Below are 55,271 nucleotides of genomic sequence, written 5' to 3'. Positions count from 1 at the left end.
GGCCTTCAGCGCCCGCGCAACCCGGTGCGCACGATTGAGGTCATCACTCCAGACCGAAGCCGCCAGGCCATAGATGCTGTCGTTGGCCAGACGCACCGCCTGCTCCTCGCTGTCGAACGCACTGATCGCCAGCACCGGGCCGAAGATCTCCTCGCGGGCCAGGCTCATCCGGCTGTCGACGTTCGCGAAAATGGTCGGTTCGATGAAGTTGTCCGAGCCGTCGATGGTCAGGCGCCGGCCGCCACACACCAGCCGGGCACCCTCCTCGCGCGCCCGGTCGATGGCCTGGACGATTCGCGCGCTCTGCCCGGCGTCGACTATCGCACCGGCGCGGCTGGCCGGATCCAGGGGATTGCCGGGCAACCACTGGCGGGCCTGGGCCTGCAGACGCTCGACGAACTCGTCGTGAATCGAGCGCTGCACATACAGTCGCGAGTTGGCCGAGCAGACCTCGCCCTGGTTGAAGAAGATCCCGAACGCGGCCTTCTGCGCCGCCAGGTCCAGGTCCCGGCAATCGTCGAACACCAGGTTGGCGCTCTTGCCGCCACACTCGAGCCACACCTGCTTGAGGTTCGACTGGGCGGAATACTGCATGAAGTACTTGCCGACCCGGGTCGAACCGGTAAACACCAGGCAGTCCACGTCCGGGTGCAGGCCCAGCGCCCGCCCGGCGTTTTCACCCAGGCCCGGCACCACGTTGAGCACGCCTGGCGGCAGCCCCGCTTCCAGGGCCAGTTCGGCCAGGCGCAGCGCGGAGAATGGCGACTGCTCGGCGGGCTTGAGCACCACGCTGTTACCGGCGGCCAGTGCCGGCGCCAGCTTCCAGGCGGCCATGTCCAGCGGGAAGTTCCACGGCACCACGGCCGCCACCACTCCCAGGGCTTCGCGGGTGATGGTCGCCAGCACATTGGGCGCGGTCGGCGCGACCTGGTCATACAGCTTGTCGAGCGCCTCGCCATACCAGGCGAAGACGTGAGCCGAACCCGGCACGTCGATGTTGTAGGCATCCATGACCGGCTTGCCCATGTTCAGCGAGTCCAGCAGGGCCAACTCTTCACGGTTGGCCATGATCAGTTCGGCCAGGCGCAGCATCACTCTCTTGCGCTCACCCGGCGCCATGCGTGCCCAGGGCCCCTGCTCGAAGGCTCGACGGGCACTGCTGACCGCCAGGTCGACCTCGGCCTGGCCACAGGACGCCACGCGGGCCAGCAATTGGTGGGTGGCCGGGTTGATGGCATCGAACGTTGCACGATCGGCGGCGCTGACCGGCCGGCCATCGATCAGGGCCTTGTCGCAAAAACTCAGGCCGGCGGCCCGCTGCTGCCAATAGTCGAGGTCGTTCATACGCACTCCAGGCGTTGCGTGGTGTATCCGGGGCCGTCACTCGACGTACTCCCGGGGTCGGAGTGCATTCTGGTGGGAACCCGGCGCGCGGCGAAACCAGCTTTTTCCTGTTGCCTGAACAGGAAAAAGCTAAGGCCTTACAGACGTAGCCGGACCGGCCGGCCCCACGGGTTGTTGCGCAACCAGGCTCTGCGGAATCGCGAAAGGCGATCAGACGGCATCGCGAGGCGCGAAGGCGGTGGCGGCGGCGACGGTGTCCAGCGACTCGCGCAGCAACTGGATCCTGCCGTCACGGGCCACCAGCCGACCGGCGTAGGACTGGCGGTAGATGCGCCCGGTGGCCGGCACCGGCGCCTCGACGTCGTACTCGGCAAAGGCCTGGTCCGGGGTATCGATCAGGAAGCGGATACGACGGAACTTGAACGCCGGAACCCTGTTCAGCAGTGAGGCGATGAAGGCCTCGATCTGCTCCGGGCCCTCGACACGGTCGGTGATGCCCAGCGATTTCAGGTAGGGAATTTCCAGGGCGCCGTCCTCGGCGAACAGTTCGGCGGCGGCGCGGGGGTTCTGGATGGCGTCCAGGTAGTTCTGGAACAGTTGCACGGCAGTTTTCATCGGAGGAGTCCTCGAGTGGTCGATTCGTTTACCGCCAGTGACCGGCGGCGACGCCCTCCACTCTAGCGAAGGCCATTTCTAGCAAAAACATTAAAGATAGAAATCCATCTTTTCATTTATGAAACGAAAGTCGCGATCATGGCCCCTGCTCTACCTGGGCCAGCGCCAGGCAGGTTCACTGAGATGCTCGGCGAAAAAGTCCGATAGCGCCCTGATCTTCACCGGCCGCGTACGTGCCGACGGCGTGACGAAATACAAGCCGCCACGGGTCATGCTCCATTCCGGCAGCAGGCGCACCAGGCGACCATCGGCAAGGTATTCGCTGGCGATGAACTCCGGCAATTCGGCGATCGCCAGTCCTTCCAGCAGCACCGGAATCATCGCGTCGGAGTTGGTCACCCGCAGCGGCCCGCTGGGAACGACATCTTCTTCAGCCCCCTTGTCGTGGCTGAACCGCCAGACCTGGGTGCGGGCCCGATAGGCATAACTGAGGCACCGCCGGTTGGCCAGTTCCCTTGGATGCCGTGGCTGACCGTGTTGCTCCAGATAGGCAGGCGACGCCACCAGGAACTGGGTCACGGCACACAGCCGCCGGGCGACCAGGGACGAATCCGGCAACGCGGCGATCCGCAAGGCGGCGTCGAAGCCGTCGGCGATCAGGTCCACCGAGGCATCGGACAGATGCAGGTCGACCGACAGTTCGGGGAAGCGCCGGATCAGTTCCGGCATCAGCGGCGCGACCCAGCGCAGGCCGAACGACATCGGGATCGCCAGGCGTACCTGCCCGCGTGGCTGCACCGACAGCTCCTGCGCTTCGCTTTCCACCTCCTCGGCCTGGCGGTAGATGTCGCCAGCCTTCGCCGCCATGCTCAGGCCGAACTCGGTCAGCGACAACTGGCGCGAGGTACGGTTGAACAACCGGCCACCCAAGCGCTCCTCCAGCCTGGCGACCGCACGCGACACCGTCGGCACCGACACCCCCATGACCCGGGCGGCAGCAGCGAACGATCCTTCTTCAGCGACCTTGGCGAACATCGCCAGGCCCTCAAAATCGGGCAATTTGCTCATTTCATTTCTGCAACGATAGATTTCAGACAATTCTATTTTGAAAAAATCAGCCCGTCGATAAGCTTTTCCCATCTCGCAACACATCACCTACCCAACGGGAGAAACACCATGATCGGCAAACTTGAAGGCAAAATCGCAGTCGTCACCGGCGGCACCACCGGCATCGGCCTGGCCACCGCCAAACGCTTCGCCCAGGAAGGCGCCCACGTCTACATCACCGGCCGCCGCCAGGCCGAACTGGACGCCGCCGTGGCCCAGGTCGGCAACGCCACTGGCGTGCAGGTCGACTCGACCCGCCTCGACCAGCTCGACGCCCTCTACCAGCGCATCCAGGCCGAGCGCGGCCACATCGACGTGCTGTTCGCCAACGCCGGTGGCGGCTCGATGCTGCCACTGGGGCAGATCACCGAAGAGCACTACGACGACACCTTCGACCGCAACGTCAAGGGCGTGCTGTTCACCGTGCAGAAGGCCCTGCCGCTGCTGGCCAACAACGCCTCGGTGATCCTCACCGGTTCCACCGCCGCCAGTTCCGGCACCCCGGCCTTCAGCGTGTACGCCGCCTCCAAGGCTGCCGTGCGCTCGTTCGCCCGCAACTGGATCCTCGATCTGAAGGACCGCAACGTGCGCGTCAACACCATCAGCCCTGGCGCCACCCGTACGCCTGGCCTGGTCGACCTGGCCGGCCCGGATGCGGCGCAGCAGCAAGGCCTGCTCGACTACCTGGCCTCGCAGATTCCGCAGGGACGCGTGGGTGAGCCGGAAGAGATCGCCAGTGCCGCACTGTTCCTGGCCTCGAGCGACGCGAGCTTCGTCAACGGTACCGAGCTGTTTGTCGACGGTGGCCAGGCGCAGATCTGATCCGCACGGAGGCCGCAGCCACTGCGGCCTCGTCACCCTACACCCCAAGGAATATCCCGTGAAAACAGCAAAAATTGCCCTGTTGACACTGTCCCTGGCCCTGGTCTCGATGGCCCAGGCCGCCACAGCCGGCACTCCGGCAACCACCCCTGAGGCGCTGCAGGTTTCGGCCATCGACCACGTTGGCATGAACGTACCCGACATCGACTCGGCGGTGAAACTCTTCACCGACCTGGTGGGTGCCCAAGTGATCTCGGACATTCGTCCGGGTGCCCTTCCGGCTGAGTGGAAGAAGCAGTTCCACTGGAATCAGTCCAGCGAACTGGAACGCTTCGTCATGCTGCAACTGGAAGGCGGCGCCAAGGTGGAGCTGTTCCAGTACAAGGGGCCAAAGATCAACCACCTGCAACCCCATGAGGACGACATCGGCGCCACTCACTTCGCCCTGCGGATCCAAGACATGGCTCGCAGCCTGGCCGTGATCAAGGCCAGGGGCCTGAAGGTGCTGAACGAGCCGATTACCAACCCCGATGGCGTGCAGTGGTTCTACTTCCTGACGCCATGGGGTTCGCAGATCGAGCTGGTGTCGCTGCCGGCCAATTGACCAAAACAGCGCCGATGCGGATCGCAAGCGCCCTGGTTCAAGGGCGTTCGTTCTTCGGCGAATCCATCACGATATGGCTGGTGATCGACGAGACGTGCGACAGCACTCCCAGCACATCGGTGTGAAAGGTCTTGTAGGCCTTGATGTCCGCGACCTCGACCCGCAACAGGTACTCGATGGAGCCGGTGATGGTGTGAAACTCCACCACGTCCGGCGACTGGCTGATCGCTTGTTCAAATGCCTTGAGGCTTTCCTTGGTGTGACTGGACAGCCCGACCGTCACGTAGACGACAAAGCCGGCGCCCAGCCTGCTCCTGTCGATCACCGCCCGGTAGCCGGTGATCACCCCCGAGCGCTCCAGCTCCTGCACCCGCCGCAGGCACGCCGAAGCAGACAATCCCACCCGCTCGGCGAGCTTCACATTGGTCTGCCGCGCATCCCGGGAAAGCTCACGCAATATTTTTCGGTCAATTTTGTCGATATCTGTCATTTATTGCGCCAAAGCCAAATCCACACACCATTATGCAACCAATGTGCGCGATTCAAACAATAAAATAGCCACCTTATTTTACCGCTCGTTGAAGGTGTTCATGACGGATCTCACGGTGCTTGTCGCGTTTCTGCTTTTTGGTGTGGTCATGACCGGCACCCCCGGCCCGAACAATGCCATGGTGCTGGTATCGGGTGCGCGGGTTGGCGTCTGGCGCACCCTGCCACTGGTGGCCGGTATCGCCTTCGGGGTGGGCGTACAGTTCGCGATTCTCGGGCTGGGCCTGGGCGAGTTGTTCGAAGCGGTGCCGGTCATCCATACCCTGCTCGCGGTGCTGGGAGCCGGTTACATCGTCTGGCTCGCCTGGAAGATCGCCAGCAGCGGTCCGCTGGAACTGCATCAGGACAGCCGTCCGCCGATGGGCTTCGTGGGTGGCGCGGTGTTCCAGTGGATCAACCCCAAGGCCTGGGCACTGTCGATCAGTGCGGCAGCGACCTACATTCCCGTGGAAAACCACGTGGTGAATCTCTGCATCGCGGCGGCGCTGCTGACGGCGTTGTCGATTCCTTGCGTGGGCATCTGGGCGGTGGGTGGGGTGGCGTTTCGCCGGTTGCTGACCCGGCCACGGTTCGCGCTGGTCTTCAATGCGGGGATGGCGGTGACGCTGTTGGTGGCGACCCTGCCGGCGATTTTGCGGTTGACGAGTGTGTAGCTCGTAACACCTGGTAAAGAGACGAAATGGCCTTCCGAGATTAAGTCGGTTTCCTACGAACCATCGGCGTGGGAGAATACTGTGCGTGCCTACGGCGGTCACTAGAGTTCGAGGGTCGCTGCACATTCAGCGCAGGACCGTTCAACCAGCCAGCAGCCCATGCCGCACCAGATAGACCAGCATGCCGACCAGGCCACACCCCAATAACACCTGAATCACCCCACGCTTGAACCTGAACAAGGCCACGGCCGCCGCCACGCAGATGATCAGTGACGGCCAGTCGGTATGGCGCTCGATGCCGTCCGGCCAGAACACGTGGTAGGCGAAGAACAGCGCCAGGTTGACGATCACCCCGACCACCGCCGCGGTAATGGCGGTCAACGGCGCGGTGAATTTCAGCTCATTGTGGGTGGACTCCACCAACGGGCCACCGGCCAGGATGAACAGGAACGACGGCAGGAACGTGAACCAGGTGACCAGGCTGGCGGCGACCGCACCGGCGAGAAACGGCTGGTCGGCGCCAAACATCGGCTGCAGGTAGCCACCGAGGAAACCGACGAACGCCACGACCATGATCAACGGCCCCGGCGTGGTTTCGCCCAGGGCCAGGCCGTCTATCATCTGGGTCGGCGACAGCCAGCCATAGTGGCCGACCGCGCCCTGATAAACATAAGGCAGCACCGCGTAGGCCCCCCCGAAGGTCAGCAAGGCGGCCTTGGTAAAGAACCAGCCCATTTGCGTCAGCGTCCCCTGCCAGCCGAATGCGGCGGCCAAGAGCCCCATGGGCAACGCCCAGAGCGCCGCGCCGATCACCAACAGGCGCAGCAGGTGCGCCCAGCGAAAGCGCGCATGTTCGGGGGTGGGCGTGTCATCGTCGATCAACGCCGGACCATGGCTCGACTTCGCCGCGGCATGTCCACCGCCGATGACGAACGTGTCCGGGAGGAAACGGCCGCCCAGGTACCCCACCAGCGCCGCCACCAGGACAATGGCCGGGAATGGCACATCGAGGGCGAAGATCGCGACAAAGGCCGCCGCGGCGATGGCCCACAACCAGGCGTTCTTCAGCGCCCTCGAACCGATGCGGTGGGCGGCCTGCAGCACGATGGCGGTCACGGCGGGCTTGATGCCGTAGAAGAGGCCGGCAACGACCGGCAACTCACCGAACGCCACGTAGATCCAGGCCAGGGCGATCAGGATGAACAACGACGGCAGCACGAACAGTGCCCCGGCGATCACCCCGCCCCAGGTGCGATGCATCAGCCAGCCGATATAGGTGGCGAGCTGTTGCGCCTCCGGCCCCGGCAGCAACATGCAGTAGTTGAGGGCATGCAGGAAGCGCCGCTCGCTGATCCAGCGGCGGCGCTCGACCAGTTCCTGGTGCATGATCGAGATCTGTCCGGCGGGGCCGCCGAAGCTGATGAAGCCCAGCTTCAACCAGAACAGGAAGGCTTCGAACAGGCTCACGGGCGGCCTTGCCTCGGCCGCCTGCCCGGCGGCGCGTACAGGGGAGTCAGTCATGTTTTTTCTCGTCGTTTGCAAAAGCAACCAGAAGGCCGTCGAAGATGCCGCTCGCGGCCAGCAGCAATTGGTCATCGTCAACCAGGCTCTCGCGCAACCCCGCCAGCACCCGCTCGATACCGGGCGCTTCGGCCGGCTGCTGGCCGCCCACATCGAGATAGTGAACGAGCGCCGCGATGCGCTTCAGCGCAGGGTCATCCAGCTGGAAACTGGCCAGCAGGTTTTCGAAGGTGACACGCTCCGCGACGTGGCTGAAGGTCGCCCCATCGAAGTCGAAGCCCAGCGCGTCGGCCGGGCAATCGCTGGGGGTGTCCAGCCAGAGAATCTCACCGCTTCGGTCGATGAAACGGCGAATCAGCCAAGCGCTGGCCAGCCGGTCCACCCACGGTCGCTTGCGAGTTGCCCAACGGCGACCTTGGAAGTCCGCGATGGCCAACAGGCGAAGCGTTTCGTCGCCACGACTGGGCTCGTCCGCCGACAGCGTGCGGCTGATCGCCGTTTCCAGCCCTTGCAGGGTTTCATCAGTCTGTTGCCGGGCTTGCGTGGGGAAGAAGTCGATCGTGCCGATCTGCGCGAAGGCCTTGCGCAGCTTGCGCACCTGCCGGGCGGTCTGCAGGGCGTTGTCGCAAGTCAGCTGGTGCTGACAGGCCGCGATCTGCTCGCGCAGTTTGGCGTACTCGTCACTGCGGTCGAATAGCGGAAAAAACCGCTCGCCGTCGTCATCGACCCGCAACAGGTACGCGGTGCCGTTGATGGACAGGACCTCACGCTCTACCGACTCCAGCGCCTCCCGGCTAGCCGCCTGCTCGGGCAACAGGTACACCCCATCGCGCAGCACGCTGGCGCCACACGCCTTGAGCGCCCGCCAGGCCCGCATGCGCTCGGTCGAATTTGCGGTAGGCAGCCCCAGCACGAGAAGCAGCCAACTTTTCATGTAGAGCCTCAAACATAATTTGTTATTAACTCTACTCTACCATGCTACTCCGGTTCTACAAGCCACTCAGAGCGACATGACCATCTCATGCCAGGCCATCCCACCGTGATCCGATGGCGACGGTCGTACGTACTCATAGCCCATCTTGCGGTACAGCTCGACGTGCTGTTCCTTGCACATCAGGTGGATGGTCTGCTTGCCCTGCGATTTCATGCGCGCGATGAACTCGTTCATCAGCACCTTGGCGTAGCCCTTGCCCTGGTGGGCGGGGTCGACCACCACCGACATGATCACCACATTGGGTGCCACGGGATCATGACCGACCAGTTCCTTGAACGCCTCGTCGGACATCACCACTTCATGGGCGCAGCCGCTGTTGATGAAGCCGACGATGCCGCCATCGACCTCGAGAATCAGGAAACCCTGCGGGTACTGCACGATCCGGGTGCGGATCTTTTCCAGGGTGGCGGCTTCGTCGCCCTCGTAGGCGCCGATCTCGATCTCGTAGCAGCGCTCGGCGTCCTGGGCAACGGGTTGGCGGAAATACGGGGTGCTCATGAAGGTGTTCCAGACAGTGAACCAATGATCGCGCAATGGTATCAGCCTCGACGCCCACCTGGCTTCAAGCCTTGTTGCACCGCGCCTGGACAGGGGAGCCCGCCGTCCTGTCACCGGCTCTTGAACACCCCACTGAGCACGAACGCATAACGCTCCGGCCGGATGAAGAAGGTCGTGCGATCGCAGCAGCGGTCATCGTCGAACCAGGAGGTGCGCTCCATCACCAGCAGGGCCGTGCCGCGCTTGACGCCCAGGTGCGCGGCCAGGGTCTTGTCCGCTTCGCGGGCACGGATGGCCATGTCGGCGCGGATCACCGCCCGCCCGGTGGTGCGTTCGAGCACCGAGTACAACGGCACCTGCGCCATCTCCTGCCAATCGACCTCGCGCAGTTCATCCGTCAGATAGCTACAGGCATAGGCGATTGGCTCCTGATCGACCCAGTGCAGGCGCTCGACCTTCACGCAATGGCCCTCGAACAGGCTACGCAATTCATCGGGCACCGGGATGCGCTCATGCCCGAGCATGCTCATCGTCGGCTGCAGCCCTTGCAGCAGCAACGACTCATGGAAACTGCGCAGCGCATCCAGATTGTGCCGAACCTGCTGCGCGGCAACGAAGGTGCCCTTGCCCTGCTTGCGCTCCACCACGCCGTCCTCTTCCAGCTTGCCGAGGGCCAGGCGGATGGTCACCCGGCTGACGGCGAAACGTGCCATCAACTCCGCTTCGGACGGCAGCTTGCCGTCGGTACCGTAATGCCCTTGCTGAATCTCGTGCAGCAGTTGCTGGACGATCTGTTCGTAGAGAGAGGTGGCGCTTGCTCGCTGGAGAGTCACGTGATTACCGATCCGTTGGAATGAATGAAGCACGGTGATGGCGCTTCGCTTCTAAGGTTATGACCATTTAGTCTTGGGACAACTTGTATTAATACGTATTATTCCAAGCATTGCCTATTCTAGATGACTCGGTGCCGCTTGCCATGTCCCATGCCGAACTTTACCTGCCCCCCGATGCCCTCAGCGTTCGGGATGTCGAATTCGCCTACCCGAACGGCCATGCCGTGTTCAAGGGGCTGAACCTGCGCGCTCGCCCTGGTGAGTTCGTCGCCATTCTCGGGCCCTCGGGCTGCGGCAAGACCACCCTGCTGAACCTGCTGTCGGGTTTCCAGAAACCGAAGGCCGGCCAGGTGCTGGTCAACGGCCTGCCGACCCGGCCGGAGCTGCCCAGGCTGGGCTACGTGTTCCAGAGCCCGCAGCTGTTTCCCTGGCTCAGCGCCCTGGAGAACGTGCGCTTCGGGCTCAAGCTCGCCGGTCGTGGCGACGCGGCGCAGCAACGCCAGCAGGCCCTGAAATACCTGCGTCTGGTCGGCCTGGAGCACGCCGCACGGCAGTTGCCGCGTCAGCTCTCCGGCGGCATGCAGCAACGCGTCTCGCTGGCCCGGGCCCTGGTGCTGGAGCCCGAGGTGCTATTGATGGACGAGCCGTTCGCCGCCCTCGACGCGATCACCCGCGCGGCGATGAACGAGGAAACCCTGCGCCTGTGGGCCACCCTGGGCCAGACCGTGCTGTTCATTACCCACGACATCGACGAGGCGGTGTTTCTCGCCGATCGCGTGGTGGTCATGAACATTGCCCCCGGCGGCATTCACAGCGAGCTGGCCATCGACCTGCCGCGCCCGCGCAGCAACCTCGAGACCCGCCGGTTGCCCGAGTTTCTCGACTACCGCAATGACCTGATGACGCGCATCAGCGAGGTCATGGCCGCTTCCCCCCTGCGCATCGACTCCACCCACTGACAACGAGCCCGACATGATCAAGAAACTGCTTCTGCCGGTCGCCCTGGCGGCGACCTCCTGGCTGGCCCCGGCCCAGGCCGCCGAACCGCTGCGCATCGGCTACGTGTTCGCCATGGCCAACGCCCCCGTACTGATCGCCGACAAGCTCGGCTACTACCGTGACGAAGGACTGGACGTCGACATCAAGGCCCTCGGCGACGGCCCGGTGATCCAGCAGGCCCTGGCGGCCCACGAGCTGGACGTCGCCTACGTCGGCGCACCGCCGGTGTACCAGTGGTATACGCGGGGTTTGAAGAGCGTGATCCTGGCCAAGGTCAACTATGGCCAGGCCGCCGTGCTGGCCGGTGCCCACAGCCAGATCCACGACCTGGCCGGGCTCAAGGGCCACAAGCTGGCCGGCGTGAAGAAAGGCAGCGGCATGGACGTGCTGCTGCGCGGCTACGTGCTCGGCGAGCGCGCCGGGCTGAATCCGGACAGTGACCTGGACATCGTCGACATGCCGCCAGGCAACATGAACGCCGCCCTCGACCGCAGCCTCGTCGACGCCGCCTTCTCCTGGGAACCCTTCGTCAGCCAGGCCCTGCTGCGCGGCTCGGCCCGCCTGCTGCTGGATGTGAACCAGGCCCTGCCGCAATACCCGTGGTACGTGGTCATCGGCCTGCCGCAAACCCTGCGTGAGCGTCCCGAGGACGTGGTGAAACTGCTGCGCGCCCACCGCCGGGCCATTGCCTACCTCAACGAGCACCCGAGCGAATCCAACGCGATCATCGCCGACGCGTTCCGCCTCGAGCCGGTGCAGCGCCCCGACGGCACCCAGGCCGACGGCCGGGCCATCGTCGCCGAAGCGCGCAAGCGCCTGGGCTGGTCGGCCGAACTGAGCGACGCCGACCAGCGATTCATCGAGCGCCTGATGGCTTACTCCAACGCGCTCAAATTCATGAACACCACGGTGCCCCTGAAGGACCTGGTGGACACCTCCTACCTGCAGAAAGCCTCCCGTTGAGCCGCCGATGAAATTGCCAAGACCCCATTGGGGCTGGGCCTCGCTGCCCTTTCTGCTGCTGGTCTGGATCGTCCTGGCCAGCCGTTTCCCCAGCTACGTGCTGCCACAACCCTGGGTGGTCGCCGCCGAGGCGCTGCGCTGGATCGACGACGGCTCGCTGTGGAAGCAGTTCCGCGCCAGCGCCCTGGAGGAACTGGTCGGTTTCGCCAGCGCGGTGATCGTCGCAGTGCTGGTCGGCACTGCCGCCGGCCTGTGGCGGCGCCTGCGCGAGTTCGTCGCGCCGCTCAACAGCCTGTTCATGGCGATCCCGCCGATCGCCTGGGCACCGCTGATCCTGATCATCTTCGGCCTCGGGTTCTTCTCGATCATGCTGGTGATCTTCATCGCCGCCGTGTTCCCGATGATCGTCACCCTGCAGGAGGGCGTACTGGGCATCCGCGACGGCGAAGTCCGCGCGGCCCGGACCCTCGGCGCCACTGCGCTGCAACTGCTGCTGCACATCTACCTGCCGGCGTCGCTGCCGTTTCTCACCGCCGCGCTGCGCATCGGCTTCAGCCAGGGCTGGCGCGCGCTGGTGGCCGCCGAAATGATCGGCGCTTCCCAGGGCATCGGCTGGATGGTCTCCATGGGCGGCCAGATCGGCAACAGCAGCCAGGTGCTGCTGGGCATCGTCATCATCGGCCTGCTCGCCTGGCTGATGGAAAGCCTGGTGTTCCGCCGGCTCGAACGTCACTACCAATCCTGGCGGGCCGCCTGAGGCGCCCCGCCGTTCCCATCACGTTTGCGATTTCCAACGAGGTATTCCCGTGAGCCAGACCTTCGATCCCCGTGACGCCGGCCCGTACATCGCCCCCAGCGGGCTCTACGAACGCAACAAGGCACGCCCCTTCCTCGGCAGCATCCAGTGCGACCGCCAGACCCTGGTGGCCGGCCAGTGGGACGAGATCACTTTCGTCTACGAGGTCGGTGCCAGCGGCCTGGCCGACGGCGCCTGGCTCAAGCTGGCGTTCAAGTTCTACTCGGACTGGGCGCTGTTCCAGACCTCCGACCCGACGGCGGCCAACTATGTCAGCGCCGAGTACCAGGCCGGTGACCTGGTGCCGGGCCAGAGCCCGGCCACGGTGCAGCACCTGAAGGTGCGCTTCGACCAGAAGGGCCATGAGCGGCCCTTCCAGAAGGCCATCCTGATCGACATCGTCGACGGCTATCTCAACCCCGGCGACCGCATCATCATCCGCCTCGGCGACCGCCGCCAGGGAGGTGCCGGCACCCGCGTGCAGAGTTTCGTCGAAAAGGACTTCCGCCTGCGCCTGTTCATCGACCCACTGGGCAGTTCCAAGTTCGCCGAAGTACCGGGCGACCTGCTGCTGGACATCATTCCCGGTGCACCGGAGCGACTGCAGGTGATCGCCCCGCGCCTGGTCGGCGAAGGCCAGCCGTTCGACCTCCTGGTACGCGCGGACGACGCCTGGGGCAACACCTGCCGACACACACCACTGACCGGCGAACTCACGCTGGCCGGGCCTGCGCAGCAGATCCGGCGCCTGCCCTTCACCCTGGCCGGCGAAGGCTGGGCGATCCTGCGGGTGCCGACCATCGAATTGACGGCGCAGGGCGAATGGTCGATCCAGGCCGTCACCGGGCAGGCCGGCGTGCAGCCCGGCTCGGCGTTCGTCAATGTCGATGCGGCACTCGGCACGCTGCGGCCACTGTATGCCGACCTGCACGTGCATTCCGATGACACCGTGGGCACCAACGACACCCTGTACAACCTCAGCTACGGTCGTGATGTCGCCGGCCTCGATGTGCTCGGCTATACCGCCAACGATTTCAACATCACCGAGCAGCGCTGGGATGCGGCAGTCAAGCTGATCCACGAACTCAACGAGCCGGGGCGTTTCGTCTGCTATCCGGGTACCGAGTGGTGCGGCAACTCCTGCGCCGGCGGCGACCGCAACGTGGTGTTCCTCCACGAGGGCAAGCCGCAGTTCCCGTTCGATGCCCAGGGACGCCTGGTGCGGTCCTTCGAATGGAACGAGTTCACCGCCGGCACCATCAAGCCCGGTGCCTGGCCGGTGGATGAGCTGTACGCGGCCTACGCGCACAACCCGGAAGGCCACCTGATGATGCCCCACGTCGGTGGTCGACGTTGCAACCTCGACTGGCACCACCCCGAACTGGAGCGCCTGGTGGAAGTCGGCTCGGCCTGGGGCCAGTTCCACTGGGTCTACGCCGAAGCGCTGCAGCGCGGCTACCGGGTCGGTGCCGCGGCCAACAGCGACGAGCACCAGGGCCGCTGCGGCGGCGGTGTACCGGCCACGGCGGTGTTCGGTTCGCGCGGCGGCCTGACCGGCGTGATCGCCGAGAGCTTCGACCGGGCCGGCGTCGGCCGGGCCCTGCGTGCCCGCCACACCTTCGCGACCACCGGCGAACGCAGCCTGGCGGTGTTGCGCCTGGGCGAGCACCTGATGGGCGATGTGCTGACGGTCAACGGTGAAACCGCCCTGGATTACCGGCTGTTGGGCGACGCCGGCTGGGAACAGATCGAACTGTTCCGTGGCGAACAGCGCATCTGGTCGCGCAACCTGCATGCAGAGGCCGGCCTGTCGCCACGGCGGATCCGTCTGCGCCTGGGCGGTGCACGGATCAAGGACCGCTACCGCGGCGCCTACTGGACGGGCGAGATCAGCCTCACCGGCGCAACCATCAACGCCTTCCGCTTCCTCGGTGCCGACCACCCCGAACAGGTGGCCTGGCGCAAGGACGCCACCACCCTGGCCCTGAAGACCGACACCAACGGCGACACCGACAGCCTGGAAATCGACATTTCCCAGTTGGCCGGCGCCCACCTCAACGTGCAGTTGCGGATCGATGGCTACGTCAAGGTCGGCGACCCGCTCACACCGCCTGCGCACGTGCATGCCCCGACGGTGACGCTGCACCTGAGCGGCGAGGAACTGCTGGCCAGCGGCTCGTTCGTCAAGCCGTTGCCGGGTGCCGAGCTGCAGGTTTCGCTGGAACAGATCAGCGAGGCGCCGCTACCACGCGAAGTGGCGGGACGGATCGAGCTGAACTCGCTGAACCTGGAAAAAGGCCGTGAACATCCGCTGTTCATCAGCGCCCGCCAGCGTGACCAGTCGCGGGTCTGGACCTCGGCGCTATTCGTCACACTTTGAGGGTGGCCCCGAAAGAACCTGTAGCAGATCGGGTTTTGACAGCCCCCACAGCATTATTCATTGTGTGGGGGCATACCGCTGACATCTTCAGCACCATGCCGATGTAGCTTGGATCCGAGGGGCTACGATACGCCATTGCGTAGGGTCCGCCTCCAGGTCGCAGCGCTTCCAGTCATGCGACCGATCGACCTCCGTCGATGGAAGCCTCACTGTGACTGCGCTGTTCTCCCCGACTCTTGCATCCGCCCAGGGCAGACGCTCAAGCATACGGGCGTGACCTGCTGCATCGTCTTGTTACCTCAACCGGGAAATCACCTCCCGGTCGGGACCGGTGGTTTCTCTCCAACAGGAGAAGTCATATGTCCCAACCGCAACAGGCGGGCGCTACCTTCAGGCACGCCCTTATCCTGACCCCGCGGCTATGGAAGAAAGCCGTAAAGGACTACAGGGGCCAACGGGGGTCAACCTTCGAAATCCGCCTGCGGGAGCTGCTTGGCGCAGCGGCCAAGGCCCACAACCGGCAACCTGAGGCCGAGCAGGTGCATTTCGACCTGTGCCCGCTCAAGGGGAAACGGTTCCGTCTGCAACTGGTGCTCAGCCTGCTGAATAGGAAAAACGGGCTGCCGTACCTGCTGCTTTCGCTCAAGGAAGAATGGCCCGGGTGACCGTCGCGATTCTCGCCCCCGGGCACAACCTCAAGAAAAGGCTCGCTTCGGCGGGCTTTTTCCTGTTCGCGGTCAGAGGCCGCCTGAAATAACGCGCATCGCAATCCAGTTTCCTGACGGTGACGGTCTCGCAGGTTTGCAACCCTGTGCTCAACACCGCGTGAGGACACCTGGATGCATGGCTCCCCTACCCGGCCCCTGGCCGCTCTTGTAACGCTTGCAGTGCCGCTGGCGGCGATCGCGCTGACCGGCTGCGTCTCGCCAGAACCGCCACCTGTGTCCACCGGGCTCAGTGACTCTGCGGGGGCGCTGCTGCCGGTTGTGTCCCGGGACCGTCCGTTGCAGCCCGAGCTGTCACCGCCACTGCGAATGGCGCGCTACACCCTGGTCAACACCGCGCCACGGGCCGACCAGTTGGATCTGCTGCGCCAGGTCATCGATATCCGCATACCGGATCACCTGAACCCCAGTGTCCAGGACGCCATGATCCATGTCCTGCGCCGCTCGGGTTATCGCCTGTGCCCCGCGCCCGAGGGGGTGCAAGTGCTGTATGCCCACCCGCTGCCCGCCGCGCATTACCGGCTGGGCCCGATCACGGTCGGCAACGCCCTGCTGGCCCTGGCCGGGCCGGCCTGGCAGGTGGAAATCGACGAGCGCGCCAGGCGCATCTGCTTCAGCGCGACGTCGCTGGCCGGAGGCCGAGAATGAAACGGCCTTCACGCAGTGCACTGGTACAAGGCGCAACGGTGCTGCTGGTGGTGGGTTGTGCGGTGTTCTTCGCCGACCGGCTCTCGACCCTCTCGGACGCGATGCAGGCAGGACAGACCGCCGAGCGGATACACAGCCTGCAACAGCAATTGCAACGGATCGATCATGAACTGGAAGGCATGCAGCCCTTCAAGGGCGTGCTCAAGGAAGACTTCCAGCACGCGCAGCAGTCGCTGCTCAAGCGCCTGGGCGCGCTGGAGACGACCACTCGCACCGTCGACAGCCTTGCCGCGGACCTGACGGCCATGAGCACCCGCTTGCAGCACAGCGAAGGCACCTTGCTGATGCTCCAGGCCACCGTGGAAAAGTGTTCCTCGACCTGCACCGCCACGCCGACGGCCGCGGCTGCGCCACCCGGTGCCTCAACCAGGCCGAAAGCTCGTAAGACAAACCCCGTGAGCGCCAAGCCCAGCCCGCCCCCCTTCACCCTCCTGGGCCTTGAGTCCCGGGCGGGCGAGGCATTTCTGGCGGTCCTGCCCCAGGGCCTGCAACGGCTGGGAGATGTGCACCTGCTGCGGCCCGGCATGCTGTTCCAGGGCTGGCGCCTGACCGCCCTGGATTCGGGAAAGGCCCACTGGGTCAAGCCTGACGGATCTGCCACGGCGGTGTCGATACCATGAGGGACGAACAACGATGTGGGTGGCTGTTGAGCGGTCTGCTCCTGTCGGTGCCGGTCATGGCACAACCCGTCACTCAGACGACCGAGGCAGATCGCCTCTACCGGCAAAGCACCCTCGACCAGCAGCGCGCCGCCGAATGGGGGCTCAAACAGGAAGAATGGCAGCGCTATCGTCGCCTGATGGAAGGCCCGCTGGGTGTGCACTCCCCCCAACTCGACCCGTTGACGGCCCTTGGCATCGAAGCACGAGACTCCGCTGAGCAGGAGCGCTATGCGCAGATGCAGGCTCAGGCCGAATTCGCCCGCCTGCAGAAGCTGCTCGATTACCAGAGGGCCTACGACAGGGCCTATAAACGGCTGTACGCCGATCAGTTGCCAGTGAACCTGATCGGCAGCGCCGCTCTGGCTTCACCGGTCGAGGCCGCCGGCCGGCTCGCCGTTTTCGTGAAACCCGGCTGCCAAAGCTGCATCACCCGCGTCGGGCAGTTGCAACGCGATGGCCAGCGCTTCGATCTCTACCTGCTCGACAACGGCGGCAACGACAGCCTGCTACGGGACTGGGCCAGGCAGGCCGGCATTGATCCGCAGAAGGTGCGGCGGCGGGAAATCACCCTCAATCATGATGCCGGGCATTGGGCCCGCCTGGGCGACAGCGGGCCCGTTCCCGCCGTGATGCGCCCGGTGAACGGTCAATGGCGACGGCAATGAGCCCGGGCCATCTGCGCCTGTGGGGCGTTCTGACCGTTGCCGGCCTGCTGAGCCTGCCGGTCGCCGCGGCGCCCCCCCTGGCCTACCGCTGGGCAACGCAAGGCACCCCGGTGCCGGCGCAGGTGCTGTACGCGCTGGCCCTGCAGGAGAGTGGCGCCCGGCTGCGCGGCCGGCTGATACCCTGGCCCTGGACCCTGAATGTCGCCGGCGAGGCCCGGCGCTTCGCCGACCGTCGATCAGCCTGCCGCGCCCTGCTGCTGGCGATCCACGAGGTCGGCGCCAAACGGGTGGACGCCGGGCTCGGCCAGGTCAACCTGGGCTGGAACGGCGAACATTTCACTCACCCCTGCCAGGCGCTGGACCCGTACCGCAACCTGAGCGTCGTCACCCACCTGCTGCTGGAGCACAAGGAGCCCGGCATCGATTGGGTGACCACCGCCGGGCGTTATCACCGGCCCGTCGGGGGTGCGCCCGCCGAACGCTATCGCAAGGCCTTCGCGCGCCAGCTGGCGCGCGTTTCACATGGACTGGTTCAAGGAAGGAACACCCCATGAAACCCCTTCGTTCTCTCGGCGCCCTGATGCTGCTGGTTCCCTTTGCGACCGAGGCTGAGCTTAAGGTCGTGGAGGACCTGGGCGGTACCTCCGCGCTGGCCTACTACCGCTCACTCAACCTGTCCGCAGCGCCACGGCCGGGTAAGGCCATGCAACTGCCCACCGTGCGCGTGAGCCCCTACGCAGAGGCGGACATGCTGCCGGTCCGCTCCGTCATCCTCAAACCCGGGCGGATCGCACCTCGCGTCCACAACATCCCCGGCCTGCGGCCGATCTTTCTGGTGGGTGATGACGAGCTGTCGCGACACTGGCTGCGGGAACGGGTCGAGGTACTGCGCGACCTCAAGGCGGTCGGCCTGGTGGTCAACGTGCAACGGCTGCCGGCTCTGGCCGAGTTGCGCCTGCTCGCAAGGGGCCTGGACATGGCCCCGGCCTCAGCCGATGACCTCGCCCGGCGCCTGGGTATCGAGCATTACCCGGTGCTGGTGACCGAAACCGGCCTGGATCAATGAGGCCCCGATGAAGTGGCCGACCCGGGTGGAATTGCGCTTCGTCGCAGTATGGGCGCCCCATGCCTCGGTGCCGGCCATCTGCGCTGAACTGAGCGATCTGCTCGGCCTCGCCCAGCTGGGAATGCTCGATGGCCAGGCCCTCTACCCCCTGCTGGAGGACAACGGCCTGAGCCCAAGGTGGGTCGGCCCCCGGGGGATCGAAGTTCGCGACCCGCTGGCCGGGACACTGCTGCTCTGCTTCGAGCTGCGTGAAGTCGCGATTCATTGAAGGAAGCGAGCCCGTGCCAAGCACCACACCCACCGCCAGACACCCGCAATCAACACGTGAAAAGGGATTGCTCGGCAAAATCCTGGAACTGCCCTTCAGCCTGTTCGGCATCCTGCTGGTGGCGCTGTTCTTCAGCGTGCTGAGCGAGTGGTTCGGCCTGTTGCTGTTCTGGCCGGAAGAAGGCTGGCAGCGCTCGCGGGACATGCTCGACCGCGAGTTGGCGTGGATCTGCGCTGCACACCCCGCCAGCCTGCTGCTCGAGCAGCCCGAACAGACGGCCCGGTGGATCATCACGCAGGTGTACGAATGGTGCTTCGAGAGAACCGGGCTGATCGACTGGATCAGCCGGTCGGGCGAAGCGGCCCGCTCGAACGACAAGCCCGGCTCGGGGCTACGCAGCCATGTGGGGCGGGTCCATGCCCACATCGAGTCTTATGGCCTGGCGGCGGTGTATGCCGTGCTGACCTTTCTGCTGCGCCTACTTATCCTGACCCTGACGCTGCCTCTGGTGCTGATGGTGCTCCTCGGCGCCGTGGTGGATGGCCTGGTGCGCAGGGACCTGCGGCGCTTTGGCGCCGGCAGGGAATCGGGGTTCATCTACCACCGCGCCAAGCGGCTGATCGCGCCGCTCTGGGTCGCGCCATGGATCATTTACCCCGCGCTGCCGTTCAGCGTCAATCCGCTGCTGGTGACACTGCCGGGGGCACTAGCCCTGGGTCTGGCGGTGAGCATCTCGGTCGGCAGCTTCAAGAAATATCTGTAAGCGCCAGAGCCGTAAACCCACGCCATCCGATCCTGTTTTCCGGCTGTTCCCCTCCAGCGTCTGCGGCACGCTCAGCGAACTTTCTTCGAGCGGAACGCCTGTATGCCCCATGCTTTGAAATACCCGCACTACCTCCTGGCGCTGCTCGGCCTGGCCACCGGCCTGGCCCAGGCCGAGCCGACGGCTCATGAGCGCACCCGTCTGGCCGGGCTGTTGCGCCTGCTCGATACCATGAACCGGCAGGTGTACACCGACGCCGCCCTGCCCACTGACGAGCACGCCCGGTTCAACTTCGACTATTCGCAGCTTTCCGCCGACCTGGAGCTGATTCGCCAAGGCATCGAACACTACCTCTCGCCAGCGCGGGCGCAGCCCCGTGCCGTGCCGGAGCCGAGCGGGCACTACACCCGTGCCGCCGGGGAGACGCCATGAGCATGACCCCCTCGCAGCTCAGTGCCTTCCAGGCCATGAGCGGTTTCACCCCGCAAGAGAGCGCCGGCCTGCTGACCGGCCTGGCCCTGACCGTCGCCCTGATCTTCGCCGCCTGGGCGATCGCCTGCGCCTACCGGGGCTGGGCGAGCGGCCAGTTGTCCCAGGGCCGGTTCGCCGGACTGACGATCAAGGTGCTGCTGATCTACATCCTGCTCACCCTGCTGCTGTTGCGGTGACTTTACGCAATTTTCGACAACGCCATGGAGGCCCCCGATGCCCATCCTCTCGCTCTTCAGGAAACTGTTCCGTCCCTTCACCCTCTGCCTGGCCGCCGGCAAGGCCCTGACACCCGGCACGGGCCTCGCCGCCCTGCCCGAGCTGCAACCACCCAGCCGCGGCGAGGGCAACGGCATCATCCAGACCCTGCAGAACCACGGCTACGACATCGTCGCACTGATCGCCCTGGCGATTGCCGCCGCCGCATTCTGTGGCGTGGCCTACCACGCCTACAGCAGTTACTCCGAGGTGCAGAACGGCAGGAAGACCTGGGGCCAGTTCGGCCTCACCTGCGGCGTCGGCGCCCTGTTGCTGGTGGTGGTGATCTGGCTGCTGACCAAGGGCACCGAGGTGCTGTGAGGAGATGACTGCGATGACACACGACCCGGATCATTGCCTGCCCGACGGAACCATTCGTTTTCTGCCCTCGCGCCTCAACCACCAACCCGTCATCGTGCTCGGGCTCACCGCCGACGAGATGTGGATCACCCTGATCGCCGCCGCCCTGGTCGGCGCCGGTCTCGGTACCGTCGCGGCGATACTGCTGCAGAGCATCGCGTTGATGCCTTCGGGCATCGTGCTGTGCATGGGCCTGGGGCTGTTCGTCGGCGGCCGACTGTTGCGGCGCCATAAACGCGGCAAGCCGCAGACCTGGCTGTACCGTTACCTGCAGTGGTACCTGGCAACCCGCTCAGCGGTACCGGCCGCCTGGGTCGGCGGCCACGACCTGGTGAACCGCTCGGGCCTGTGGAGCACGCGCCGGAGCCCTCGCCCATGAGCCATTTCAAGAACGAAGTGAGTCGGTTGCAGGCCCACGTCACTTCCCTGCGCGCCAGTTGCGGCCTGCTGTTCGGGGTGGCGCTGTTGCTGGGCCTGGGCTGGCGGGAGGCACCCCGGAACCTGACCATCAACATCCCGCCGGACCTGCGCTCGGGCAGCACGCGCAAATGGTGGGAGGTACCGCCGGAATCGGTCTATACCTTCGGGCTGTATATCTTCCAGCAACTCAACCGCTGGCCCGCGGACGGCGAGAAGGACTACCTGCGCGCCATCCACAAGCTCTCCGCCTACCTGACCCCCGCGTGCAAGTCGCTGCTGGAGCAGGATTTCCAGCAGCGCCAGGTCGCCGGTGAATTGCGCAGCCGCACCCGTGGCGTCTTCGAGATTCCCGAGCGCAGCTACGGCCAGGCCCCGGAGCAGCGGGTCAAGGTGCTGGGGCGGGACCGGTGGGTACTCAATCTCGATCTCGCCACCGAGGAGTTCTACGGTTCCGAGCGAGTGAAGCAGAGCTTCGTGCGCTACCCGCTCAAGGTGGTACGTCGGGATATCGACCCGCAGAAGAATCCGTTCGGCCTGGCCCTGGACTGCTACGACGGCGTCCCGCAGCGCATCAGCACCTGGCCGTCGGGCGTCAGCACCGACCCTCGGGAAGGAGACGACTGATGCGCCGCTCACTGCTTTTAGCTGCCCTTTGGCTGGGCATCGGCAAGGCCCACGGCGTCGAACTGATGACCTGGGAGCGACTGCCCCTGGCCGTACCGCTGCAGGTCGGCCAGGAACGGGTGCTGTTCATCGACCGGAACGTGCGGGTCGGCGTGCCCCGCTCGCTGGGCGACAAGCTGCGGATCCAGAGCACCGGCGGCACTCTGTACCTGCGCGCCAACGTGCCGATCGAGCCGACCCGGCTGCAACTGCAGGATGTGCAGAGCGGTGAACTGATCCTGATCGATATCGCCGCCAGCGCCCCCCAGGGCGCGGCTGCCCTGGAGCCCATCCGGATCGTCAAGGCGCCCGCAGTGCCCACGCGTTACGCCGCACCTGCGGTGAAGGACGCCGATGCGCAGACGGGCAAAACCGTTGCCCCACGGGAGACACCGATACCGGTCACACTCACCCGTTATGCCGCGCAGAACCTCTATGTCCCGCTACGTACGGTGGAACCCTTGCCGGGAGTGGTCGCCATGAAACTGCGGCGTGCGCCGGACCTGTCGAGCCTGCTGCCCGGCCAGCCCCTCTCGGCGAGCCTGCTGGGCACCTGGCAACTGGACGAGCACATTGTCAGTGCCGTCCGCTTGCAGAACCTCGCCAGCACCGCCCTGCCCCTTGATCCGCGCGAGCTGCAGGGCGACTTCATCAGCGCCGCCTTCCAGCACCCCTACCTCGGCCCCGCGCGGCAGCCGAGCGACACGACGGTGGTCTACCTGGTGACACGGGGACGGGACCTTGCCCAATCGCTGCTGCCCAGCCTCAGTCCGATCGATGCGCGCCCTCGCCGCCACGCCAAGCACGGGAATGCCGATGAAAAGTAATGCCCTGCTCAAATGGCTGCTCCTGCCCCTGGTGTTGCTGGTGCTGTTTGGCCTGCTCCGGGCCTGTTCCGACAAGGACGCCACACGGGACCGCTCCGACCCGAGCGGACACCGCCTGACTCCAGAGGAGATGAAACAGTTGGGCATCGATGGCGATACCCCGCACGACACGGTCGCGACCCTGGTTGCCCAGACCAAGGCCATGCGCGAGGAGCTCAAGGCCCTGCTATCGGAAAACAAGAGCCAACAGGAGGAAAATGCCCGGCTGCGCCAGCGCGACGGCGATCTCGATCAGCGTATCCAGAAGATTCTCAACACCGAGCTCGAACGCACACCGCAAGGCCTCGGGCAGGACCTGAGCCCCCAACAGAAACAGAGCCTGCTGGAGGATCTGCAGGACAGGCTGTCGACGCGCTTCATCGGCCGGCAGGACTCCGACCTGCCGATTGGCCTGGGCCTGGAACCTGGCGACGAAACGCGCTTCGCCCAGGACGATCTGGTCTGGACCGAACCCCAGGACGCCACCGCCATCGATGCCCGGGGCAAGCCGGTGCCTGCCGGCTCCGGCAAACCGGCAGCGGGCCTGCAGTTCCCCGACCGGTTGCGCGAAGCCATCGACCCGGGACAAAGCCAGCACAAGGAGAACACCGGCGTGACCGGTCGCAACATCGCCAGCGGCCAGGACCCGGCACCGGTCAACCGCGTCTATACCCTCCCCGAAAACAGCACCCTGACCGGCTCCATCGCCATGACCGCGCTGGTTGGCCGGGTTCCGGTGGATGGCGTGGTCAATGACCCCTACCCGTTCAAGGTGCTGATCGGCGCGGACAACCTCACCGCCAATGGCATCGACCTGCCGGACGTCGCCGGAGCGGTGCTCAGCGGTACCGCCGCTGGAGACTGGACCCTGTCCTGCGTACGCGGGCAGATCGTCAGCCTGACCTTCGTCTTCAACGACGGCCGCATCCGCACCCTGCCAACGCCGCAGAAGCTGACCGGCCGACAGGGCAGCAGCCCGTCCGCCAACCCCTCGTCCGGCAGGATCCAGGGTGGCATCGGCTGGCTCAGCGACCCCTATGGGGTGCCCTGCATCGCCGGCGAACGGCGCTCCAACGCCCAGCAGTACCTGGGCAGCAGAAGCCTGATCACCGCGGCCGGTGCCGGTGTGGCGGCACTGCTCGAAGCCGACAGGGCCGATACCGGCACCGTGATCACCCCCGGCGGTGCCACCGTGGGAGCCGGTCCTTCGGCGCTCAACAGCATTCTCTCCGGCGGGGTGAAAGACGTCGGCGACTGGGTCAACAAGCTGTATGGCCAGGCCTTTGCCGCGGTCTACGTACAGCCGGGTGCCCAGGTCGCCGTGCATCTGGACCGGCAACTGGAGATCGACTACGAAACCCTCGGCCGCCAGGTGCGGCAACTCGCAGGAACAGGCCATGCCAATACCCTCGATTAAGCCCCTGCCCGGCCTGCTGCTGGGCGCCCTGTTCATCTGTGGCTGCACGACGGACAAGGAACAGTTGCTGCCCCACGGCCCGCAGACCATGGCCGATATCTGGGACAGCCAATCCGGTCAGGCCCCCCTGGACCATCACCTTGTGGAGATCCGTCAGACCCTGCGCCGCCCACTCGAAGAACGCACCGGCGACCAGCAGGCCTATAGCCGAACCGCCCGGAACGAAATCCACAGCCAGTTCCGGCGCCTGCCCAACCCGGACCTGGTCCTGTACGTGTTCCCGCACCTGGCCGGCTCCGATCCGGTACCGGTGCCGGGCTACAGCACGGTATTTCCGCTCTACCAACGGGTGCAGTACGCCTTGCCCGGCGAACGTACGGAGGACTACTGATGCCAGCCAGGCAGAAAGGCCCCGCCACCCAGGCCGACGAGCAGGCCCTCTATGACGTGACACCCAGCTTCGTCGAGCTGCTGCCGTGGGTGGAATACCTGCCCGAATCGCAGTGCCTGCTGTTGGAGGACGGCGAGTCGGTCGCGGCGTTCTTCGAACTGACCTCCATCGGCACCGAGGGCCGCGAGGCCAGTTGGCTGCGCACCGTGCGCGACGCCCTGGAAAACGCCCTGCAGGACAGTTTCGACGAACTGGAGGAACAGCCCTGGGTGCTGCAGCTCTATGCCCAGGACGAAACCGACTGGAGCGGTTATCTGCGCACGCTCGACGCCTACATCCAGCCGCGTGCCCGCGGTTCGGCATTCAGCGAGTGCTACCTGCGGATGTTCGGCCAGCACCTGGAGGCGCTGTCTCAGTCCGGAGGTCTGTTCGAAGACACGACGGTCACCCAACTCCCGTGGCGCGGTCAATGCCGCAAGATCCGCCTGGTGGTGTACCGGCGCAGCAAGGGCACGCCGCTGCAACGCGGCCAAGGCAGCGAGCAGGCCCTCAACAGCCTCTGCGAACGCCTGGTCGGCGGCCTGGGCAATGCCGGCGTGAAGGCCCGTCGCCTCGATGGCGCGCAGATCCACCGCTGGCTGCTGCACTGGTTCAATCCACAGCCGAATCTGCTGGGCGACTCACCGCAAGACCGCCAGCGCTTCTACCAACAGGCCGACTATCCGCCGGACGCCGCCGAGGACGAACTGGCGCTGGCCAGCGGCAGCGACTTCGCCCAGCGTCTGTTCTTCGAACAGCCCCGCTCGGACGTGGAACACGGCCTGTGGTATTTCGATCGGATGCCTCATCGCGTGATCGTGCTCGACCGCCTGCGCATGCCGCCGATGACCGGCCACCTGACCGGGGAAACCCCCAAGGGCGGCGATGCCATCAATGCCCTCTTCGACCAGATGCCCGAGGACACCGTACTCTGCATCACCCTGGTGATCACCCCGCAGGACACCCTGGAAAACCACCTCAATCACCTGGCCAAAAAATCCGTGGGCGACACCCTCGCCTCCGAACAGACCCGGGACGATGTGCAACTGGCCCGCTCGCACCTGGGCAGCGCCCACAAGCTCTATCGCGGCGCCGTGGCCTTCTACCTGCGCGGCCAGCATGTCGAGGAGCTCGACCGACGTACCCTGCAATTGAACAACGTGATGCTCAACGCCGGGCTGCAACCGGTGCGCGACGAACACGAAGTCGCCCCGCTCAACAGTTACCTGCGCTGGCTGCCCTGCGTGTTCAACCCCGGCATGCGTCACAGCGAGTGGTACACCCAACTGATGTTCGTGCAGCACGTCGCCAACCTGGCGCCGGTCTGGGGACGCAGCGAAGGTACCGGGCACCCGGGGTTCACCTTCTTCAACCGCGGCGGCGGGCCCTTGACCTTCGATCCGCTCAACCGGCTCGACCGGCAGATGAACGCCCACCTGTTCCTGTTCGGCCCGACCGGTGCCGGCAAGTCGGCCACCCTCAACAACCTGCTCAACCAGGTCGTCGCCATCTACCGGCCACGGTTGTTCATCGCCGAGGCCGGCAACAGCTTCGGGCTGTTCGCCGACTTCGCCCGGCGCCTGGGGCTGAAGGTGCATCGGGTCAAGCTCGCTCCCGGCTCCGGTGTCAGCCTGGCGCCCTTCGCCGACGCCCACCGTCTGGTGAACACGGCGAGCCAGGCGCTACTGGCCGAGGCTGACGAGCTCGAAGACGCCGAGGACAACGACGACGAACGCGACGTGCTGGGCGAACTCGAGATCACCGCGCGCCTGATGATCACCGGCGGCGAGGAAAAGGAAGAACAGCGCCTGACTCGCGCCGACCGCAGCCTGATTCGCCAGAGCATTCTCAACGCTGCCCAGGTCTGCACCGCCCGGGGCAAGACCGTGCTGACCCAGGACGTCCGCGATGCCCTGCGGCACATGGGCCAGGACAGCGACCTGCCGGAGCCACGTCGCCTGCGCCTGCAGGAGATGGCCGATGCCATGGACATGTTCTGCCAGGGCGCCGACGGCGATCTGTTCAACCGCGACGGCTCGCCCTGGCCGGAAGCCGACATCACCCTGGTGGACCTCGCGACCTACGCCCGCGAAGGCTACAACGCGCAGTTGTCGATCGCCTACATCTCGCTGATCAACACGGTGAACAACATCGCCGAACGCGACCAGATGCTCGGCCGGCCGATCATCAACGTCACCGACGAGGGGCACATCATCACCAAGAATCCGCTGCTGTCGCCCTACGTGGTAAAGATCACCAAGATGTGGCGCAAGCTGGGTGCCTGGTTCTGGCTCGCCACCCAGAACGTCGACGACCTGCCCAAGGCCGCCGAGCCGATGCTGAACATGATCGAGTGGTGGATCTGCCTGAATATGCCGCCGGACGAGGTCAACAAGATCGCCCGCTTCCGCGCGCTCACCGATGCGCAGAAAACCCTGATGCTGTCGGCGCGCAAGGAGTCCGGGAAGTTCACCGAAGGGGTGATCCTCTCCAAGTCGATGGAGGTGCTGTTTCGTGCGGTGCCACCGAGCCTCTACCTGACCATGGCGATGACGGAACCGGAGGAAAAGGCCGAGCGTCACGAACTGATGAATGCCCAAGGCATCAGCGAGCTGGAAGCGGCCATGGTCGTGGCGCAGCGGATGGACCGGGCGCGCGGTATCGCCAGCGGCGCGGCCTGTACCGACCACGGCGGCGAACAGGGAGAGCGGCCGTGAGCAAAAGCCGCCCGGCGCAGAGCAGTTTTCCGGCTGTCAGCGACGGGCGTTTTGCCGAGGATTGAGGTTTCTGTCACCTGGATCCTTGTCATGAATATTCATCCTCTGCTGCGACTGTGCAGCCCTGCCGTGCTGTTCGCCTGCCTCTCCCCTTGCCTGGCCGAGACCTGGGTCATCACCGACTCGGCGCACCCGGTTGATGTGTCGGCGGATACGCGCCTGATTCATCTTGATCGCCTCGATCAGCTGGAGGTGGCGCTTTTCGAAAATCTTCCTCCCGACCCGGCACAAGCCCTGGCGGCCTTCGGGGAAATCATGAGCGCCGAGGTCTCCGCCAACATCAGCCGCGCCCACCAGGACATCGTCGATGCCTGGAGCCTCGGGATCAGCAGGATTCCGGCCGTCGTCGTCGACCGTCAGTATGTCGTGTATGGCGATCCGAACCTGGAGCGTGCCCTGGACAGGATCGGGCGATTCAGGAGCGCTGCCCGATAAAAAGACTACCCAGCCGAGATGGGCTGGGTAGCTGAGGGACATCGCGGGACTCAATCGCCGGTCGTCAGCCCGGGCGCCTGATAGCCGTTGGCCTTGGGCGCAGGCGCGAGCCACGGGAGCTGTTCGACCACATCGCCAGCTTCCTCAATGACCCGGTCACGGACGAGAGGCGGAGCAAAATCCGCCCGCCGTGTGCCATCCAGCACATCCATGGGCAACTCGCCGAACAGCTTCCTGGCCTGCCGGGCCTGGTCGTTGTCATACGCGAAATCGACCCGGGTCGCCCCGGAATGGCGGTACCTGCGGGGAAACCCGAACAGGCCGCGCAACAGGCGACCACCGGCATGGATCCGGCTCTCCATCTCCCGTCGATCGATCAGCGCAACGTGGTAGGCGTGCAGCAGGCGGCGCACGATATTGTCGTAGGTGATCAGCAGATACATCGCCAGATAACCGAACTGGGTGGTGATGACGATCGGCAACCTGACGGGCCGGATACTGAAGTTTTCCTCCGCGCTGATCGCGTCCGGAAAGGCCCTCATGAGCAGTTCCAGGTTGTCCTGGATCAGTGCCAGCTCGGCCTTGCAGCGTTGCAGTTTCTCCTGGATGCGCAACATCCAGAGGTCGGCATACGGATCGCCCTGCTCGGCGCCACGCGTCACGTTCCGGATCGCGCCGAGAAAGCCGCCAAAACCGATGATCGCGGTCTTCTCCTCGCTGGCGGCCCTGCCTTGCCAGATCTGCACGGCATGAAAGGTGTGCAAGGTCAGCTCCATGGCACTGCGCAACGGGCCGAGTCTGCTTTCGATGGGATAGAACATTGCTTGCTCCTGGCTGGGGTATCGGGACCCCAGTGTCATCAGGAACAAAACCGCCAGCAGCCGGAAAACAGAACCGCAAGCGTGCGGTTTTCAGCCGTCGGCGGTGCGACTTTCCTGCAAGCCCTGCGCCGCCCGATCGACCGCCATCGCCAGCAAGCCGGCTCCCCCAGCGGTGGCGCCGTTACTTGTCCGGGTTCCAGATCAGCGCCTGCGCAACGATCACATGCTCACCGTTGAAGGTGGCCGCGGGCGAACCGTGAAGCTGGTAACCCAATGCCAATGCCTCCGACACGCGATGGCAAAATTTGGCGTCATCCTTGCCGGTCAGCAAACGATAGCGTGGAAGGCCTTCTGGAGGGAGGGTCTGCATGGGAGCACCTGCTTGAATCGATAAGGAAGCCTCACCTCAAACCGAGGCATTGAAGCAGCAGATTATCACGACGAACCAGTATGGAAACCCGGCCCGGCAGCAGACTGCCGGGCCGTCATCCGCAATTACAGCATCACGGTGGAGAACATGCCCAGGGCACCCAGGCAAAAGCCGATCAGGGCACCCCGCCCTGGCACTTCACCGAACAGGGACCAGACCACCAGGGGTTCAAGGATCAACAGGGACGTAACCGAGACCACCGTGACGACCCAGATGTCACCGACCGCCGCATAACCTAGCCAATAGGCGCCCAGCAGGCACAGCCCTGCAAGACACATGATCAGCACCGGAACGCTGAATGCCTCCCATGAGACATTTCCGGTTTGGGCAAGCCTGGCCGTTACCACCTCGCTGTAGATTGCACAAAACTCACCCACCACCATCAGGCCTAAAGCAGAAACTCCGAGTAATTCTTTGGACATATCAAAAACTCCTTCGTATTCAACGCAATGTTTTTCAGTTCCCAGCGGGCGATATCGCCATCCAGGGACTGGTTGCAGTGATACGAAGCAGCCTTGAACAGGCCTGAATTATCGAAGTACTTTTCCATGCTCGTGTCCTTGTAAAGGTGCGAGTCTCAGCGACTCCGCCTCGATCATACGTCCGTTGAGCAGCCTGAACAATCGCGCCAGGAACTCCTGGATCGGCCGAGTATTCAGGGGCGCACTGCCCGCCCAGGACCACAATGTGACCCATCGCCCCCGCAGAAAAAATGAATCAGCGACCTGATCTACTGGTCAGGAATCATGAGCGCAGTCAATCTGACGAGGTAACAGCAATGACTATCGAAGCAGAGACACTCGTACAACTGACCAAGGCCCTGCAGCAGCGCGGCATGAACCTGGTATCCGATGTGGCGTTTACGCGAGCGCCCTACCGGCACAATCACCGCTGGATCTGCACGGTAGAGTAGGCCACTGAAAAACAGGCGAACGTGCAGGCGGTCCATCCCTCATCTCGCAAAAAATAACTTGTACATTGAACTTTTTCTGTACAAGAAAAGTCCGACCGCTGATGCCAATTAGTCATCATTAAGCCATCACTTCGCCCCTCTCATGGCAAGCGTTGGTGAAGCATTCAGTCAACGGTTCGGGAGCAGCCTTCCTATGTTTTCCAATCTGAGCATTTCACAAAAGCTCTACGCCGGTTTCGGCCTGGTGCTGCTGATCATCGTGATATTGGTGCTTTCGGCCCTGCGTGGCTTCGATCAGGTCAGCAGCAGCGTCAAAAGCAACATCCACAGCTACGAAGTCCTGAACCAGTCAGGGGCCGTGCTGCGCAGTCTGATCAATATCGAGACCGGCATGCGTGGCTACGCGCTGACCGGCCGGGACAGCTTTCTGGAGCCCCTGCGACAGGGCGAAAAAGCCTTCGATGATTATTACGGCCAGCTCAAGAGTGCCACCGCCGACAACCCTCAGCAGCAGGCACGCCTGGAGCAGTTGCGCACCCTGTACCAACAATGGATGAACGATGACGTCCAGGCCAACATCGCCCTGCGCAAGGAGATCAATGCGGGTCGGCAAGCGATCGGCGTCATCAGCGACCAGATCGCGGCCGGCCACGACAAGGCCAAGATGGACGCCATGCGCCAGCTCGTCACTCAGTTGCGCGATACCGAAAAAGCCCTGCAGGACTCCCGCGCCAACGCCATGTACGACGCCAAGTCCGCCGCCTTGACCATTCTCATCGGCGGCGGCTTGGCAGCGGCCGTGCTGGCGATGCTCATTGCCTGGTCGCTGTCCAGCACCCTGGTCGGGCGCATCCGCCAGGCGGTGGATGTGGCGAGAACCATTGCCGATGGGCACCTCGACAGCCGCATCACCAGCGACGGGCGTGATGAGGTCGGTATCCTGCTGCAGGCCTTCGCCACCATGCAGGAGCGCCTGCGCGCCATGATCGGTGAAATCAAACGGGGTGCCGAACAGCTGGTGAGCGCCTCAGAGAGTATTTCCAGCGCCTCGTTGCAACTTTCGGCCTCAACCCACGAGCAGTCACAGTCGGCCTCCTCCATGGCCGCCACGGTGGAGGAACTGACGGTCAGCATCAACCATGTGGCCGACAACGCGGGCGATGCACACAGGCTCTCCAGCGAGTCGGGACGCCAGTCCAGCGAGGGCGGCAGTGTCATCCAGGAGACCCTGGCCAGCATGCGCCTGATTGCCGAGACCGTGCAGGCCTCGGCCACCCAGATCGCCGAGCTTGACCAGCATGCCGAGCATATCTCCAGCATTGTCAGCGTCATCAAGGGCATTGCCGAACAGACCAATCTGCTGGCACTCAATGCGGCCATCGAGGCGGCCCGCGCCGGCGAGCAGGGCCGTGGCTTCGCCGTGGTGGCCGATGAGGTCAGGCTGCTGGCACAACGCACCGCCAACTCGACCCAGGAAATCACCGAGATGGTGGAAAAAATCCAGCTCGGGACCCGGGACGCGGTCGGCAGCATGGATATCGGCGTGAACCAGGTCAAAGGCGGTGTCGAACAGGCTCAACAGGCGGGTGAAGCCATCGTCAACATTCGCCAGTCGTCGAGCGATGTGGTGCGTGTGGTGGACCAGATTTCCCTGGCCTTGCGCGAACAGACCGCTGCCAGCCAGGATGTGGCACGCAACGTCGAGCGCATCGCCCAGATGTCTCAGCAGAACAGCCAGGCGGTCGAGCAGACCAGCGAAACCGCCCGTGCCCTGCAGCAACTGGCGCATAACCTGGAAAAGCAGGTGAACGTGTTCGTGCTCTGAGGGCACACAGGGCAACAGCACAGGGAAGTGCGCCTTGCCAGTCGGCTGCTCGACCGGGGCCTGTGGGAGGTCGAGCAGCCTTCAGGAAGGTCGGGGACAGACGAGGATGGTTGCGTCCCGCCCCCTTCCGCCCAATCAGCCCCAGCTCCTCGCCTTGACGCTCAACACCAGCAGATCCGGGGTATTGCCCCCGACAGCCGCATGGTCAGAGAGGGATCCCAGAACCTCCCCGCAAAGGGTCGACCCCATGGCAAGCTCGGCATCGAAACCGCCGAAACAGGGCGCATCCTTCATGTACCGAAACTCGCCCCGACGAAGCACCACCCGGTAAATATCCCGGTCTTCGGTTTCTTCAAGAAAAACCGGTGCCGCGCTCTGCAGGATGTCATAGGTGACGGCACCGGTGCCGCGACCTGCGATAAGCCGGGTGATCAGAGAAATCATCATCTTGCGCGTCCTTGTAAGACCCTTGCTGCCCTTCAGCTATAGCGGGCAGCGGGCCGAACTTCCATCATTCTTTCTGACTAGTCGTTATGGTCAGTCGTGATCCGACCCCGGTAGGCGACGAACCCAGTCGTGACTCAAATGGCCCCGTACTGCCTGTTTGCAGGCCTCAGCAGCTCGCCGCAGAAACAGCGGGCGATCCCTGTCAGAAACCATTAATTGGCTTGCAAGCCTTCAGCCCCAACCTGGCGCATGCGCTCCCAGCGCCATGCCTTGCCGAGCCGATCCCCCAGAAATTCCACCAATGCCCGCACACGCGGCGCCAGGTGGCGTCCCGTCGGGTAGATCGCATTCAACGGTGCCGCCGCAATGGCAAACGTCGGCAGCACCCTGTTCAGCCGGCCGTCGAGGATTTCGTCGCCCACGTCCCAGATCGACTTGCGCGCAATACCGGCCCCTTCGAGCGCCAGCGCATGGGCCGCGCTGCCGTCATTGGTGACGAACGTCCCGGTGACCTGCACCGACAGAGGCTCCTCGCCATCGAAGGTCCACACCGCTCGAGGGCGGCTGCCGATCAGGATGCATTGGTGATGAACCAGCTCATTGGGATGAGTGGGCTCACCGAACTGCCTCAGGTAGTCCGGCGATGCGCACAACACCCGGAAATTCGGTGCCAACGGGCGGGCGATCAGGGATGAATCGGCCAGGTTGCCGAAACGGATGGCCAGGTCGATGTTGGCATCGAGCAGATCGACGACAACGTCGGAAAGCTCCAGTTGCACGCGCAGCTTGGGATGCCTCTTCTGGAAAGCGGCAATCGCGGGGGCGATCCACTGCCGTCCGAACTCGACGGGAGCGCTCAGACGGACCGTGCCATCAATCGCCTGGGATCTCCCCGAGATGACCGCCTCCGCCTGTTCGATGGCCGCCAGTATCCGAACGGCTTCGGCATGAAACAGCTCCCCCTCCTCTGTCAGTACCTGCTTTCGCGTGGTGCGCTGGAGCAGACGGATCCCCAGCTCCCGCTCCAGTTGCGTGAGGCGCTTGCTGACCATCGCCAGCGACAGGTCCATCTCTCGCGCAGCCGCCGACAGGCTGCCGGCGGCGACGACGCGCACGAAGGTGCGCAGGCTTGGCAGGTTGTCGATCATCCGTCAACTCTTGAAATATTGGAAAGGATCCATTCAAAGAATACCGGTATTTGACGACGATTTGTTGAGTAACCATGGTGACAGGCCGCACACCAGCGCCGCCCCCCCCCCACTTCCCGAATCCAGGAGACCACCATGTCCTTCAACTCTCACCGACGGCTTCGTGCAGCCGCCCTGATCCCCGCCCTCATCCTGGGGGCCGTGGTCACACCGGTATTGGCCCAATCCGGCGAACTCGTCCAACCCGCGACCCTGGTCGTCGATGGCAGCCTGCCGAAGAAGACGCTCGAAGCACAAACCCTCGCGGCCAGCCGCTACGGCACATTCTGGAACACCGGTGAGGAAGCCATGGCGCGCCAGGCCCTGGCACCGACGTTCTCCGACAAGACCCTGCCTGGCGGCCGTGCCCAGGGCATCGAAGGCGTGCTGGCCGCGTCGAAGGCCTTCCGCTCCGCCGTGCCGGACCTGCGTTGCGAAATCCGCCAGATGATCGTGGCCGGCGACCGGGTGGTCACGCACCTGCACTTCACGGGCCATTTCACCGGCACCTTCATGGGCAAGCCGGGACAAGGCCAGAACATCGACTTCATCGCGACCGACATCTATCGGGTCGCCGACGGACGCATCGCCGAAAACTGGCACCTGGAAGACAACCTGACGTTCCTTCAACAAGCCGGCCTGGTGGCCAGATAACGGAGATCCCCCATGGCCTCGACAGAACAATCCCTTAAGGCGCCGGATAGCGGCCGGCGCCGTTTCCTCAAGCAGACCGGCGTGCTGGCCGGCGGCATCGCCACCGCGTCCATGCTCCCCGGCGCCAAGGCCGGTCCGCAGAAGACAGTGGCCACCCAGCCACATGACGCCAATGGCAGATTCTGGCCAGGCGACACCCGCCTGGTGGTTTCCATTTCGATGCAGTTCGAGGCAGGAGGCCAGCCCCCCAAAGGCACCGACAGCCCGTTCCCCAAGGTGGAGTTCCCGGCCAACGTGCCTTCGGATGCCGCGACCAACACCTGGTTCGCCTATGGCTATCGGGAGGGAGTTCCGCGCCTGCTCGACCTTTGGGATCGCCACGGCGTAAAAGTGACCTCCCACATGATCGGCGAGGCCGCGCGCCGCCACCCGGAGCTGGCCCGGGAAATCGTTGCCAGGGGCCACGAAGCCGCAGGCCATGGCCCGCGCTGGAGCTCGCAGTACGCGATGAGCCGCGAGGAGGAGCGCCGGTTCATCGCCGAGGGCACTCGCATGGTCGAGGAAGTGACCGGCCAGCGCCCCGTGGGCTACAACTGCAACTGGCTTCGTCGCGGCCCCAATACCCTCTCGTTGCTGCAGGAACAGGGCTACCTCTACCACATCGACGACCTCAGTCGCGACGAACCGTTTATCGAGCAGGTCAACGGCAAGGACTTCATCGTCGTCCCCTACACCCTGCGCAACAACGACATCCTGCTGATCGAGGGACGCAACTACTCGCCGGACGGATTTCTGGCGCAGATCAAGCGGGACTTCGATGTGCTGTATGAGGAAGCGCGATCGCGCCGCCGCATGATGTCCATCAGCGCCCACGATCGCATCAGCGGTTCCCCGCAGATGGTGAGCGTGTGGGACGAATTCATCACCTATGCCAAGAGCAGGGCCGGCGTCGCCTTCATGCGCAAGGACGAGATCGCCCGGTTCGTGGCCAGCAGTCCGCTGACCGTGCGCGAGAAGGAAACCCTCTGAGCTGCTGCCTGAAAACGGCGGCGAAGGCGATCGGAAAGAAGGTCGGTGCCAGTGTGAAACCTTCCCGAAGGGGGGTGGTCGTAAGTTGATAGCATTTAAATATCAATTAGCCATTGCCCAGGGTCATTGTCGCCCTCCAGGAGCGCCTGATGCCCCCTACTTTCGACGCCGAACAGCAACGCCTGGCGGCCGTGCACGCCCTGCAATGGCTGGAGACCGCCAAAAACGAGAACTTCGACCGCATCTGTCGGCTGGCGGCCGCCTATTTCAAGGTGCCGACGGCGCTGATCTCGCTGGTCGAAAAGGACCGCCAGTGGTTTGCCGGCCGTGTCGGTTTCGATGCGCCTCAAACGCCCATCGAACAGTCGTTTTGCCGCCATCACCTGGACCGCCCGGGGGTGTTGCACGTGCCCGACGCACGGCAGGACGCGCGCTTCGGCCACAACCCCCTGGTCACGGCCACCGATGGCATCTGCTTCTATGCCGGCGCACCGCTGCGCGACCGCAACGGGCAGGCCCTGGGCCGTCTGTGCATCATCGACAAGGCCCCGCATCCGTTGGAACCCCACGAGCTGACGGCACTGGAAGACTTCGCCGAAATGGTCATGGTGCAGATCGAGCAGAGCCAATCGCTGCGCTACCGCGACCCCGTCAGCCGGCTGCCCAACCTGCTGCAGTTCATGCTCGACACCCAGGGCCTGGTGGACGCCGATGCCACGGCGCGCCTGCTGATGGTCATGCGGCTTCAGGACAGCTACGGCGACGACCGCCTGGCCCTGGAGGAGCGGGTCAGTAGCGGCCAATCGCGACGCCGCGAAACCGCCCAGCGCCTGCGTGAGCGCCTGGAGGGCGTGGCCGAGCTCTATCACATCAGCGAACGGGACTTCTGCGTGTTGCTCAACTGCCGCGCCCCTCGCCAGCAGGAATTGTTTCGTGCCCTGGTGGCACTGGTCAGCGAGCCATTCGCGCCCCGGGCCATGAGCATCGGTGTCGCCACTTGCGAACTCGGCAACCAGCCGGCGGCCGACCTGTTGCGCAAGGCCACCCATGCGGTCGAACTGGCGATTTCGCGCCATGGTCCCTGGGCGGTTTACGATGAAACCCAGGATCGTGCGCAACGCCGGGCGTTCACCCTGCTCAATGACTTTCCCACGGCACTGGACAATGGCGAGCTGTACCTGGAATACCAACCGCGCTTCAGCCTGCACGATGGCCGCCTGCTCAGCGCCGAAGCCTTGATCCGTTGGCAGCACCCACGCCTGGGGATGATCTCGCCCGCCGAGTTCATCCCCCTGATCGAAGGCGCCGGACAGATAAGCCGCGTGACCTGCTGGGTGATCGACCGCGCCCTGAGCGAACTGGCGGCCTGGAACGACGACGAGGTTCGTCTGGCCATCAACCTCTCGGCCCAGGACTTCAAGGGCCTGGACATCGCGCGCACCCTGAGCCGCACCTGCCAGCATTACCATATCGCGCCGCCACGGCTGGAGGTGGAGATCACCGAAGGCGAATGGATCAGGGCCGACCCGCAGGTCATCACCCAGTTGGCGGCCGTGCGCCAACTGGGCGTGGACGTGGCCATCGATGACTTCGGTACCGGCTACAGCAACTTTGCCTACCTGCATGAAATACCCGCCAATGTGCTGAAGCTGGACAAGTCGCTGGTGACCGACCTCGAGCACTGCCCACGCAACCGGATCATCGCCCGTTCGGTGTTCCAGCTGGCCCATGAGCTGGGCTACCGCACCGTGGCCGAAGGTATCGAAACCTTCCGCTGCCTGAACCTGGTGCGCGAATACGGTTGCCATGAAGCCCAGGGGTATTTCCTCAGCCGGCCCCTGCCTCTGGCGCACTTCACCCGCCCCTCCGATGACATTGCCCTGGGTTTCAACCCCAGCCTGCCGGCAGGCGGCGACAGGCCGGCGGCGGTCGCCCTCGGCCTCTGAACGGGCCGAGCTGGAGCTCGGAGGTCTAGGCCTGCGCCTTGTTGACAGGCTCTACAACCTGATGGGTTTCACCATCGATAGTCTGTGGCTGAGCCAACGGCCGAGCTGTCGCTTCATCGGAAGTTCTTTCATCGTCGCTCATGGCCTTGCGAAAACTCTTGATGGATTCCCCCACATCAGCCCCCGCATTTTTCAGCTTTTTAGTTCCGAAAATGAGTACTGCAACGAGCAGTATTACCATCCAGTGCTTCCAGTCGAAAATGCCCATTCAGAACGCCTCATCTATATTTCAAGCCTTGTGGACTCTCGCCCTGCCCCAAGACTACGTATGACTGCATCAAGCGCAAACGACGTATTTCCCTCGTTTCGGGCCATGTTGCGACTGGCTCCTTTGTGCACTCTGATGGAAATACTGCCGGGCCGGACAGGCGCAAGTTGAATAATCCGCACATTGCGGATTCACCAACCACGGTGAGCAACTTGTCGTTATACAGGCTGATCCGGGATATCCGCCTTGCCAGCCTTTCCGGTGTCGCGAAATGAGGGTTTTAAGTCCTTTGTGCCATTGCACTCCCGTCTCATAATTCATGCTGAAACACACCCACAAGCGCCAGCACAACAAGGCGCTCTCATTCCTTGGACAATCATTCACTACGTAAGGAAAGATCCAATGAGGCTTGATAACAAGACGGCACTTATCACGGGTGGCACCAGCGGAATTGGCCTGGCGACTGCCAAGTTGTTCATTGCAGAAGGTGCCCGAGTTGCAGTGACCGGTCGCGACGATACAATTTTTGGAAAAATCAAGGCTGAACTGGGCGAGGACGCCCTGGTTCTCAAGGGTGATGTACGTTCGCTCGACGATATGCGCAAGATCGCGGCTCAGGTGCATGAAAAGTTTGGCGGGTTGGACATTGTATTCGCTAACGCCGGCTGTGCATTGCCCTCGCCCCTCAACGACATAGATGCCGCTCTCTATGACGACATCATGGATATCAACGTCAAGGGCGTGGTGTACACACTTCAGGCCGTGCTGCCAGCGCTGCGTCAGGGGGCATCGTTCATATTGAACACCTCTTTCGTGGCCCAGACGGGCAAGCACAATATTTCCCTGACCGCTGCGGCCAAGGCGGCAGTGAGGTCCCTCGCACGCAGTTGGTCTTTCGAGTTTCTGGATCGCAAGATCCGCTTCAATGCGATTGCCCCTGGTGGAATCAACACACCTCTCTTGTCGAAATGGGGCATGCCCGAAGAAGATCTTCAACATTTCAAAAGCGAGTTTGCGAAGTTTGTTCCTGTCGGCCACATGGGTGAGCCCAAGGATATCGCCTATGCAGCCCTGTATCTCGCAAGTGACGAATCTTCCTACGTGGTCGGCACTGAGCTTGTGGTAGACGGCGGCGCATCCCAGCTTTGACTCATGGGGCAAGTTACGCCCGAGCGCATTACCCGTTCCTCTTCAATATGCCAGCCGCCATTACAACCCACTGTAATGTTTGATTGGCTGGGTATTGCTTACTTTGATTCACAATATGGGTGCTTTTATCATGACTGACAAAAATGATGATAAGGGTTTCGACCAGTTATTAAAGGCTGGGCATTCCCGTCGCAACATTCTCAAGTTCGGCAGCGTGGCGACCTTGGGCGCCATGTTCGGCGCAAGCACGTTGCTTGCTCCTGTCGCGTCAGCATCTGCCGCCACTGCAAAACCTTTGGCTCAGCCGAACCAGCCTGCCGCGATGTCCCCTGATGACCCGCTCACTATTTTGATAGTCACTTACGATGGCGGAACACTGCTCGACTTTGCTGGCCCGAGTGAAATCTTCCACCGGCTTCCCAATACCCAGGTGCGTTATGCCAGCGTCAAGGGTGGAAACGTGACGTTGGAATTCGGGGTCGTCTATGGAAACACCGAACGCCTGGCTGATATCGAAAAAACGGATCTGATTCTTGTTCCTGGAGGGTCGGATCTGTCGGTCCCGATGCAACCGGAATATCAGAAACAGATCCGCCGCCTGGCCGAAAGCGCCAAACACGTCACCTCGGTGTGTAACGGATCCCTGGTTCTGGCCGCCACCGGTATTCTCAATGGCAAGAAAAGCGCCTGCCACTGGGCTTTTATCAACAAGCTTGGCGAGTACGGCGCGATTGCGGTACCTGATCGCTTCGTGGAAGACGATAACGGCCGCTTCATGAGTGGTGGCGGTGTGACAGCAGGTATCGACTTTGCTCTGCGCGTCGCAGCGAAGCTGCGAGGCCAAACAGCTGCCGAGTTCACGCAATTGGCGATCGAATACGATCCTGCGCCGCCATTCCACTCTGGTCACCCAAGAGACGCCAGGCCCGAGGTGATTGCCATGGTCGACAAGGACCTTCCCGGAGCATCCAAGGGCCTCGCTCGGATTCCAGGCGTCAAATGAAGTCTCCACGCCAGGAGGCCGGCCCCTGGTCAGCCTCCTGGTCACCTCTGATGTAAAAATTGTGGACTGAAACACATGCCGATCATCACACGGAAAATCACTGTATCAACCGCTGCCATCCTGCTCACCACAGCTTCTTCCCTCGCGTGCGCCGCGAATGTGCAGCCTGCGACCGAAACAGCTATCAAGGCTGAAAACATTCGCTGGGCCCAAGCGTATAAAAACGGGGATTACCAGGCCATCGGGCGCTTGTACACCGAAGATGGCGCACTGCTGCAACCGGGTGGGGAACGGGTCGTGGGGCCCGCCGCGATTGTTGCGTACTTTACAGAGGCCTTCGTGGGCAAAAAGCCCAATACGGTCACCTTCAGCGATTACGAGTTCTACGGCGATGACCGGGCGGTTACCGAAGTGTCAGATGCGGTTGTTCGTGATCACACGGGCAAGGTCCAGTACCGGGGCAAACAGATCCTGATCTTTTTGAAACAGAACGGAGAATGGAAACTTCATCGGGACATGTGGAACGATAATGAGGCTGCGAAGCCGCTCAACCCCTGAGCATTGAAGGTCACTCCACACACGCAGGGGCGGGTTGGGCATCTTCTTTCAGCCCATCTCTGCGTTGGCGCCGGATAGACTGGGGTGGATGACCATGGATCTTGATGAAGGCCCGGCGCATCCTTTCCGGATCGACAAATCCCACCGCCAGCGCAATCTGCTCGATCGGCTCACTGCCATCCTGCAACCGCAGCCTCGCTGCTTCTACCCGCAGGCGCTCCACCGCCCTTGCAGGCGTTTCTCCGGTCTCTCGGCGAAAGGCCCGTCCAAACTGCCGCAAGCTCAGTCGAGCAGCGTCAGCGAGCCGTTCTACCGGCAGTGGCTCAGCCAGATGGGCACGGGCGAAATTCAATGCAATCCGAATCCGGTCTGATTGCGGGTCCATTTGCGACATCTCGGAAAACTGGGATTGTCCCCCCGGACGACGGTAGGGAACCACCAATAACCTTGAGACCCCACGCGCCACGTCGGCGCCCATATCCTTCTCGATCATCCCCAAGGCAAGGTCTATCCCGGAGGCGATACCGGCGGAAGTCCAGACATGGCCATCCATGATGTAGATACTGTCGGCCTCGACCTTGATTCTGGGAAAGTTGGACCGCAATTGCGCTGCATATCGCCAATGAGTGGTTGCCTTTCTTCCGTCCAGCAACCCGGTCTCGGCCAGCAGAAACGCCCCCGTGCAGACGCTGGCCACCCGGGCAGCGTTCGCGCTCAGAACTTTCGCGGCGATGACCGTCTCGACGGTCCGCATCGGAGCGATGTCCCCCCCGACGAAAACCACGGTATCGAAGGTTTCTCCCTCATAAACCGCAGTCTCGATGGGCAGTCCCGTATTTCCCGACACGCTTCCACCCGTCAGTGACACCACGCACAGCTCATAGGGACTTTGACCTGCCACAGTGACCACCTGGTTGAACGCCGAAAGTGGCCCGGCGAGATCGAGCGCGTCATGGCCGTGGCAAACGAAGAATCCGATCCGATGCATGATCAGTTGTTCCAGGAGCAGGGAGGAAAAATCCACGATGAACTGATGGTAAATCATTCCGACAAGGAGCCAATGGACCCTGCTCCAATATGGCTTGAAATGAGGGAAAAACGTCGTTTGTGCTGCGCCAGTCTGTCCGTAGAGTCAGTCGGACGCTGCCCCCTGAAGCGGGCCTGGATAGGCCACGCCTCTCATTGAGTGGCACGCCCCCGAAACCTGGGCTTGGAAACATCAGCCCGTTTCAGCCGGCTCATCAGCGCACAAGGCGTTACGCCGGCCATGACCACTGACACATGCAGGCCAAATCATGACTTCACATCTGAAACCCATCGCCACCACCGAATACGACGCAGTGATTCAGGCAGCACAAGCCTATATCGAGGGTTATCGCACGGCAGACATCGCGCGAATCAACAGCGCCTTTCACCAGGACGCCATCATGTGGGGCTACAGCGGTAATGACCTGCTTCAGGGCCCGGCCATTCCCGTGTTCGAAAGTTTTTTCGAGTCGTTGGGAGCGTCACCGAATGCTCGCAGCCGCCTGGATATCCTGGCTATTGCGCCCACCGCCGCCGTTGTCCGTGTGGACATGGAAAACGACGTCATGGGCGCCAGCTTCCACGATTTTCTTTCGCTGCTGAAGGTTGATGGCCAGTGGAAAATCATCTCCAAGATTTTCCAACGGTATGACTAGGGTTTGTACGAAATACTTTCGAGCGAAGGCCAGGCAAGGCGGTTTTCAACGCAGCCTGGGTGAGCGCAGATACATGTCGTGCAGAGCCTGGTCAGGCGCCCCGGCAGTGACTTACTCAGAGAATGCCCTGTACCGGGCCCCCGACAGCATGCCCCTCCTACTGCACGCGCCTGAGCGCCTCGGCAAGAAACGAAGCCGTCCGACTTCCCGACGCCATCGCTACCTGCCGGGGCGTACCGGCCGCCACGATACGACCACCGGTGTCCCCGGCCCCTGGCCCCACGTCAATCACCCAGTCGGCCTGGGCCACCACGCGCATGTCGTGCTCGATCATCACCACCGTGTTGCCGGCCTCGACCAGGCGCTGCAACTGCAGCAGCAGGCGGTCGGCATCCGCGGCATGCAGTCCGGTCGTCGGCTCGTCGAGCACGTAAAGGCTGCGGCCTCGCTGGCTTCGCTGCAGCTCCGTGGCGAGCTTGATGCGCTGCGCTTCCCCCCCGGACAATTCAGTGGCGGGCTGCCCCAGTCGCAGGTAACCCAAGCCGATCTCACGCAACAGCCGCAGCGGGCGGGCGATGGCCTCTTCGCCCGCGAAGAAGTCATGGGCTTCTTCCACGGTCATGTACAGGACATCGGCGATATTGCGCCCATTCCAGCGCACGGCGAGCGTGGCCTCGTTATAGCGCGCGCCATGACAGGTCGGACATGGTGCGTAGACACTGGGCATGAACAGCAGCTCCACGCTGACGAACCCCTCCCCTTCGCACGTTTCGCAACGCCCCTTTGGCACATTGAAGGAGAACCGCCCGGCATCATAGCGATGACGGCGCGCATCCGGCGTGGCGGCGAACAGCTTGCGCACGTGATCGAACAAACCGGTGTAGGTGGCCAGGTTGGAACGTGGCGTGCGGCCAATCGGCTTCTGGTCGACCTGAACCAGGCGCTGGACAACCTCCAGGTCTCCGGCCAGATGACCGCCGGTAACCTCGAGCACGGTGGGGCCTTCACCCTCGGCACTTTCCGCCGCATCGTCCTGCGGCTCGTGCCCCAGGTGCAGCAGCAGCAACTCCGGCAGGGCCTGGGCGAACAGGCTGGACTTGCCCGACCCGGAGATGCCCGTCACCGCCGTCAACACCCCTAACGGGATGCGGGCGTCCACGCCATGCAGGTTGTGCCGCCGAATGCCGTGCAGTTCCAGCCATCCGGCCGGTTCGCGCTCAAGGCTGAGCGGCGCGGGGATCTCGTCGAACAGATAACGCGCGGTATGCGACTCGGCAACTTCACGCAGCCCCTGCGGCACACCGCTGTAAAGCACCCGGCCGCCACGCTCTCCCGCGTCCGGCCCGACATCCACCAGCCATTGCGCACGACGCATCAGATCCAGGTCATGCTCCACGACAAAGACCGAATTGCCGGCATCGCGCAGTGTGTCCAGTGAGTCGTACAGGGACTGGCTGTCAGAGGGGTGCAGGCCCGCCGAAGGTTCGTCCAGCACGTACACCACGCCGAACAGCATGGAGCTCAGTTGCGTGGCCAGGCGCAAACGCTGCAGTTCGCCAGCCGACAGCGTCGGCGTCGCCCTGTCCAGGGTGAGGTAGCCCAAACCCAATCCGCGTAGCTGGCGCAGACGGGCCATCACACCACCCGCCAGGCGCTGCGCGGCGAGACGCTTTTCCTGCGAAAGCGTGCTGGTGCGCCGCACGTCAGGCGCACTCGCATGAACCGTTCGACGGTTGGCGGCACGCTCGGCACGGTCACGCCGTGTCACCTCGCGATCGCTCGTTTCCTGTGCCGTGTGAGCGGGGAAATCGCCCAGGGCAACAGGCTCGAGCAAGGCCGCCAAGCGATCCAAGGGCATTTGCATGAACTCGCCGATGTCCAGCCCGGCAAACGTCACCGACAACGCCTCGGGCTTGAGTCGCTTGCCATGGCAGGCCGGGCACAGCCGGCCCTCCATGTAGCGCGATACGCGCTTTCGCATCAGTGCGCTTTGGGTGTTGGCAAAGGTGTGCAGCACATGGCGCCGGGCGCCCGTGAAGGTCCCCATGTAGCTGGGTTCGAGTTTGCGCTTGAGCGCCTCACGGGTCTCGGCCGGCGTGAGGCCCGCATAGACCGGCGCCGTGGGTGTCTCCTCGGTGAAAAGAATCCAGTCCCGGTCCTTCTTCGGCAAATCCTTCCAGGGACGATCGACGTCGTAGCCCAGGGTGACCAGGATGTCGCGCAGGTTCTGGCCATGCCAGGCCGGCGGCCAGGCCGCAATGGCGCGCTCACGGATGCTCAGCGAGGGATCGGGCACCATGGTGGCCTCCGTCACCTCGTACACATGACCCAGACCATGGCAGGCCGGACAGGCGCCTTGCGGCGTGTTCGGCGAAAAGTCCTCGGCATGGAGCATCGGCTGATGGGCCGGATAAGTGCCGGCACGCGAGTACATCATGCGCACGAGGCTGGACAGTGTGGTCACGCTGCCCACCGAGGAACGCGCATTGCTCGCACCCCGTTGCTGCTGCAGCGCCACCGCCGGCGGCAGGCCGTCGATGGCATCGACATCAGGTACGCCCGCCTGATCGATCAGCCGCCGCGCATACGGTGCAACCGACTCGAAGTAGCGCCGCTGCGCCTCGGCGTAGATCGTGCCAAACGCCAGCGAGGACTTGCCGGAGCCGGACACGCCGGAAAACACCACCAGCGCATTGCGTGGGATGGCGACATCCACATTCTTGAGGTTGTGTTCCCGCGCGCCACGCACTTCCACCTGGCCACTGGCCGCAGCGCTGCATGAGGATTCACCGTATGAAGGGTTTGGCATGTGTTCCTGTCCTGCTGTTCGTGGAGGGCAACGCGCTGAAGGTGCGGGTAAACCGCAACTCATGCTGGCGATGCCGCATTATCGAGCGGGCAACGGTTTCCTTCGCGATACCCCGTCTGGCTCGTGAGTGTGGTCGGTGCGTTGCGCGGGTGCAATGGCACAGATTTCAAGCCGCAGTTGTTGACGAAGGGCTCGATCCGCGCTTCAACCGGGCGGACCAGGCGCTTTTCATGAAGCAGGCAGCAGCGCCGGCTGACGTAGCAGCTGAGCAGCAACGACTGGAGCGTGCCGATGCCCTGGTCATCGTCTACCCGATCTGCTGGTGGTCATTCCCCGCCTTGCTCAAAGGCTGGATCGACCGTGTGTTTTCGATGGGCTGGGCCTACGAGGAAAGCGACAACGGCAGTGACGATGATGGGGGGCGTACCGAGGTCATCTCGGAGAGAGGCGCAACTGTTGCGGAGTTGCGTTCAACAACCGACGCATCAAACGCCGCAGCGCAGTTGCATCCTGGTATCCGACCAGTGCCGAGACGGCTTCGACGGAGTGCTCGCCGGATTCGAGCAGTGCCCGCGCCTTGTGCAACTGCACCCGCTGGATGAGTTGCCGGGTGGAGTGCCCCGTGGCCTTGTGGACGTGGCGCGACAAGGTCCGCTCGGACATGCCGACACTCGCGGCCAGGGCCTTCACTCCCGGTAGATCCGGCAGTGAAGCCTCGATCTGTGCGCTCAGGCGTGAGACCAGGGCATTGCCTTGCACCATCATGGCGGGCACTACGAACGGGGACTGCAATTGCCGGCGATCCAGCAGCAGGGCCTTGCTCACCCAATCGGCTATTTCAGGCGACAGACGCCTGCGTAGCAGGTGCAGCATCAGATCGGTTTGAGCGAACGCGGCACCCGCCGTGGTCAGGGGAGGATCGGCCAGCACCATGAAATCCGGGTCGACACGACAGCCCGTTGCCATCTTCTGCAGATGCGGAGCCAGCCACCAGGAAGTCGTCACGCTCCGGCCTTCCAGCAGCCCCGCCGCCTGCAGCAGAAAGACCGCCGAGCAGGAGGCGGCCACCTCCTTGCCGTTTGCGATGTGCGAGTTCAACGCCCCCAGCAGGGGAGCCACCCAGGGCTCCTTCAGGCGCTGCTCGAGCATCCCGATATCACTGACCCCGATTCCGGGTATGACCCAGCACGAGTTGTCCTCGACCTCGGCCTCGAATGGCTCCACGGGCAACTGCAGGCCATGCCCCACTCCCACCCATCCGGGTTGAGGGCCGCACACGCGCCAACGTGGCGTGGCCAGGCCGCGACGCTCCGCAACAGCTTTTGCGGTGGCGAGGATGTCCAGGGTGGAACAGACGCTGGAGGCGAATGCACCCGGTGTGACGATAAGGGTGAAATCATGCATTGACCGATTATGCACGAAAAGAGACAGATCGGTCACTGTTGCAGCGGTCGCGGAGCTGGCCCAATAGCACCTCCTTCCATCGACAAGGTTTCAGCCATGCCCAATATCCTGATCAAGGTACCCTGCGGAGCGTTCAGTGAGCCGCAACGCGAGCGCCTGTTGCAGCACGTCAGCGAGGTCGCAATCGCCTGCGAACACATCGGCAATGACCCCCGCCAGCGCGCCCTGTGCTGGGTGCTCATCGAAGAGGTTCGAGCTGAAGACTGGTTCTGCGGTGGCGTGAACCTGCATGCCCAGGCCATTCCCTGCATCCTCAGGGTCAAGGTGCCGGCCGGTGTTCTGGACGAGCGGATGCGCAAGAACTATGTGCAGGCATTGCACCAGGCCGTCGAACAATGCCGGGAACCGAATGATCGGCGCATGCTGATGACATCGATACAACTGGTGGACGTCGCCGATGGCACCTGGAGAGCGAACGGAAGCCTTTGGCATCTTGCCGATTTCACCCGTGCCGCCGGTTATAGGCATCTTGCCCCCTGACAGACAGAAATCCTCATCAACGCCTGGGTACAATCGAAAAAACCGAAGAACCTGGACAGCGCCGGCAGCCAACTCGATGCATTGTTTAATCGCCGGCCTTCGACCTGTCGACTAGCTCAAATCATGCAGATCTCGACCCAATGGGGGGGTCAACGACCACTCGGAAAACTTCACCTTCAAACCCTCTCGCTGCGGAGTGCAACACATCGGGCCGACCTGGTAACTTTTTGCCTCTGGAAACGGTGCAAGCCTGAGAAGTGGCCAACTCACCCCATCGGTCGAATACTGCACACGCAGCACACCTTCGGATACCGTCATGCGGAGCCAGAAGTCGGCGGGGTCTCCAGTAAAGGCCGCTGGCGACCAGTCCGATTTGCCTTGGGTCAGGACGCTGCTGATCATTGGATGGCCATCGCTGAATTCCATACCCGCTTTCGCCCAGGTCTCCTCATTGAACCGGACCATCATTCCCGCCTGGTCGTAAAGCTCACGAAAATCGGCGTTGATCCTGATCTGTGCGGTAAAGCCTCCATCGGTTTCAAACGCCAGGAAGTGTCCGCTGTCCCGTATGAAGCCATAGTGGGTTTCACGCCAGAAATCCGTCTGAAAATGGGTCATCATCTCCAGCGAATCGTCTGAATACGCGAGATAATGGCGCGGCTCATTGAGCCAGCGGGTATTGCGCCAAATGGACTCTTCAAATCTCCGAGCGAGCGCTGCGTCTGCCTTTTTATGCCCCAAAATGCTTTCCACCACTTGATCCCCGAGGTTTGCTGGTGAGCGATTACGACTTGATCAACAAGACTGGTCTTGCCTCCCTCGTCCCTTGACCCGGATAGAGGCCCGGTCTCGGCTGCTCTTGCTCTGTTATGGCAACGAAATACCTGAGATAGCTCAGTTCCCTAAGTGATGCGCCAAGGTCAAGAAAGTTTCAACAAGCCACTTGCTTCATGGACAGATGATCCATACTCCTGCGGTCGTATAACAAGATGGTCGAGGCGGTCATGGAGAACTGCACGCAAGAAGGTATCTTTCGCAGGGCGTTCGAGTCCTCTTCGGTGGGCCTGGCCCTGCTGGAGCTGGACGGTCGGATCCAGCATGTCAATCCCGCCCTGAAGGGAATGCTCGGCCGCTCCGAGTCGGACCTGCTGGGCGCCTCGCTGGAGTCCCTGCTGCACCCGCGTGACCGCCAAGCCGTGCTCCGAGCCTTCGAGCGGGTACGGGTTCGGCATTCAGGCCTGGAGGTCGGCGAGATCCGGCTGGCTATACCAGAAGGTGATAACCAATGGGTCCACCTGGGCATGCAAGTGATCAACGACGACACCGGCACCCCCTCCCACTGCATGATTCGCCTACAACCGTCATTGAGCTATCGCCATCGCGCCGAGCAGATTTACCTACTGAGCTACGCTCTGGACTACACCGCTGATGGAGTGCTGCTGCTCGATAGCCAGCGCTGCATACGCTACCTCAATGAAGCCGCCTGCCGACTCTGCGCACAGACGCGCCAGCGTCTGCTGGGGCAGTCTTTGGCAGCGGTCCTGGGACCGGTTGCAGGCAAGCTGGCGGACCTTCTGACTGACGATGAGAGCCTGCAAGAGGCCCCGGAAAACCAACGGGTGTTCAGTTGCGAGTTGACGGTGCCTGGCGAGGAATCCTCCCGCTATGTCACCATTCAGTTCAGCCATTTTCGTTACGACGGACACACATACTGCCTGGCGCTGATCCACGACCTTTCCGAACAACGGCATATCGCGGGCACCCTCCTGCGCAACGAACGGCAGTTGCGAGCATTGATCGAGAACACCCCCGATGCCATCGGTCGGCTAACCCCGGACTTCCGTCTGATCTATGCCAACCCGGCCCTGGAAGCGCTTTGCCGACTGCCATTGGTAGAGGCACGCGGCCGACCGGCAAGGGAGGCGTTCGGCGACAATTCCCAAGTCGATATCATGGCCGACCTGGTGCGCCAGGTTGCCACCAAAGGCGAGCCCATGGAGGAAGAACTGATCCACGGAATCGACGGGCCGACCGAACAACAGATCCACTACCTCATTCAGCTTGTGCCGGAGCGGAACGCGGATGGCGAGATCACCAGCGTCATCTCGGTGGCACGCGACATCAGCGGCATCCGCAAGGCGGAACGGCGTTTGGCCGCCAGCAACCGTCAGTTGCGCGAACTCTCCAGCCGCCGGGAAAGCGCCCGTGAAGAAGAGCGCAAGCTGATCGCCCAGGAAATTCACGATGAACTGGGCCAGCACCTGACAGCCCTGCGCATGGGCATCTCCCTGCTGCGTCTGAAACACGGCGAGCAGGCACCAGGACTTGGCGATGGCGTTGAATCGCTCATGGCGTTGTGCGACCGCACCATCGGCGTGGTCCGCTCGATTGCCACCAGCCTGCGACCCGCCGTGCTCAACATGGGCCTGTATCCCGCCCTGGAATGGCTGATCGACGACTTCCACAGCCACCACACTCACATCGTCTGTGAATTGCAGGCCCCCAGCGGTACGCCGCCCCTGGACGACAGCCAGGCCACCACTGCGTTTCGCATCGTGCAAGAAGCCCTGACCAACATCGCACGCCATTCCGGTGCCACTCGTGCGATCATCAGCCTCGAGTACGTCGACGACCGCTATGTCCTTGACATTACCGACAATGGTCATGGATTCGACCCGGCCAGCGTCGGCAAGCATTCTTTCGGACTGGCCGGCATGCGCGAGCGCGGTGCCAGCCTGGGTGGTGAGGTAGTGGTCTTCAGCCATCCGGCCCATGGCACCACGGTACAGGCCACCTTTCCCATCAGCGGGCCCAGGGAGACCGTATGATCCGAATTTTCATAGCCGACGACCATGCCATCATGCGTGGCGGCCTCAAGCAGTTGATCGAGTTCGACACCCGTCTTCAGGTGGCGGCGGAGGCCGAGAATGGCGCCCAGGTGCTTGAACGGCTGCGCGAGGGTGAATGCGACCTGCTACTGCTGGACATGAGTATGCCCGGCCTCAGTGGTGAAGACCTGATCAGCCGCGTGCATAACCGCTATCCGAACCTGCCCATTCTGGTCCTGAGCATGCACAACGAGGCACAGATAGCCCAGCGCGCCTTGCGCGCCGGCGCCAACGGCTATATGACCAAGGACCACAACCCGGAAACCCTTCTCGCCGCGATCCACAAGGTTGCAGGAGGTGGCCGCTACCTGGACCCGCGCATTGCCGAGCAGCTCGCCTTCGCCAGCAGCAGCCCCTCGGACGATGCCGCCACTCAGCTCTCCGATCGCGAGTTTCACATTCTGCGACTACTGGGCAAGGGCCTGAGCGTCAACCAGATCGCCGACCAGTTGGTCATCAGCAACAAGACCGTCAGCACCCACAAGGCTCGGCTGATGGAGAAGATGGGGTTCACCTGCAACGCCGAGATCATCAAGTACGCCATGGCCCACGGCCTGACGGCCTGACCCGCCCCTTCAGGAAGCCCGTCGCCTCACAGGCACCCTGTGGCACAGCGCCCGTGGCCTGCCTTTAGACAGCCGTAACATCTGCCCTAAGGAAATCCCTACACAAAAGAAAGATGTCCTTATGCCATCACCGGGAAAGGACGATAGAACCCAGCGCACCGCACGCCCATTCTGAGCACACCCCCGCAGCACGACACCTCGGCGGGTCTTGTGTTCTGAAGGAGCGTGACAGTGACCAGTCCAAACCAAACTTCCAGTACCTCCTGGCGCCCCATCGCCCTTTGCGGTTTCGGTTGCGCGGTACTGTTCTGGCTGGCCAGTCGGTTTCCCTCTCCGGCCTGGGCCCTGGCGGCTGGTGCGCCTACTCTGCTGCTCGGTTTCGTCCTCGCCCGCTACCGCAACACCTACGAACACAGGCTGAGCCGTGCCGAGAGCGAGCTGCTCGCCGAAAGCGCTTGTGTCGATGCCGAACGGCATGTCCGGGGACTGGCGGAGCTGTGCATCCGCATCGCGCCCATCTGGTCGGCGCAGATCGAATCTGCCCGCCATCAGACCCAGACCGCCATTGAGGCGCTGTCTGAACGCTTCTCCCGCCTGGCCGGCCGCATCAGCGCCGCAGCCTCCAACGGCATGCAAGCCGACAGCGACTCCCTGATAAATCTGCTCGCCCAGAGTGAAGCGGAACTCGCTGGCATCGTCAGCCAACTGCGCCTGGCGCTCTCCAGCAAGGAGCGCACGCTGCAGGAAATGGAGCGGCTGAACAGCTACACCGCCCAACTGCGCACGATGGCCAAGGAAGTGGGTGATGTCGCCAAGCAGACCAACCTGCTGGCGCTCAACGCCGCCATAGAAGCCGCACGGGCCGGCGAGGCTGGTCGTGGCTTCTCCGTGGTCGCTGACGAGGTGCGCAAGCTTTCCACCCTCTCCGAGGAAACCGGCCAGCGAATTGCCGACACGATCGAGACCGTCAGCGACGCCATCGAACGTGCCCTGCAGCTCTCCAACGAACATGCCAGCCGTGATGCCGGCATTCTGGAGCAGGCCAGCCAGGAGATCCGTCAGGTGATCGCCCTCTTCCACTCCAGTGCCAACCGCCTGGTGGAACAGGGCAACGCCCTGCACAACGACAACGCCGCGGTTGGAGAAGAGATCGGCGAGGTGCTCGTTGCACTGCAGTTCCAGGACCGTGTCAGCCAGATGCTCGGCCACATGCGCGACGACATCGGACGCCTGGCCCTGCATCTGGAAGAGGAAGAGGCCCGCCACGTGGATGCCCGCTCCTGGCTCGACGAACTCTCTCGCACCTACACCACACCCGAACAGCACGCCATCCACAGCGGCCGCAAGAGCGGTGCTGGCGTGGCCGATTCCGCTTCCGACATCACTTTTTTCTGAGGACAGGCCATGCCCAAGACCATTCTGATCGTCGACGACTCCGCCTCCATCCGCCAAGTGGTTGGCATGACGCTGAAAAACGCCGGCTACGAAGTGCTGGAAGGCGTTGACGGCAAGGACGCGCTGACCAAGCTCGACGGGCGCAAAGTGCACCTGATCATCAGCGACGTGAACATGCCGAACATGGACGGCATCACGTTTGTGAAGAACGTCAAGCAACTGGCGGCCTACAAGTTCACCCCTGTGATCATGCTCACCACCGAGTCCGGCGACGCCAGGAAGGCCGAAGGCCAGGCTGCAGGCGCCAAGGCCTGGGTGGTCAAACCGTTCCAGCCGGCGCAGATGCTGACGGCCGTTTCCAAGCTGATCCTGCCCTGACCCGGAGACCACCATGAACACACTCAAAACCACCGATGGCAGTCGCCACCTGGCCCTGGACGGCGCACTGACGATCTATACCGCTGCCGACACCAAGCTCCTGCTGGCCAACGCCTTGCGGGGCGCCGTCGACCTGCACCTGGACCTCAGCGCCATCGAGGAAGTCGATTGCGCCGGCCTGCAACTGCTGCTGGCGACCTGCAAGGAAGCCAGCCGCCAGCAGGTCAGCCTCAGCCTCGTAGGGGCCAGCGCGGCCATGACCGAGATCTTGCAACTGAGCGGGCTACGTGACCTGCTCCCTGTCGAAGGGGCGCACTGATGAATCTCGACAATGTGATCGGCACCTTCATCGCCGAAAGCCGGGAATTGCTGCTGCAAATGGAGGATGCGTTGCTGCAGATCGAGCAGTCCCCGGATGACCCCGAACTCATCAACGCCATCTTCCGTGCCGCCCATACCATCAAGGGCTCCTCCGGGCTGTTCGGTTTTGACTCCATCGTCGCCTTCACCCATGTGGCCGAAAGCGTCCTGGACCGCGTCCGCGCCGGCGAGCTGCCATTCAGCGCCGATCTCAGTGCCCTGATGCTGCTGGTGGGCGACCACCTCACCGGCCTGGTGGACCATGTTGCCGAGGGACTCGACCTGACCGAACTGCCGCAAGACAGGTGCCTTCATGAAGCGGAACTGGTGGCACGGCTCAGCCAGTACCTGGGCGTGGCGGCCGCACACACCGCTCCAGCCTCCGTAGAGCCGGCGACGCTATCCGGCGATGGGGTTGCCAGCCGGCACTGGCACCTGTCCCTGCGCTTTGGTATCGACAGCCTGCGCAACGGGATGGACCCGGTAGCCTTCGTTCGCTACCTGCGCACCTTTGGTGAGCTGCGGCACGTCGAGCCGGTAGTCGATCACCTGCCCGTGCTCGACGCGCTTGACCCGGAAGCCTGCTACCTGGGCCTGGAAGTGGCCTTCGCCAGCGAGGCCGACCGGGCGGTGATCGAAGGCGCCTTCGACTTTGTCCGTGAGGACGGACGTATCCGCATACTGGCCCCCGGCGACTCGCTTGCCCGCTATGCCGAGCTGCTGGCCGAACAACTCGACGAAGGCGATGCCCAGCGCCAGCGCCTGTTGCGTTGCGGCACCCTCAGCGAGGCCGAGCTGGCCCAACTAAGCGCCACGCCAGCCACCGAATCCACGCAAGCCACCGTCCCCGACGCAGCGGGCAGCGCCGACCCTAGCGACAGCAGCGTCGTGGGCAAGCCCGCCAAGGAAACCACGCGTGCTTCCGGTGAAGCCAACCTGATACGCGTCGATGCCGGCAAGCTGGACCAACTGATCAACCTGGTGGGCGAGCTGATCATCGCGGGCGCCAACACCCGCATGCTCGCCCAGGGCAGCGGCCTGGTGAGCATGAGCGAATCCGCCGAGACGCTCTCGCGCCTGGTGGAGGAAGTGCGTGACTCCGCACTGACTCTGCGCATGGTACAGATCGGGACCACGTTCAATCGTTTCCAGCGGGTGGTGCGCGACGTCTCCAAGGAGTTGAGCAAGGACATCGTCCTGTACATCAGCGGCGGGGACACCGAGCTGGACAAGACAGTGGTCGAGAAGATCGGCGACCCGCTTACCCACCTGGTGCGCAATGCCATGGACCATGGCATCGAGTCGGCCGAACAACGCCAGGCCAGCGACAAACCACTGCAGGGCGTGGTGCGCCTGAACGCCTATCACGAGGCCGGGGGCATTGTCATCGAAGTGAGCGACGATGGTGGCGGCCTCAACCCACAGAAGATTCTCGCCAAGGCCATACAGCGCGGCCTGGTCAGCGAAGGCCAGCAACTGCCGGACAAGGACATTTTCAACCTGATCTTCGAGCCCGGCTTCTCGACCGCCGAACAGATCAGCAACATCTCCGGCCGCGGCGTCGGCATGGACGTGGTCAAGCGCAACATCACCGCCTTGCGCGGCACCGTGGAACTCGACAGCCAATTGGGCGTCGGCACCCGCGTGCGCATTCGCCTGCCGCTCACCCTGGCGATCATCGACGGCTTCCTGATCGGCGTCGGCACTTCCAGCTACGTGGTCCCCCTGGACATGGTCGAGGAATGCATCGAACTGCCCAGCGTCGACCTCGACGACCTCGATCAGTTGGACCTGCGCGGTGACGTGCTGCCCTTCATCCGCCTGCGCAACCTCTTCGACGAAACCAGCCCGCGCCCCCGTCGGGAGAACGTGGTGGTCGTCAGCTATGCCGGGGTGCGTGCCGGCCTGGTGGTGGATCAACTGCTGGGCGAATTCCAGACCGTGATCAAGCCGCTGGGCAAGGTGTTCGGGCAGGTCCCGGCCCTCTCCGGCTTCACGATCCTGGGCAGCGGCGCCGTGGCGTTGATCCTGGATATCCCCGGCTTGCTCGCTCAATTCACACAGCCCGCTCGCCCCACTGCCTCAGGCGTTGCCCTTCCCCAATGGAGTAGCCAACCATGAACATCACCATTCGCATCCTGGCCTTGACCGCGACCGCTCTCTTCGCCTTGATGACCCTGACCCTGGCATCGAACCTGGCAGCCGCCGTGATAATGCCTATCGCCATCGTGGCAGCCATTGCCATCGCTCTTCAGGGATGGCTACTGCAACGCAGCCTGGCGAACCAGCTCGGCGGTGACCTCCAGGCACTGGTCGAGTTGGGTCAGCAACTGGTGCGTGGAGAAACCAGCCCCACACCGCCCACACCCGCCATCGCCGGCTCACTGCGAGGCTCCCTGCAACAGCTCAGCGTTCAGATAGAGGGGCTTGCACAGAACCTGCAACACGTTTTTGAAGAACACGCACGCGGTGACATCGATGTCACCCTGAACACCCGCCTGCCAGGCCTCTACGGTGAAATGGCCCAAGGCATCAATGCGCTCGTGGCGAGCCATATCGACGTGAAGAAAAAGGCCATGGCCTGCGTCTTCTCGATCGCCCAAGGGAACCTGGGCGCTCCCCTGGAGGCCTTCCCTGGCAAGAAAGCCTTCATCAACGACAACCTGGAGACCTTGCGTGGCAACCTCACCAGCCTGCTGAGCGAAATGCGCCGCATGGCCGACGAGCACGACAAGGGCGACATCGACGTAGTCATCGATGCCTCGCGCTTTCAGGGCAGCTATGGAGAAATTGCCCAGGGCATCAACGACATGGTCGCAGGCCATATCAGCGTGAAGAAAAAGGCGATGGCCTGCATCAAGGCCTTCAGCGAGGGGGACCTGACCGCACCGCTGGAGCAGTTCCCAGGCAAGAAGGCTTTTATCAACGACAGCATCGAGACCTTGCGGCGCAACATCCAGGCCTTGATCGAAGACACCCAGATGCTCAGCCAGGCCGCCCTGGACGGTCGCCTCGACACCCGCGCCGATGCCAATCGCCATGAAGGAGACTTCCGCCGCATCGTCAACGGCATCAACGATACGCTGGAAGCCATCGTCACCCCGCTGCGCGAAGCCATGAGCGTGATCGAAGGGATGGCCAGCGGCGATCTGACACGCACCATGAACGGCCGCTACAACGGAAATCTGGACGAGCTGCAACAGTCGCTCAATGCGACGGTACGCAAACTGGCCGACGTCATCGGTCAGGTCCACCAGTCCACCGGCATGCTCAGCAATGCCGCCGAGGAAATCTCCGCCACCGCGCAAAGCCTGAGCCAGGCCGCGTCGAGTCAGGCCGCCTCGGTCGAGGAAACCAGTGCCTCGATGG

Annotated in this window: 60 protein-coding genes and 1 pseudogene (1 of these 61 running past the window's edge); 43 read left to right on the top strand and 18 right to left on the bottom strand. The window is 63.5% G+C overall.

All coding sequences use genetic code 11. From position 1 onward, the window contains the following. The 3 genes from PF66_RS15890 to PF66_RS15880 form a co-directional block, all read right to left on the bottom strand. Positions 1-1,344, bottom strand: partial view of an aldehyde dehydrogenase gene (locus PF66_RS15890; protein ID WP_054063227.1) — the 5' portion only. It extends 150 nt beyond the left edge of the window; 1,344 of the gene's 1,494 nt are visible here — the first part of the coding sequence; the start codon lies at positions 1,342-1,344; its stop codon lies off the left edge, out of view. A 210-nt stretch (positions 1,345-1,554) separates the two neighbouring features. Continuing rightward, entirely contained in the window at positions 1,555-1,959 is a 405-nt protein-coding gene (locus tag PF66_RS15885) for a nuclear transport factor 2 family protein (RefSeq protein WP_054063226.1), read from the bottom strand. A gap of 150 nt (positions 1,960-2,109) precedes the next feature. Then, entirely contained in the window at positions 2,110-3,027 is a 918-nt protein-coding gene (locus PF66_RS15880; protein WP_054060465.1) for a LysR family transcriptional regulator, read from the bottom strand. A 108-nt stretch (positions 3,028-3,135) separates the two neighbouring features. Here PF66_RS15880 and PF66_RS15875 point away from each other — a divergent pair, with 108 nt between their 5' ends. Together PF66_RS15875 and PF66_RS15870 are read left to right on the top strand one after the other, a co-directional pair. Beyond that, positions 3,136-3,888: an SDR family NAD(P)-dependent oxidoreductase gene (locus tag PF66_RS15875; protein WP_054060464.1), complete on the top strand. Its 753-nt coding sequence runs from the start codon at positions 3,136-3,138 to the stop codon at positions 3,886-3,888. A 58-nt stretch (positions 3,889-3,946) separates the two neighbouring features. Next, complete coding sequence (locus PF66_RS15870) at positions 3,947-4,492, top strand: VOC family protein (protein ID WP_054063225.1); 546 nt, start codon at positions 3,947-3,949, stop codon at positions 4,490-4,492. A gap of 37 nt (positions 4,493-4,529) precedes the next feature. On the opposite strand, the gene PF66_RS15865 is transcribed toward PF66_RS15870, so the two are convergent. Then, positions 4,530-4,982 (bottom strand): Lrp/AsnC family transcriptional regulator, encoded by a 453-nt coding sequence (locus PF66_RS15865; RefSeq protein WP_054063224.1) that lies wholly within the window; start codon positions 4,980-4,982, stop codon positions 4,530-4,532. Between the two features lie 100 nt (positions 4,983-5,082). On the opposite strand from PF66_RS15865, the gene PF66_RS15860 reads away from it, so the two are divergent. Next, positions 5,083-5,694, top strand: coding sequence for a LysE family translocator (locus PF66_RS15860; protein WP_081006075.1), 612 nt, complete (start codon positions 5,083-5,085; stop codon positions 5,692-5,694). Between the two features lie 141 nt (positions 5,695-5,835). On the opposite strand, the gene chrA is transcribed toward PF66_RS15860, so the two are convergent. The 4 genes from chrA to PF66_RS15840 all read right to left on the bottom strand — a co-directional run bounded on the left by chrA (position 5,836) and on the right by PF66_RS15840 (position 9,540). Then, complete coding sequence (chrA, locus tag PF66_RS15855; RefSeq protein ID WP_054063223.1) at positions 5,836-7,215, bottom strand: chromate efflux transporter; 1,380 nt, start codon at positions 7,213-7,215, stop codon at positions 5,836-5,838. Further along, positions 7,208-8,149 (bottom strand): chromate resistance protein ChrB domain-containing protein, encoded by a 942-nt coding sequence (locus PF66_RS15850; protein ID WP_054063222.1) that lies wholly within the window; start codon positions 8,147-8,149, stop codon positions 7,208-7,210. Before PF66_RS15850 ends, chrA begins: the two co-directional genes overlap by 8 nt. A gap of 66 nt (positions 8,150-8,215) precedes the next feature. After that, on the bottom strand, positions 8,216-8,707 hold the full coding sequence (locus PF66_RS15845; protein WP_054060460.1) for a GNAT family N-acetyltransferase: 492 nt from the start codon (positions 8,705-8,707) through the stop codon (positions 8,216-8,218). A 110-nt stretch (positions 8,708-8,817) separates the two neighbouring features. Next, entirely contained in the window at positions 8,818-9,540 is a 723-nt protein-coding gene (locus PF66_RS15840; protein ID WP_054060459.1) for a GntR family transcriptional regulator, read from the bottom strand. Between the two features lie 143 nt (positions 9,541-9,683). On the opposite strand from PF66_RS15840, the gene PF66_RS15835 reads away from it, so the two are divergent. The 22 genes from PF66_RS15835 (at position 9,684) to PF66_RS15730 (ending at position 27,650) form a co-directional block, all read left to right on the top strand. Beyond that, positions 9,684-10,499, top strand: a complete 816-nt coding sequence (locus tag PF66_RS15835; protein WP_054060458.1) for an ABC transporter ATP-binding protein — start codon at positions 9,684-9,686, stop codon at positions 10,497-10,499. 13 nt (positions 10,500-10,512) lie between these two features. Next, positions 10,513-11,502, top strand: a complete 990-nt coding sequence (locus PF66_RS15830; protein ID WP_054063221.1) for an ABC transporter substrate-binding protein — start codon at positions 10,513-10,515, stop codon at positions 11,500-11,502. Positions 11,503-11,509: 7 nt separating this feature from the next. Continuing rightward, the gene (locus PF66_RS15825) at positions 11,510-12,259 is read left to right on the top strand and encodes an ABC transporter permease (protein ID WP_054063220.1); all 750 of its coding nucleotides are present in this window, start codon (positions 11,510-11,512) and stop codon (positions 12,257-12,259) included. A gap of 49 nt (positions 12,260-12,308) precedes the next feature. Further along, on the top strand, positions 12,309-14,678 hold the full coding sequence (locus PF66_RS15820; RefSeq protein ID WP_054063219.1) for a hypothetical protein: 2,370 nt from the start codon (positions 12,309-12,311) through the stop codon (positions 14,676-14,678). A 359-nt stretch (positions 14,679-15,037) separates the two neighbouring features. Continuing rightward, positions 15,038-15,343: a hypothetical protein gene (locus PF66_RS15815; RefSeq protein ID WP_054060431.1), complete on the top strand. Its 306-nt coding sequence runs from the start codon at positions 15,038-15,040 to the stop codon at positions 15,341-15,343. A gap of 174 nt (positions 15,344-15,517) precedes the next feature. Continuing rightward, the gene (locus tag PF66_RS32760) at positions 15,518-16,051 is read left to right on the top strand and encodes a PilL N-terminal domain-containing protein (RefSeq protein ID WP_054063218.1); all 534 of its coding nucleotides are present in this window, start codon (positions 15,518-15,520) and stop codon (positions 16,049-16,051) included. Continuing rightward, entirely contained in the window at positions 16,048-16,731 is a 684-nt protein-coding gene (locus tag PF66_RS15805) for a hypothetical protein (RefSeq protein WP_054063217.1), read from the top strand. Before PF66_RS32760 ends, PF66_RS15805 begins: the two co-directional genes overlap by 4 nt. Continuing rightward, positions 16,728-17,438, top strand: coding sequence for a TIGR03759 family integrating conjugative element protein (locus PF66_RS15800; RefSeq protein WP_054060428.1), 711 nt, complete (start codon positions 16,728-16,730; stop codon positions 17,436-17,438). The genes PF66_RS15805 and PF66_RS15800 overlap by 4 nt, the downstream gene beginning before the upstream one ends. Further along, the gene (locus PF66_RS15795) at positions 17,435-17,992 is read left to right on the top strand and encodes a lytic transglycosylase domain-containing protein (protein WP_241494382.1); all 558 of its coding nucleotides are present in this window, start codon (positions 17,435-17,437) and stop codon (positions 17,990-17,992) included. The genes PF66_RS15800 and PF66_RS15795 overlap by 4 nt, the downstream gene beginning before the upstream one ends. Continuing rightward, positions 17,989-18,504 (top strand): integrating conjugative element protein, encoded by a 516-nt coding sequence (locus PF66_RS15790; protein ID WP_054063215.1) that lies wholly within the window; start codon positions 17,989-17,991, stop codon positions 18,502-18,504. The genes PF66_RS15795 and PF66_RS15790 overlap by 4 nt, the downstream gene beginning before the upstream one ends. A 7-nt stretch (positions 18,505-18,511) precedes the next feature. Continuing rightward, on the top strand, positions 18,512-18,772 hold the full coding sequence (locus PF66_RS15785; protein ID WP_054058727.1) for a hypothetical protein: 261 nt from the start codon (positions 18,512-18,514) through the stop codon (positions 18,770-18,772). Between the two features lie 67 nt (positions 18,773-18,839). Then, complete coding sequence (locus tag PF66_RS15780; RefSeq protein ID WP_241494379.1) at positions 18,840-19,535, top strand: TIGR03747 family integrating conjugative element membrane protein; 696 nt, start codon at positions 18,840-18,842, stop codon at positions 19,533-19,535. Positions 19,536-19,637: 102 nt separating this feature from the next. Beyond that, entirely contained in the window at positions 19,638-19,967 is a 330-nt protein-coding gene (locus PF66_RS15775; protein ID WP_081005974.1) for an RAQPRD family integrative conjugative element protein, read from the top strand. Next, positions 19,964-20,203, top strand: a complete 240-nt coding sequence (locus PF66_RS15770; RefSeq protein WP_054058729.1) for a TIGR03758 family integrating conjugative element protein — start codon at positions 19,964-19,966, stop codon at positions 20,201-20,203. The genes PF66_RS15775 and PF66_RS15770 overlap by 4 nt, the downstream gene beginning before the upstream one ends. A gap of 37 nt (positions 20,204-20,240) precedes the next feature. Continuing rightward, a complete protein-coding gene (locus PF66_RS15765) occupies positions 20,241-20,603 on the top strand; it encodes a TIGR03745 family integrating conjugative element membrane protein (RefSeq protein WP_054063213.1) in 363 nt (120 codons plus the stop codon). 13 nt (positions 20,604-20,616) lie between these two features. Next, on the top strand, positions 20,617-21,021 hold the full coding sequence (locus tag PF66_RS15760) for a TIGR03750 family conjugal transfer protein (protein ID WP_054058731.1): 405 nt from the start codon (positions 20,617-20,619) through the stop codon (positions 21,019-21,021). Next, positions 21,018-21,686: a PFL_4703 family integrating conjugative element protein gene (locus PF66_RS15755; RefSeq protein WP_054063212.1), complete on the top strand. Its 669-nt coding sequence runs from the start codon at positions 21,018-21,020 to the stop codon at positions 21,684-21,686. The genes PF66_RS15760 and PF66_RS15755 overlap by 4 nt, the downstream gene beginning before the upstream one ends. Next, entirely contained in the window at positions 21,686-22,552 is an 867-nt protein-coding gene (locus PF66_RS15750; RefSeq protein ID WP_054063211.1) for a TIGR03749 family integrating conjugative element protein, read from the top strand. The genes PF66_RS15755 and PF66_RS15750 overlap by 1 nt, the downstream gene beginning before the upstream one ends. Beyond that, a complete protein-coding gene (locus tag PF66_RS15745) occupies positions 22,542-24,008 on the top strand; it encodes a TIGR03752 family integrating conjugative element protein (protein ID WP_054058734.1) in 1,467 nt (488 codons plus the stop codon). The genes PF66_RS15750 and PF66_RS15745 overlap by 11 nt, the downstream gene beginning before the upstream one ends. Further along, positions 23,989-24,399 carry a TIGR03751 family conjugal transfer lipoprotein gene (locus PF66_RS15740; protein ID WP_054058735.1) on the top strand — a complete coding sequence of 137 codons (411 nt, stop codon included), beginning with the start codon at positions 23,989-23,991 and terminating at the stop codon, positions 24,397-24,399. The genes PF66_RS15745 and PF66_RS15740 overlap by 20 nt, the downstream gene beginning before the upstream one ends. Continuing rightward, positions 24,399-27,155, top strand: a complete 2,757-nt coding sequence (locus tag PF66_RS15735; RefSeq protein WP_054063210.1) for a conjugative transfer ATPase — start codon at positions 24,399-24,401, stop codon at positions 27,153-27,155. Before PF66_RS15740 ends, PF66_RS15735 begins: the two co-directional genes overlap by 1 nt. A gap of 90 nt (positions 27,156-27,245) precedes the next feature. Continuing rightward, positions 27,246-27,650: a TIGR03757 family integrating conjugative element protein gene (locus PF66_RS15730; protein ID WP_054063209.1), complete on the top strand. Its 405-nt coding sequence runs from the start codon at positions 27,246-27,248 to the stop codon at positions 27,648-27,650. 50 nt (positions 27,651-27,700) lie between these two features. Here PF66_RS15730 and PF66_RS15725 read toward each other — a convergent pair whose 3' ends face one another. The 3 genes from PF66_RS15725 to PF66_RS15715 all read right to left on the bottom strand — a co-directional run bounded on the left by PF66_RS15725 (position 27,701) and on the right by PF66_RS15715 (position 29,284). Next, positions 27,701-28,471, bottom strand: coding sequence for a PFL_4669 family integrating conjugative element protein (locus tag PF66_RS15725; protein WP_054063208.1), 771 nt, complete (start codon positions 28,469-28,471; stop codon positions 27,701-27,703). Between the two features lie 181 nt (positions 28,472-28,652). Beyond that, positions 28,653-28,841, bottom strand: a complete 189-nt coding sequence (locus PF66_RS15720; protein ID WP_054063207.1) for a DUF1737 domain-containing protein — start codon at positions 28,839-28,841, stop codon at positions 28,653-28,655. Positions 28,842-28,966: 125 nt separating this feature from the next. Next, complete coding sequence (locus PF66_RS15715; protein ID WP_054063206.1) at positions 28,967-29,284, bottom strand: hypothetical protein; 318 nt, start codon at positions 29,282-29,284, stop codon at positions 28,967-28,969. Positions 29,285-29,679: 395 nt separating this feature from the next. Between PF66_RS15715 and PF66_RS33685 the strand changes: the two genes are divergently transcribed. After that, positions 29,680-29,814 carry a hypothetical protein gene (locus tag PF66_RS33685; RefSeq protein ID WP_275044505.1) on the top strand — a complete coding sequence of 45 codons (135 nt, stop codon included), beginning with the start codon at positions 29,680-29,682 and terminating at the stop codon, positions 29,812-29,814. Positions 29,815-30,007: 193 nt separating this feature from the next. Next, the gene (locus PF66_RS15710; RefSeq protein ID WP_054058739.1) at positions 30,008-31,639 is read left to right on the top strand and encodes a methyl-accepting chemotaxis protein; all 1,632 of its coding nucleotides are present in this window, start codon (positions 30,008-30,010) and stop codon (positions 31,637-31,639) included. A 135-nt stretch (positions 31,640-31,774) separates the two neighbouring features. On the opposite strand, the gene PF66_RS15705 is transcribed toward PF66_RS15710, so the two are convergent. Then, positions 31,775-32,086, bottom strand: a complete 312-nt coding sequence (locus PF66_RS15705; RefSeq protein WP_054063205.1) for a hypothetical protein — start codon at positions 32,084-32,086, stop codon at positions 31,775-31,777. A 212-nt stretch (positions 32,087-32,298) separates the two neighbouring features. Further along, complete coding sequence (locus PF66_RS15700; protein ID WP_054058741.1) at positions 32,299-33,234, bottom strand: LysR family transcriptional regulator; 936 nt, start codon at positions 33,232-33,234, stop codon at positions 32,299-32,301. Positions 33,235-33,369: 135 nt separating this feature from the next. On the opposite strand from PF66_RS15700, the gene PF66_RS15695 reads away from it, so the two are divergent. The 3 genes from PF66_RS15695 to PF66_RS15685 all read left to right on the top strand — a co-directional run bounded on the left by PF66_RS15695 (position 33,370) and on the right by PF66_RS15685 (position 36,902). Then, positions 33,370-33,927, top strand: a complete 558-nt coding sequence (locus PF66_RS15695) for an ester cyclase (RefSeq protein WP_081009869.1) — start codon at positions 33,370-33,372, stop codon at positions 33,925-33,927. 12 nt (positions 33,928-33,939) lie between these two features. Next, positions 33,940-34,956 carry a polysaccharide deacetylase family protein gene (locus tag PF66_RS15690; protein WP_054063204.1) on the top strand — a complete coding sequence of 339 codons (1,017 nt, stop codon included), beginning with the start codon at positions 33,940-33,942 and terminating at the stop codon, positions 34,954-34,956. A 149-nt stretch (positions 34,957-35,105) separates the two neighbouring features. Continuing rightward, positions 35,106-36,902, top strand: coding sequence for a sensor domain-containing phosphodiesterase (locus PF66_RS15685; protein WP_054063203.1), 1,797 nt, complete (start codon positions 35,106-35,108; stop codon positions 36,900-36,902). A gap of 25 nt (positions 36,903-36,927) precedes the next feature. Here PF66_RS15685 and tatA read toward each other — a convergent pair whose 3' ends face one another. Further along, a complete protein-coding gene (tatA, locus tag PF66_RS15680; RefSeq protein ID WP_054058744.1) occupies positions 36,928-37,170 on the bottom strand; it encodes a twin-arginine translocase TatA/TatE family subunit in 243 nt (80 codons plus the stop codon). 402 nt (positions 37,171-37,572) lie between these two features. On the opposite strand from tatA, the gene PF66_RS15675 reads away from it, so the two are divergent. From PF66_RS15675 to PF66_RS15665, 3 genes are all read left to right on the top strand, one after another. Beyond that, positions 37,573-38,319, top strand: coding sequence for an SDR family oxidoreductase (locus tag PF66_RS15675; protein ID WP_054058745.1), 747 nt, complete (start codon positions 37,573-37,575; stop codon positions 38,317-38,319). Positions 38,320-38,449: 130 nt separating this feature from the next. Further along, positions 38,450-39,322, top strand: coding sequence for a DJ-1/PfpI family protein (locus PF66_RS15670; RefSeq protein WP_054058757.1), 873 nt, complete (start codon positions 38,450-38,452; stop codon positions 39,320-39,322). Between the two features lie 75 nt (positions 39,323-39,397). After that, the gene (locus tag PF66_RS15665) at positions 39,398-39,880 is read left to right on the top strand and encodes a YybH family protein (RefSeq protein ID WP_054063202.1); all 483 of its coding nucleotides are present in this window, start codon (positions 39,398-39,400) and stop codon (positions 39,878-39,880) included. A gap of 10 nt (positions 39,881-39,890) precedes the next feature. Here the strand turns inward: PF66_RS15665 and PF66_RS15660 are convergent, their stop codons facing one another. Further along, positions 39,891-40,925 carry a GlxA family transcriptional regulator gene (locus tag PF66_RS15660; protein ID WP_241494376.1) on the bottom strand — a complete coding sequence of 345 codons (1,035 nt, stop codon included), beginning with the start codon at positions 40,923-40,925 and terminating at the stop codon, positions 39,891-39,893. Positions 40,926-41,175: 250 nt separating this feature from the next. Here PF66_RS15660 and PF66_RS15655 point away from each other — a divergent pair, with 250 nt between their 5' ends. Next, on the top strand, positions 41,176-41,562 hold the full coding sequence (locus tag PF66_RS15655) for a nuclear transport factor 2 family protein (protein WP_054063201.1): 387 nt from the start codon (positions 41,176-41,178) through the stop codon (positions 41,560-41,562). 157 nt (positions 41,563-41,719) lie between these two features. Here the strand turns inward: PF66_RS15655 and PF66_RS15650 are convergent, their stop codons facing one another. Further along, positions 41,720-44,371, bottom strand: coding sequence for an excinuclease ABC subunit UvrA (locus PF66_RS15650; RefSeq protein WP_054063200.1), 2,652 nt, complete (start codon positions 44,369-44,371; stop codon positions 41,720-41,722). Here PF66_RS15650 and PF66_RS33955 point away from each other — a divergent pair. Then, positions 44,341-44,715, top strand: a pseudogene (locus PF66_RS33955) (NAD(P)H-dependent oxidoreductase); the annotation flags it as partial. The gene PF66_RS15650 and the pseudogene PF66_RS33955 sit on opposite strands and share 31 nt — an antisense overlap. A gap of 88 nt (positions 44,716-44,803) precedes the next feature. Here PF66_RS33955 and PF66_RS15645 read toward each other — a convergent pair. After that, positions 44,804-45,775, bottom strand: coding sequence for a GlxA family transcriptional regulator (locus PF66_RS15645; RefSeq protein ID WP_054063324.1), 972 nt, complete (start codon positions 45,773-45,775; stop codon positions 44,804-44,806). 96 nt (positions 45,776-45,871) lie between these two features. Between PF66_RS15645 and PF66_RS15640 the strand changes: the two genes are divergently transcribed. Beyond that, positions 45,872-46,315 carry a tautomerase family protein gene (locus tag PF66_RS15640; protein ID WP_054063199.1) on the top strand — a complete coding sequence of 148 codons (444 nt, stop codon included), beginning with the start codon at positions 45,872-45,874 and terminating at the stop codon, positions 46,313-46,315. Between the two features lie 111 nt (positions 46,316-46,426). Here PF66_RS15640 and PF66_RS15635 read toward each other — a convergent pair whose 3' ends face one another. Next, positions 46,427-47,005, bottom strand: coding sequence for a DUF1349 domain-containing protein (locus PF66_RS15635; protein ID WP_241494390.1), 579 nt, complete (start codon positions 47,003-47,005; stop codon positions 46,427-46,429). Positions 47,006-47,319: 314 nt separating this feature from the next. Between PF66_RS15635 and PF66_RS15630 the strand changes: the two genes are divergently transcribed. From PF66_RS15630 to PF66_RS15600, 7 genes are all read left to right on the top strand, one after another. Further along, positions 47,320-49,143 (top strand): PAS domain-containing protein, encoded by a 1,824-nt coding sequence (locus tag PF66_RS15630; RefSeq protein ID WP_054063323.1) that lies wholly within the window; start codon positions 47,320-47,322, stop codon positions 49,141-49,143. Continuing rightward, entirely contained in the window at positions 49,140-49,769 is a 630-nt protein-coding gene (locus PF66_RS15625; RefSeq protein ID WP_054058750.1) for a response regulator, read from the top strand. Before PF66_RS15630 ends, PF66_RS15625 begins: the two co-directional genes overlap by 4 nt. A 630-nt stretch (positions 49,770-50,399) precedes the next feature. Further along, positions 50,400-51,164 (top strand): methyl-accepting chemotaxis protein, encoded by a 765-nt coding sequence (locus PF66_RS15620; RefSeq protein WP_416773504.1) that lies wholly within the window; start codon positions 50,400-50,402, stop codon positions 51,162-51,164. 9 nt (positions 51,165-51,173) lie between these two features. After that, positions 51,174-51,542, top strand: a complete 369-nt coding sequence (locus tag PF66_RS15615) for a response regulator (RefSeq protein ID WP_054058751.1) — start codon at positions 51,174-51,176, stop codon at positions 51,540-51,542. Between the two features lie 13 nt (positions 51,543-51,555). Further along, positions 51,556-51,861, top strand: a complete 306-nt coding sequence (locus tag PF66_RS15610; protein WP_054058752.1) for an STAS domain-containing protein — start codon at positions 51,556-51,558, stop codon at positions 51,859-51,861. Then, entirely contained in the window at positions 51,861-54,023 is a 2,163-nt protein-coding gene (locus PF66_RS15605) for a chemotaxis protein CheA (protein WP_054058753.1), read from the top strand. Before PF66_RS15610 ends, PF66_RS15605 begins: the two co-directional genes overlap by 1 nt. Beyond that, positions 54,020-55,271, top strand: a 1,252-nt coding sequence (locus PF66_RS15600; protein ID WP_160319847.1) for a HAMP domain-containing protein, incomplete at its 3' end; no start/stop codon positions are given. The genes PF66_RS15605 and PF66_RS15600, both read left to right, overlap by 4 nt.

The organism is Pseudomonas asplenii, from assembly GCF_001293465.1.
GTDB classification, from domain to species: domain Bacteria; phylum Pseudomonadota; class Gammaproteobacteria; order Pseudomonadales; family Pseudomonadaceae; genus Aquipseudomonas; species Aquipseudomonas fuscovaginae_B.
The sequence above is the reverse complement of the archived record's forward strand: the minus strand, read 5'-3'. Positions and strand labels throughout refer to the sequence as shown.

Bases quoted from the DNA above. Each gene is read 5' to 3' on its own strand.
- chrA (WP_054063223.1), bottom strand. From the start codon at position 7,215: ATGACTGACTCCCCTGTACGCGCCGCCGGGCAGGCGGCCGAGGCAAGG.
- PF66_RS15715 (WP_054063206.1), bottom strand. From the start codon at position 29,284: ATGGTGGTGGGTGAGTTTTGTGCAATCTACAGCGAGGTGGTAACGGCC.
- PF66_RS15825 (WP_054063220.1), top strand. From the start codon at position 11,510: ATGAAATTGCCAAGACCCCATTGGGGCTGGGCCTCGCTGCCCTTTCTG.
- tatA (WP_054058744.1), bottom strand. From the start codon at position 37,170: ATGGGCATTTTCGACTGGAAGCACTGGATGGTAATACTGCTCGTTGCA.
- PF66_RS15685 (WP_054063203.1), top strand. From the start codon at position 35,106: ATGCCCCCTACTTTCGACGCCGAACAGCAACGCCTGGCGGCCGTGCAC.
- PF66_RS15665 (WP_054063202.1), top strand. From the start codon at position 39,398: ATGCCGATCATCACACGGAAAATCACTGTATCAACCGCTGCCATCCTG.
- PF66_RS15745 (WP_054058734.1), top strand. From the start codon at position 22,542: ATGAAAAGTAATGCCCTGCTCAAATGGCTGCTCCTGCCCCTGGTGTTG.
- PF66_RS15730 (WP_054063209.1), top strand. From the start codon at position 27,246: ATGAATATTCATCCTCTGCTGCGACTGTGCAGCCCTGCCGTGCTGTTC.
- PF66_RS15620 (WP_416773504.1), top strand. From the start codon at position 50,400: ATGCAAGCCGACAGCGACTCCCTGATAAATCTGCTCGCCCAGAGTGAA.
- PF66_RS32760 (WP_054063218.1), top strand. From the start codon at position 15,518: ATGCATGGCTCCCCTACCCGGCCCCTGGCCGCTCTTGTAACGCTTGCA.
- PF66_RS15755 (WP_054063212.1), top strand. From the start codon at position 21,018: ATGAGCCATTTCAAGAACGAAGTGAGTCGGTTGCAGGCCCACGTCACT.
- PF66_RS15705 (WP_054063205.1), bottom strand. From the start codon at position 32,086: ATGATGATTTCTCTGATCACCCGGCTTATCGCAGGTCGCGGCACCGGT.
- PF66_RS15695 (WP_081009869.1), top strand. From the start codon at position 33,370: ATGTCCTTCAACTCTCACCGACGGCTTCGTGCAGCCGCCCTGATCCCC.
- PF66_RS15805 (WP_054063217.1), top strand. From the start codon at position 16,048: ATGAAACGGCCTTCACGCAGTGCACTGGTACAAGGCGCAACGGTGCTG.
- PF66_RS15655 (WP_054063201.1), top strand. From the start codon at position 41,176: ATGACTTCACATCTGAAACCCATCGCCACCACCGAATACGACGCAGTG.
- PF66_RS15630 (WP_054063323.1), top strand. From the start codon at position 47,320: ATGGAGAACTGCACGCAAGAAGGTATCTTTCGCAGGGCGTTCGAGTCC.
- PF66_RS15880 (WP_054060465.1), bottom strand. From the start codon at position 3,027: ATGAGCAAATTGCCCGATTTTGAGGGCCTGGCGATGTTCGCCAAGGTC.
- PF66_RS15775 (WP_081005974.1), top strand. From the start codon at position 19,638: ATGCCCCATGCTTTGAAATACCCGCACTACCTCCTGGCGCTGCTCGGC.
- PF66_RS15885 (WP_054063226.1), bottom strand. From the start codon at position 1,959: ATGAAAACTGCCGTGCAACTGTTCCAGAACTACCTGGACGCCATCCAG.
- PF66_RS15675 (WP_054058745.1), top strand. From the start codon at position 37,573: ATGAGGCTTGATAACAAGACGGCACTTATCACGGGTGGCACCAGCGGA.
- PF66_RS15770 (WP_054058729.1), top strand. From the start codon at position 19,964: ATGAGCATGACCCCCTCGCAGCTCAGTGCCTTCCAGGCCATGAGCGGT.
- PF66_RS15640 (WP_054063199.1), top strand. From the start codon at position 45,872: ATGCCCAATATCCTGATCAAGGTACCCTGCGGAGCGTTCAGTGAGCCG.
- PF66_RS15615 (WP_054058751.1), top strand. From the start codon at position 51,174: ATGCCCAAGACCATTCTGATCGTCGACGACTCCGCCTCCATCCGCCAA.
- PF66_RS15660 (WP_241494376.1), bottom strand. From the start codon at position 40,925: ATGATTTACCATCAGTTCATCGTGGATTTTTCCTCCCTGCTCCTGGAA.
- PF66_RS15790 (WP_054063215.1), top strand. From the start codon at position 17,989: ATGAAACCCCTTCGTTCTCTCGGCGCCCTGATGCTGCTGGTTCCCTTT.
- PF66_RS15800 (WP_054060428.1), top strand. From the start codon at position 16,728: ATGAGGGACGAACAACGATGTGGGTGGCTGTTGAGCGGTCTGCTCCTG.
- PF66_RS15710 (WP_054058739.1), top strand. From the start codon at position 30,008: ATGTTTTCCAATCTGAGCATTTCACAAAAGCTCTACGCCGGTTTCGGC.
- PF66_RS15690 (WP_054063204.1), top strand. From the start codon at position 33,940: ATGGCCTCGACAGAACAATCCCTTAAGGCGCCGGATAGCGGCCGGCGC.
- PF66_RS15625 (WP_054058750.1), top strand. From the start codon at position 49,140: ATGATCCGAATTTTCATAGCCGACGACCATGCCATCATGCGTGGCGGC.
- PF66_RS15765 (WP_054063213.1), top strand. From the start codon at position 20,241: ATGCCCATCCTCTCGCTCTTCAGGAAACTGTTCCGTCCCTTCACCCTC.
- PF66_RS15850 (WP_054063222.1), bottom strand. From the start codon at position 8,149: ATGAAAAGTTGGCTGCTTCTCGTGCTGGGGCTGCCTACCGCAAATTCG.
- PF66_RS15670 (WP_054058757.1), top strand. From the start codon at position 38,450: ATGACTGACAAAAATGATGATAAGGGTTTCGACCAGTTATTAAAGGCT.
- PF66_RS15795 (WP_241494382.1), top strand. From the start codon at position 17,435: ATGAGCCCGGGCCATCTGCGCCTGTGGGGCGTTCTGACCGTTGCCGGC.
- PF66_RS15700 (WP_054058741.1), bottom strand. From the start codon at position 33,234: ATGATCGACAACCTGCCAAGCCTGCGCACCTTCGTGCGCGTCGTCGCC.
- PF66_RS15650 (WP_054063200.1), bottom strand. From the start codon at position 44,371: ATGCCAAACCCTTCATACGGTGAATCCTCATGCAGCGCTGCGGCCAGT.
- PF66_RS15740 (WP_054058735.1), top strand. From the start codon at position 23,989: ATGCCAATACCCTCGATTAAGCCCCTGCCCGGCCTGCTGCTGGGCGCC.
- PF66_RS15815 (WP_054060431.1), top strand. From the start codon at position 15,038: ATGTCCCAACCGCAACAGGCGGGCGCTACCTTCAGGCACGCCCTTATC.
- PF66_RS15860 (WP_081006075.1), top strand. From the start codon at position 5,083: ATGACGGATCTCACGGTGCTTGTCGCGTTTCTGCTTTTTGGTGTGGTC.
- PF66_RS15845 (WP_054060460.1), bottom strand. From the start codon at position 8,707: ATGAGCACCCCGTATTTCCGCCAACCCGTTGCCCAGGACGCCGAGCGC.
- PF66_RS15605 (WP_054058753.1), top strand. From the start codon at position 51,861: ATGAATCTCGACAATGTGATCGGCACCTTCATCGCCGAAAGCCGGGAA.
- PF66_RS15865 (WP_054063224.1), bottom strand. From the start codon at position 4,982: ATGACAGATATCGACAAAATTGACCGAAAAATATTGCGTGAGCTTTCC.
- PF66_RS15760 (WP_054058731.1), top strand. From the start codon at position 20,617: ATGACACACGACCCGGATCATTGCCTGCCCGACGGAACCATTCGTTTT.
- PF66_RS15750 (WP_054063211.1), top strand. From the start codon at position 21,686: ATGCGCCGCTCACTGCTTTTAGCTGCCCTTTGGCTGGGCATCGGCAAG.
- PF66_RS15720 (WP_054063207.1), bottom strand. From the start codon at position 28,841: ATGCAGACCCTCCCTCCAGAAGGCCTTCCACGCTATCGTTTGCTGACC.
- PF66_RS15610 (WP_054058752.1), top strand. From the start codon at position 51,556: ATGAACACACTCAAAACCACCGATGGCAGTCGCCACCTGGCCCTGGAC.
- PF66_RS15735 (WP_054063210.1), top strand. From the start codon at position 24,399: ATGCCAGCCAGGCAGAAAGGCCCCGCCACCCAGGCCGACGAGCAGGCC.
- PF66_RS33685 (WP_275044505.1), top strand. From the start codon at position 29,680: ATGACTATCGAAGCAGAGACACTCGTACAACTGACCAAGGCCCTGCAG.
- PF66_RS15645 (WP_054063324.1), bottom strand. From the start codon at position 45,775: ATGCATGATTTCACCCTTATCGTCACACCGGGTGCATTCGCCTCCAGC.
- PF66_RS15830 (WP_054063221.1), top strand. From the start codon at position 10,513: ATGATCAAGAAACTGCTTCTGCCGGTCGCCCTGGCGGCGACCTCCTGG.
- PF66_RS15785 (WP_054058727.1), top strand. From the start codon at position 18,512: ATGAAGTGGCCGACCCGGGTGGAATTGCGCTTCGTCGCAGTATGGGCG.
- PF66_RS15875 (WP_054060464.1), top strand. From the start codon at position 3,136: ATGATCGGCAAACTTGAAGGCAAAATCGCAGTCGTCACCGGCGGCACC.
- PF66_RS15725 (WP_054063208.1), bottom strand. From the start codon at position 28,471: ATGTTCTATCCCATCGAAAGCAGACTCGGCCCGTTGCGCAGTGCCATG.
- PF66_RS15835 (WP_054060458.1), top strand. From the start codon at position 9,684: ATGTCCCATGCCGAACTTTACCTGCCCCCCGATGCCCTCAGCGTTCGG.